This is a genomic window from Mucilaginibacter sp. GW821-FHT07G05 (assembly GCF_059418565.1).
Genome location: NZ_JBWKQC010000005.1, coordinates 57,672 through 115,342, shown reverse-complemented (window position 1 = coordinate 115,342; position 57,671 = coordinate 57,672). Strand labels below are relative to the sequence as shown.

Below are 57,671 nucleotides of genomic sequence, written 5' to 3'. Positions count from 1 at the left end.
GCAATACCAGGTTTATGATGTTACCAATATGCTTTTGCCGGGCGAAAACGCTATAGGTGCCGAATTGGGCAGCGGCTGGTACCGTAGTCCGCTGGGGCCGGGTAACCCAACGCCTAACCATTATGGTACGGATGTGGCCTTGTTGTTTCAATTAGAGGTTACCTATGCTGATGGCAGCCACGACACCATTATATCAGACGAAAGCTGGAAATCATCAACCGCGGAAGTGCGCTATGCCGAAATTTACAATGGCGCCAACATTGATGCCCGCCTTGCTAAACCGGGCTGGGCTAAAGCCAGGTTTAATGATGCAGGCTGGGATGCTGTAAAGGTGCAGGATTACAGTAAAGACCGCCTGATTGCTACTTATAATGAGCCTGTAAGAAAGCACACCATTTTTAATCCCGTAAAGGTGATCACTACCCCGAAAGGTGAAAAGGTGATTGATTTTGGGCAAAACGTGGTAGGCTGGGTGCAGCTTAAAATTACCGGTAAAACCGGCGATTCTATCAAAATATCACATAACGAAGTACTTGACAAGGCCGGTAATTTTTACACCGAAAACTTAAGGGCTGCAAGGGCGCAAAATATCTACGTACTAAAAGGCGGCGGCAAAGAGTTCTTTGAGCCGAAATTTACCTGGCAGGGTTTCAGGTATATAAAGGTAGAGGGGATTGCAGGGAGTTTAGATACCAGCAAGTTCAGGGCGGTGGCCTTGTATTCCGATATGGAACCTACCGGCACATTCACCTGCTCAAACCCATTGCTGAACCAATTGCAGCATAATATTCAATGGGGACAAAAGGGTAACTTTTTAGATGTGCCTACCGATTGCCCGCAACGCGACGAACGCCTGGGCTGGACCGGCGACGCGCAGGTATTTTCACGTACGGCCTCGTTCAATATGGACGTACATAACTTCTTCGCCAAGTGGTTGAAGGATGTATCTGCCGATCAGTTTAAAAGCGGTAGTATCCCGTTTGTGGTGCCTGATGTGTTTTCGGGTGGTAACAACGAAGTTGGCGGCAGTACAGGCTGGGGCGATGTAGCCACCATAGTGCCATGGAATATGTACCTGGCCTACGGCGATAAGCAGATTTTACAGGATCAGTATGCGGGTATGAAAGCCTGGGTTGGTTTTATGAAGAACCAGGCTAAAAACAACCTTTGGAATACTACTAACCACTTTGGCGACTGGCTGTTTTACAGTATAAATAATGATGTGGACGGTAGTTCGGCCATAACCAGTAAAGCGCTTATTGCGCAATGCTTTTACGCGCATTCAACACAATTATTGATTAACGCGGCTACGGTTTTAGGTAATAAAGAGGATGAAACTTTTTATACCGCTTTGCTGGCAAAGATAAAGGCTGCCTACATAAACGAGTATGTTACCGGCAGCGGGCTAATCTCGTCTGATACGCAAACGGCTTATGCCCTTGCTTTGCAGTTTGATATGCTGCCCGAAAACCTGCGCCAGCAGGCTGCCGACAGGTTGGCTTCAAATATTGGCCGTTATGGCGATCACTTAACCACAGGCTTTTTAGGTACTCCGTATTTATGCCATGTGTTGAGTCGTTTTGGGCATACCGATGTGGCATTTAAATTACTGCTGCAAGAAACCTATCCATCGTGGTTATACCCGGTAAAAATGGGCGCTACCACTATTTGGGAACGTTGGGATGGTATTAAACCCGATGGCACTTTCCAGGATGCGTCAATGAACTCGTACAACCACTATGCTTACGGTGCCATTGGCGATTGGATGTACCGTGTAATAGCAGGTGTTGATACCAAAACCGAAGCGCCGGGTTATAAAAATATCACTATAAAACCAACGGTAGGGGGTAACCTTACTTATGCCAATCTGGATTATACCACCATGTACGGCAAGCTAACCTCCAACTGGAAAATACAGGGCGACAAATTTTCGCTGGATGTGGTGATACCCGCCAACACAACAGCAACCGTTTATTTTCCGGATAATAAGGGCGCGATATTGGATGGAAAACTCCCGGTATTGAACGATAAAAACATAAAGGCAGGCACTGATGTACCCGGCTTTAAGGTGTTCAACATAGGTTCGGGCAGTTATCACTTTAACAGCGAGAAAGCTAAATAATATACAAATCTAAACTACACAAGAAAAGGTATGCCTGTAATTAGGTATACCTTTTCTGCTTTATACAGACATCAAATGTATCAGCACCGTTACGGGCTTTTTATCGCTTGATTTAGATGTGCCAGTCCGTTATTTATTATATTCGGCCATGCTATGCTGCTGTTTATCCTCCGCAGGTAGAAATAATACTAACTGAATGAAATTTTCCGCAACGCTTATATATTTTTTACTGATCTCGGGTATTGCTACCCCATGTTTCGCACAAATAGATAAGAAAGAAATAAAGGTAGAACCCGGTGTTTCTTACTCATTAGCTGCTTATAGGCACCGGGTATTAACTAATATTCAGTACGATATTAACTTTAATATTCCTGCCGATAAGGGCAGCGTCATAGCTGCCGAAGAAACCATCAGTTTTGATCTTAATTCTACAGCACAAGGCCTGCAACTCGATTTTAAGCAAAGTGCCGGTCATGTTAAAAATGTTACCGTAAATAATACCGCTACCACGCCTAACTGGCAGTACGAGCATTTGGTTATTGACGCGAAGTATCTGCATAAAGGAGCCAACAAGTTAACTATTCAATTTACGGCAGGCAACGAATCGCTTAACCGCAACACCGGTTTTGTGTATGCTTTGTTCGTTCCCGATCGTGCGCGAACCGTATTCCCATGTTTTGATCAGCCCGATCTTAAAGCGAAGTTCATGCTTACCCTTCAAGTGCCCGCCGACTGGAACGTACTCGCCAATGCCGTCAAAAAAGATTCGGTAATTAGCGGTGAGCGCTGCACTTATCATTTTGCCAATTCAGATAAGTTACCTACTTATCTGTTTTCGTTCACGGCAGGGAAATACACCTCGCTAAAGCAAATGACGGGTAAGCGACCGGCCGAATTTCTGCATCGCGAAACAGACAGCACCAAGATCAGGTTGAGCGTTGATTCGGTATTTAAGGCACATGAAGATGCCATCGCTTTTCTGGAGCAGTGGACGGGTATTCCTTACCCGTTTCAAAAAGTAGGTTTCGCGGCTATTCCTGATTTTCAGTTCGGTGGCATGGAACATCCGGGCGAGATCCAGTATAAAGCATCTGCCTTGTTTTTAGATGATGGCGCTACCAAAGATCAATACATCGCCCGTTCAAACGTGATTTCTCACGAGGTAGCACATATATGGTTTGGCGATATGGTTACTATGGCTTGGTTTAATGATGTGTGGATGAAGGAAGTGTTCGCCAATTTTATGGCCGATAAGGTGACCGAAAAACTTATGGGTACCGAAACCTTCAACCTTAAGTTTTTGCAAGATCATTACCCCGCCGCTTACAGTATTGACCGCACAGCCGGGGCAAATCCCATACGGCAGCAGCTTGATAATTTGCAGGATGCAGGCTCACTATACGGCAATATTATTTACCACAAAGCACCCATTATGATGCGCCAGCTGGAGCTGCTGATGGGGAAGGACAATTTCCGGAAGGGGGTACAGGAATACCTGAAAAAGTATGCGTACGGCAACGCCACCTGGAACGACCTGATCGCTATTTTAAGCAAGTACACTAAAGCCGATTTGTACAACTGGAACAAGGTATGGGTTAACCAGCCCGGCAGACCTGTATTTAGTTATAAGGTAAGTTACGCGAGCGATAAGATCAGCCAATTCACTATAGAGCAACACCCCGAAAATGGCGCCCTGCGGATATGGCCGCAGCAGTTTCAGGTTACCTTGGTGTATCCGGAGGGAAACAGATCAGTAAGTGTAAATATGAATGCGCAACAGGTTATTGTAGATGGTTTAAAAGTGTTGGGCAAACCTCAATATATCCTCTTTAATGCCGATGGGATGGGTTATGGCTTGTTCCCGGTGGATAAGGGTATGGAGGCCAGATTGTTCGCTATTGCCAACCCATTACAGCGCGCATCGGCCTATATCAATGCTTACGAAAACATGCTGGCGGGCAGGTCATTTACCCCGGCAGAACTGTTAAAGCTATTCAGTAGCGGACTGCAAACAGAGCAGAATGAAATGAACCTGCGCTTGCTAACCGGCTACATCGGTACTATATTCTGGGAGTTTACCCGTCCGGATGAAAGGACTGCGTTAAGCGCCGGTTTAGAACAAACCTTGTTGGCTGCGATGGAAAGCCAAACGGCTGCCAATAATAAAAAGGTACTATTTAAAACTGTTCAGGATATTTATTTGAGCAAAGATGTACAAGGTAAAATGTACCAAATATGGCAGCATAAACAAGCGCCCGCAGGTGTAAAACTAAACGAAGACGACTATATTTCGCTGGCCTTAACACTCGCGCTAAAAAGCGATACCGCTACATCGGTAATTAAAGAACAGCAGGGTAGGGTAACCAATATCGATCGCAAGGATCGGCTTGCCTTTTTAATGCCTGCTTTATCATTAGATGTGCACGAACGCGATGCTTTTTTCGAAAGCCTGAAAGACACTAAAAACAGGCGAAAAGAGGCCTGGGTAATATCTGCACTTTATTATTTGAACCATCCGCTAAGGCAGGCAAGCGCTGTAAAATATCTGCCCCAAAGTTTACAGTTGGTAGAGGAGATCCAGCGTACCGGCGATGTTTTCTTCCCGCAATCGTGGCTGGGGGCGGTGTTCGGTAATTATCAGAGTAAAGAGGCGCTTAAGGTGGTGGATGATTTTTTGAGGGCGCATCCCAATTATAACCCTAAACTGAAAGCCAAAATTTTGCAGGCTACCGATAATTTGTATCGTGCCAATCAACTGTTTAGCAGCAAATAGTATCAGGCGGTTTGTTTGTAATTATTGAGTATCTCGATACCCTTAAAGGTACATATACCGTAGTTGAAATGTTGCAGAAACTGCGATTGAACTTCCCAAACGTTATATTCAGCAACCGGAAATATAACAGTGTTGAAACCCATCTCTATTTGGTTCATACGCATACGTGCCATTATTTTGGCGTCGATGCTTTCGCGGATATAGCCTTGTTTAATGCCCTTTGCTAAAAGCTGTTCCAGGGTTTGGGTTAATACATCGGTCTTAAATTTCAGAAAGAGCGCCCAGGCATCGGGGTGGTGCTTTTGCAGCTCGTTAATAGCTATGGGGTTAACGCGAGAAAACAGTTCTTCAGCAAAATGGGTCATGCTGATCAACTCCTCAATCATATTGCCCGATTGGTTCATGAGCATACATAAATGGCTATGATCGGCATCGAGCTTGCTTTGCACAAAGGCCAGTACCAACTCATCTTTGTTTTTAAAGAACTGGTATATGGTTTTCTTGGAGATGCCTAAATGTTTGGCAATATCATCCATGGTTACACTCTTAAACCCGGCATTTAAAAACAGCTGTTCGCTCCCCTCAATTATCTTCTCTGCACCTGTCATTTAACCAGCTTAATTAATTGGCGGTACAAATATGATAGAGGTGGTAATGCCTTTTACAGCCCCGGTCAATATTTCGAGCCCCATTTTTTCGTCGGTAGTTTGTTGAATGATATTGAGCGAGATAAGGCCGTGCACAACCGCCCAGTAAGTGTAGTATTTCATCCGGATGGTTTCGTCGCTTACCAGCTTGTTTTTAAACAGGGCGGCAATCACTTCGGTCATCAGGTCGGGCACTAAATTGGCCTCGGCCGAATCGTTTTCTGTAGGTACGCAAACAAAGTTGATGCCGTACATTAGCTGGTAAAATACCTTGTGTGTAAAAGCGAAGTTCCAGTAGGCAATCCACATGGCTTCTATCTGCTTTTCGGGGATGCGGTGCCTGCTTTTTGCTTCGCGCACTTTTTCGGCAAGGGTGAGGTGCCCTCTTTTGGCCAGTTCAAGGTAAATACATTCCTTGTTCCTGAAATACTCGTAAATAACAGGCGGCGAATATTCTATTTGGTCGGCAAGCTTGCGCATGCTCAAGGCATCACAACCACCGGTTTCAACTATATCCAGGGCAGAATCAAGAATATTACGCCTGGTTTGGTCTTTCAGGCGCAATATTCTTTCTTTACTTCCCATAAATATCTTAATAATAGGCTCATAATACTCAGTAAAAACGATAATATGAATTTCTGTTTATTTATTGGCAATTGCAATGTTGAAATGCCGTTAAAATATGTCTGAAACTCTGCTATTTTTAATGCTTGTTGTAACAATATGAGCCTATTTATGTTTTTAACGCCATCCGCCGCCTAAAGCCCTGTACAGGTTTACAATGGCCTGCAGTTCCTGCAAACGGTCGTTAACACCGCTTAACTGGGCAGTAAGCAAACTTTGTTCGGAGGTTAAAACGTCGGTATAGTTTGTTGCCGAGCTATAGCGTAAAAGCTCCTTGGTATAATCAACAGATTTTTCTAAGGCCTGCAATTGTTTCACCCTTGAACCTTGCTTTTCAACCGCGTTTTGGTAAGAGTACAAAGCATTTGAAACTTCCTGCCCCGCAGTAAGTAACGATTGTTGAAAAGCGTAGTAAGCTTGTTGTTGTTGCGCTTTGGCTGTTCTTAAACGCGCCCTGTTTTGTCCTTGGCTAAAAATAGGTTGGGTGAGGCCGCCAATGAAATTGTAAAAGATAGAATTATCAAAGATATTCTTCAATTGCAATGATGACGCGCCGCCCTGCCCGGTAATGGTTAACTGCGGATAAAAATAGGTACGTGCCAGGTTGGTGCTTTCAAAAGCTGCCCTGAAAGCGAATTCGGCCTGCTGCACATCGGGCCTGTTTTTTAACAGTTGCGATGGAACGCCAATTTTAAAATCGGCAACCGGTTTTTGCTCGTTTAGCGAGCCGCGTTTAATAGGACCGGGAGCTCGTGCCAGCAATATGCTCAACGCGTTCTCCGCTTCGCGGATGCTCTGATTCAAATCGGGAATAGTTACTTCGGCGGCATAACGGTTGGCCTCGCTTTGTACTACGGCGGCACCGTTCACTATAGCACCTTCTTTCAGGCTTTTTACGGTTTCAACGTCTTTTATCCTTATCTCCAAAGTTTGTTTGGTGATAGCCAATTGCTGATCAAGCGCCAGCAGGTTATAATACGTATTGGCAATGTTGGCTATCAACTGTGTTTGCACAGCCCTTTTAGCCGCGTCGCTTTGCAGCAGGCCTGCCAACGCTGATCTTTTGGCACTGCTCAATTTACCCCATATATCTGCCTCCCAACTGGTATTAAGCGCCAGCTGGTAGGTAGTGGTTTTTAAGTTGAACGAGTTGGCAAACTCCGGCGGAAAGTTAAGGCTTGCCGCCGATGTTTTCGCCCGGGTAACATTCGCCCCCGCGCTTAAGCTTGGCAAAAAGGCTGCCTTGCTTTGCCCAAAGGTAGCCTGTGCTTCGGCAATACGTTGCACGGCGGTTTTCAGGTCGAGGTTTTCATTTAGGCCTTCCTGTATCAGATTGGTAAGCACTGTATCCGAAAATAGCTGTTTCACCGGCATGTTGGCCATTGATGTGGTATCGGTAAGCGTGGTATCGCGATACAGGTGATCGGTATTAACGGTTGGCTGCCGGTACTTTTTAGTAACACATGAGGCAAATATGGCCGCCGTTGTCAGTACGGCCAATACTTGTCTTTTATATAAATAGGTCATTTTATGAACTTGTTTAATAGTACTTAATAAATTGTATTATAGCGTGGCATGTTCCGCCCATTGCGCTTGTTCCTCTTCCTCGCTCATTGGCTTGCCGCTGATGCGTTCCTGTAAGGTTTGGAAAATGATGAACAATATTGGTATTACAAACACCCCGAAAATGGTACCGATAAGCATACCGCCAACAGCACCCGTACCGATAGAACGGTTACCTGCCGCGCCCGCGCCCGATGCCAGCATCAGCGGCACAAGGCCTAATATGAAGGCGAACGAGGTCATGAGGATTGGCCTGATACGCGCCACCGAACCATCAATAGCCGCCTGCACAATGCTTTCGCCTTTACGCCTGCGCATTACCGCGAACTCTACGATCAGGATGGCGTTCTTAGCCAGTAAGCCGATGAGCATAATAAGGGTAATTTGCAGATAGATATTATTTTCGATACCGAATAACCAGGCGAAGATGAACGCCCCGGCCAAACCTACAGGCAGTGAAAGCAATACTGCGAATGGCAATATGTAACTTTCGTACTGCGCGCTCAGCAGGAAGTAAACGAACACCAAACACAATATAAAAATGAAGATGGTTTGGCTGCCGCTGCTGATCTCCTCGCGTGTTAAGCCCGAAAACTCGTAACCGTAACCGGCAGGCAGGGTAGTGGCGGCCACTTCCTGTATCGCCTTAATGGCATCACCTGTACTAAAGCCAGGTTTTGGCGCGCCCGTTACCGATATAGAGGTAAACAAGTTGAAACGGCTGATCGACTCCGGTCCGTAAACTCTTTTAAGCGTTACAAATTCAGATATCGGCGCCATCACATTGTTGGCGTTGCGCACGTAGATGTTGTTTAAACTACCGGTGGTGCCCCTGTAAGCGGCATCGGCCTGTATCATTACCCTGTACTGTTTACCAAACTCGTTAAAGTTGGAGGCATAAATACCACCATAATAACCCTGCAAAGTGCTCAATACAGAGTTTACAGGTACGCCGGCATCCTTACATTTGGCTATGTTGACATCCACCAAAAATTGCGGGAAGTTGGTATTGAAGAAGGTTGAAGCGTATTGAATTTCGGGACGTTGGTTTAACGCACCTAAGAATTTTCCGTTAACCTCTGCAAATTTGCCTATATCGCCGCCTGTACGATCCTGTACCTGGAACTCGAAGCCGCTGCTGTTACCAAAACCCTGCAAGGTTGGCGGGGCAAAGAATAATATGGTAGCGCCTTTTATCCCGGCCGTCATCCCGAACAGTTTACCGGTAACGCTGGTTACGTCCGATCCTTTGGCGGTACGGTCTGCCCATGGTTTCAGCTTGATCATGATCAAACCATAAGAGCCACCCGCGCCGCTCAATATACCCTGACCGGCCACCCGAATCACCGACTCTACTTCGGGCATTTTTTGTATCATGCCGGCAACCTGATCAACCACCTCGGTAGTGCGTTCTAATGAAGCAGCAGGCGGTAATGATACATCGCCAATGATAAAGCCCTGGTCTTCATTAGGTACGAAACCCGATGGCGTAGTTTTCAGCAGGAACCAAAATATCACGCCGAATACTACGATACCCGCAATGGCTATCCATTTTTTGGCAGCTAAAAAGCCTACCGATTTTTTATACTTGCCGGTAAAGGCATCAAACCCGGTATTGAACGCGGTATAAAAACGCTGTAATAAACCCGATTTATGGTGTTCACCTTCGGGATGAGGTTTTAATAACAAGGCGCACAATGCCGGACTTAAAGTAAGCGCGTTAACAGCCGATATCAAAATAGCGATAGCCAGCGTTAAGCCGAACTGTTTGTAAAACACCCCTGTTGAACCGGTGATGAATGATACCGGGATAAACACGGCCGCCATTACCAAAGTAATTGATATGATAGCGCCACTGATTTCGCCCATGGCGCCAATGGTAGCTTCCTTACCGGATTTTGCACCGTTATCGAGCTTGGCGTGTACCGCCTCTACCACCACAATGGCATCATCCACCACAATACCAATGGCCAGTACCATCGCGAACAGGGTGAGCAGGTTAATAGTAAACCCAAACAACTGTAAAAAGAAGAAGGTACCCACAATAGCCACCGGAACCGCGATGGCCGGTATCAGCGTAGAACGGAAATCTTGAAGGAAAATAAATACTACGATGAACACCAGTATAAATGCTTCCACAAGGGTGTGGATCACTTTGTCGATAGATTCATCCAAAAAGTCGTTAACACTGAATATGGAGGTTTGGCTTATACCCGGAGGGAATGTTTTTGATGCCGCCTCAATAGTTTGCTCACAGGTTTTTATCAGCTCGTGCGCGTTTGAACCCGCTGTTTGGTATATGGCTATACCGATGGCCGGTTTGCCGTTCATTTTAGCAGTACTGGCGTAGCTTTGCGCGCCCAGTTCTATACGGGCTACATCTTTAAGGCGCAATAACTGGCCTTTGGCTGCCGAACGTACCACAATGTTCTCGAACTCGGAGGTGCTTTTAAGCCTGCCTTTATATTTTAAAACGTATTGGTATGTTTGGTTGTCGTTTTCGCCTATTTTACCCGGGGCTGCCTCAATGTTCTGCTCGGCAAGGGCCGTATTTACATCATCGGGGATGAGGCCGTAACTGGCCATAACATCGGGCTTAAGCCAAATACGCATTGAGTAATCCTGCAAACCAAAGGCTGAAGCCTCACCAACACCGTTGATCCGCTTAATTTGCGGTAAAAGGTTAATGTTGGCATAGTTTTGCAAAAAGGTTTGATCGTAGCTTTTGTTGGTGCTTGATAGGGTGAACACCATCACCATGCTGCTTTGGCGCTTGCTGGTGGTAACACCGGCCTTGGTAACCTCAGCAGGTAACAAGCTGGTAGCTTTTGATACCCTGTTCTGCACATTTACCGCCGCCAAATCGGGATCGGTACCTTGTTTAAAATAAACGGTAATGGTAGCTGTACCATCGTTACTGGCGGTAGATGTCATGTAGGTCATGTTCTCCACACCGTTAATTTGCTCCTCTAACGGAACAATAACGCTGTTCATCACCACCTCGGCATTGGCACCCTGGTATGATGTGGATACCTGCACCGTTGGCGGCGCTATATCCGGGTACTGCGTAATAGGGAGCGTGGTGAGCCCCAGTATACCCAGTATTACTATAATAACCGATATCACTGTGGATAGTACCGGTTTTTGAATGAATGTACGTAACATAGTTAATTTATGTTGATAGCCCGGCTTAACTGCTAAGCCTGCCGTGCCTTATTGCGTGAAAATTAATTGAGATCCTTGTAAATAGTTTCGGCGGTTTGGGCTTCGGGTTTAATTACCATGCCGTCCTTTAAAGTATTTGCGCCATCGGTCACTACGGTTTCGCCTGCTTTTATGCCGCTGGTAACTACATAGAATTGGCCGGTTGCTAAGTCCATAATCTCGATCTCGGTACTTTTTACCGCGCCTTTGGCATCAACCACATATACAAAGTGTTTGCCTTGCAGCTCGTAAACCGCTTTTTGCGGAATCAATATGGCATCCTTTAAAGTTTGCGGTATTTGTATGGTAGCAGTACCACCACTGCGGATGAGGCCAACCGGGTTAGGGAAAGTAGCCCTGTAACTTGCCGAACCTGTTTCGGTATTGATCAATCCGCTGATAGTTTCTACACGGCCTTTTTCAGGATAGGTAGTTCCATCGGGCAGTACAAGCGATACGGGCGGCGTGTTGGCCAGTTTTTCGTTCATGGTTTTACCCTTCATGGTGCGCGAAAAATCAAGCAACTGCTTTTCGTTGAGCGAGAAGTAGGCGTATACCTTACCAATGTTTGAAATGGTAGTTAGCGGCTGGGCGGTGTTGGCGTTTATTAAACTACCTAACTTATAAGGTATAGTACCCACCACGCCATTAACCGGGCTGGTAATAGTTGTATAACCCAAGTTGGTTTTGGCATTGGCCAGGTTAGCTTTGGCCTGCGCCAACGCGGCACGACGTGCTTTTAAGGTTAGCTGCGCGGCTTCCAGTTCATAATGGCTGATGATGTCTTTTTCAACCAGCGGTTTGGTTTTGTTAACCTGTAATTCGGCACTGCTTACATCGGCTTCAGCGCTGTTGATGGCGGCCGCGGCATTGTTTACATCTTGCTGGTATTGCGGGGCGCTTATCTTAAATAATAACTGGCCTTTTTTTACCACGCTGCCTTCGTCAATAAATATCTGTTCAACAAAGCCGTCAATTTTTGGGCGTATGTCGATATTCTGCTGGCCTTGCAGGGTGGCAGGGTAAGTACTGTTAAGGGTAGCGTTATGTACTGTTAAGGTAAATACCGGGTAGCTCTGTGCAGGTGGCGGGCTGCCTGCCGCTGCTGCGCCCTGCTGCGTTTTATCGCCGCATGACGATAGCAGGATCAAGCCCGCGCTAAAACCGGTTAAAAGTTTAATTGTGTTTTTCATAAATATAAAGCCGTGGCTGTTTGAGTGGATTAAATGAGTAGGCATTGAGGTACTTCTATTTTTGTGTTTGACAATTTTGTTAATGGGGGTTCAAATTTTTTTTACTGGAAGATCATTTTGCAGATCATCATTTTGCGTTCTTTTATCAAGCCATTGAACTCATCGTTACTGAGTTCGAAAACTTTTTTATAAATAGGGGCCATCACCAGCGGGTAGGCCATCAGCGAAAAAAGGTTCATCATAAAATGAATGGGGTTCATGGCCTCAATATGCCCGGCATCCATTTCGGCCTGTATCTGGCTCAAAAAGTATTGCATGCGTTCGGGCTTGTCTTCATCGGCGTACTTACAGGTATCTGAATTGATCTCGGTGATCAGAAAAGTTTCCTGGTAAGGGAACGCGATGGATTCGGTGAGGAAAACCTCGATGAAGTTTTCGATCTTTTTGCGGAAGGGCAGGTCGGCTTTCATTACAGTATCCAGCTGTTGCGACAGGCCGTGCATGGCTTCTTTAAAAACCTGGTCAATTAAAGCGTCTTTAGACCGGAAATAGTAATTAAGCAACGTACGGCTAACTCCCGCGGCATCGGCGATGGCCTGCGTATTGGCATGCAGGCGGCCTTCGGCAAAGAAAATGTGTTTGGCGGTATCCTTAATTAATTTTTCGGTACCGGTATCTCTAACGGGCATATTTATAAGCACTATTAATAAGAGTGCCCGGCAAAATTGCCTTAATTAAATATGCAGCAGAATGTTGAAAGGGTGGAGTAATATGTCAAAAGTTCTGTTTTGCTGAAATGATTGTAATAGATTGGTAATAATATTACAATGATGGTAATAAACAATGTTAACTTATATAACAAGATTAGAGAATGGATATAAATGATGTTAGCTATGCTTCACTGTTAGTGGACGATTTGCATCAGTAAGATCAATTGATGTTTGGTATGTCAATAAGTCTGCTAAATATGTCTGAAATTCCGTTTCGCTATCGTTTGCTGGTATCGCCCGATTTTCGGTACTGACTCGGACTGATACCGGCCTGTTTTTTAAAATACTTGCTGAAAAAGAACTGGTCGCTAAAGTTAAGGTACGAGGCCACCTGGCCAATGGTGAGGCTCAGGTCATTCAATAATATCTTGGCTTCCATTAATACCATTTCATCAATAAATTCGCCTGCCGTTTTGCCGGTAATTTCTTTAATGGTTTGCGACAGGTATTTGGGGGTTATATTTAGCATAGCGGCATAGGCCAAAACGCTCCGTTGTTCGCGATAGTGTTGCGGCAGCAGTTTTAAAAAGCGGAAGGTAAGTTCTTCTTTACGGGTGCCGAATACGTCATCGTACGATTCCTGCTTTTTATACAACGAACCCATCTCATAAATAAGCGCCGCGAAAATGTTGAGCACTATCTCGTGCTGAAAGCCCTGCTTGTCATCATCGGTTTTATATTTAAGTAATTGTACCATGGTTAACAGCACCTCCGCTTCTTTTGGCTGCAATAGCAGGAGCGGACTGATCTGCGGTGATAAAAACTCCATGGCATCTATATTCTTATTATGTATGCCCGCGCTCGACAAAAAATCGGAACTGAAAACTACCGAAGCAATCTTACAATCGGGCGATACGCGCACAAACTGACGCACTACCTGTGGCGATAACATCAGGGCGTTGCCAACTGTAAGCTGATAGGCCATCAGGTTTACATTGATCTCCAGTTCTCCCTGGGTAATTATAAAAAATGCGAAATGGTCCGACCGGAAAGGATACATAATAGGCGGAGGCGTTACACTGGCATCAGTATATATTATATATAGTCCTTTATTGGGGTCGTTAATGCCAAAAGGAGCAAGTAGCTGGTCAATAGTATGTGTTTGAACAGATGTTATGTTTAAATTCATGTACAGTGCGCTGTGTTTTTCAAAAAACTATCGAACCTAATACAAAAATCAGGATAATAGCTGGTGTTTTTTCAAAGATTGCTTCAAAATGGCGCAATAAATCGTGGTGAGATTTGGTAAAACGTTTCATTTGGCTGCTAAATCAATAAAATGCTGACCGTTAACTTATGATATTTGACAGGTTTTACACGATTTGTTGATTTTTATTCGATAATTATTAACCATTTCGGGCATATTTTATCAATATGTTAAAAAGTGGTGACTATAGGGTAAAATAGGTGATAACGCCCATAGGCCAAAGGGATACTTTTATAAGTAATTACTATTTAACACTTTAAAACCCCATTGGTATGTTCATTAATTTTACTATTTCAATTTTCGGAACCTTTTTCAAATCAGAGCATTTACTGCTGTAGCTTATAATAATGGTGTATTGGCTTTATAAAAAGGCGCCTGTTCTCAGCCAGGCAAATATACATCAAAACAGCAGCACGGCTGCACTGAGCTATAAATGATAGTTATTTAAATAAGCTGCTCACATAAACATAAGGCCTACCGATCTCCGCGTGGCCCGGTGAGTAGTGCTTATATCCGGTCTATAAATATTATATATCATTCTGATGAAAGAAAAATACTTTCTAACGGTTTTCATTTGCCTGTTGCTAATGCAAAACGTGTTTGCCCAAACAAAAATAACGGGCGTTGTTAAAGACGATAAAGGGAACACACTGCCATCTGTAAGCATTGTTGTAAAGGGAGGTAAAGGCGGGCAAACAGATAATAACGGTAAATTCTCCATAGAGGCTCCGGCTGATGCCACCTTAATAATAACCTATATAGGTTACATTAAACAGGAGATAAAACTAAACGGTAAAACCACCATAAACGTGGTGATGGAAGAAAGCCAAACCACGCTGAACGATGTGGTGGTAATTGGTTATCAAAAGGTAACCCGTAAAAAAACTACCGCGGCTATATCCAGTATATCGGCCAAAGAGATTGCCAACCTGCCTGCATCCAGTTTCGATCAGTTATTGCAAGGCCGCTTGTCAGGTGTAAACGTGCAAAACTTTTCGGGTATGCCGGGCGCTACGCCTACCGTATCGGTACGTGGTAACTCAACAGTAAATTCAAGCTATAACGAGTTCAGCGTAGTTAACTCGCCGCTGTATGTGGTAGATGGTGTACCGCAACCTACCGAAAGTTATGTAGGCCCCGGCACTGGTACAGGTAACAACTACCTGGCAGGTATCAACCCTAACGATATCGAATCTGTCGACGTGTTGAAAGATGCATCGGCGGCGGCTATTTATGGTTCGCGCGCTGCAAACGGCGTTATTTTGATCACTACCAAAAAAGGATTGAATACCGAGCCTAAGGTAATGATAAGCGGTTACACAGGTATTACGCAAAAACCTAAGCTGAGAGACGTTACGCTCGGTTCGGCAGAGCGTAGCCAAAAAATGGACATTTTGAGGGCGCAGCTTGACTACGCCTCGCAAAAGAACCTGCCTTATATGCTTACTGATAGCTTGAACCCTGCCTTTAACGGTAATACTAACTGGCAGGACATGTTTTACCAAACCGGTAAGATAAAAGATATTGACCTAAGCTTATCAGGCGGTGGTACCGGTGGTACCACTTACCGTTTCAGTTCGGGTTATTATGATGAAGAAGGTATTATTAAGGCTACAGGATTTAAGCGTTATACCATGCGCCTTAATCTGCTTACCAAAGCTTTAAAAGAAAGGTTAACCATTAATCCAATTGTTGGTTATTCGCGCTCAGAGCGGGCGAGGGGTAACGGTGATAATGCTTCGCCTATATCTTTAGGGGCAGGTAATATGCCTTCGTCGTTATTTGAATTGTCGCAAACTAAAAAAGATTTTTATTTAGGGGCCTACAATGCCAATTCCGATCAAAACGTGAGTAACCAGTTTACTTTCAACCTGAATATCGGTTATGATATTACCAAGAACTTCAAATTTACATCGCAATCGTCGTTTCTTAATAACTCTGCACGAAGGGATCAAAGCCAGTCGAGCCTTTTAAGAAACAACACGGGTAACTATTCTTACTCTTATGCTGATAACGGCATAACCGCGCTTACCTCAAACTACTTTACTTACTCAAATTCGTTCGGTAAACATAACATCAGCTTAATAGGTGGTCAGGATATCCAGTACGATCAATTCCGCTATACCACAGCATCGGGTACCAACGGCGCGTCAGATCAAATTACGGTAGTACAGGGTTTCCTGCAAAGTAATATTTTTGGTTATTCTGATTACCAGGCCAGCGGTTTGCTGTCATACTATGGCAGGGCAGCTTATGATTATGATAGCAAATACCTGTTATCGGTAAGTACCCGTACAGATGGTTCATCAAGGTTTGGTAAAAACAGCAAATGGGGTTTCTTCCCATCGGCATCAGTAGCCTGGATCATTTCTGAAGAGAACTTTATGAAGGATGGTGGCTCGCCATTTACCTTGCTTAAATTAAGAGGTAGTATTGGTGCCACAGGTAGCTTACCGGGTACTAACTACCTGCAATATAACCTGTATAATGTTAACGCCGGCGATTACGCAGGTAGTAACGGTTCATCATCATACGGCGGTGTTACTGCGGTTACCCCTAACTTTGTTAACGGTGTTGCGCAGGCAGGCCTTACCTGGGAGCGTTCAACCCAGTGGAACGTAGGTACCGATGTGGAGATCGATAACGGCAGGTACTCAATGGCGCTCGATTTTTATAACAAAGAAAGCTCCATGCAATTGTTCAGCGTAAGGCTGCCGGTTACCACAGGTTACGATAATGCCCTTACCAACTCAATTGGCGTACGTAACGCGGGTGTGGATCTGTCTATCACCGCTAATCCGCTGCCTAAAACAAGCGTTATCAAATGGTTTTCAAGATTAAACGTATCGTACAATAAAAACACTATCATGAACCTGCCAAACGGCGGCCGCGATTTGGTTTTGAGCGGCGACAGGTTTGATAAATCGCACATATTAAGCGTGGGTAGCCCTATCAATACCTTCTATCTGTATAAAACATTAGGTGTATATAAAACTGACGCCGATGTGCCTGTAAATCCTTATACCGGCGACAGAATGTCGGCAGGTGGCAATGCTTACAGGGCAGGTGATTTTCAACTGGCCGATATGGATGGTGATTACCTTATCGATCCGTTCAATGATGGTATCAACCCCGATAAATTGCCAATTGGCGACCCTAACCCTAAATGGACAGGTGGTTTTACCAACAACTTTACCTGGAAAAATTTCACGGTGGGTGTGTTCTGTACCTTCACTTTCGATCGTGATGTGCTGAATATTTTCCGGTCAGATCTGATGTCGAACTCATCGAGCGGTTCGCCTTCAAATTTCGCGGCTTATTCAACGCCCGATTTCAGCAAGATCAATATCTGGAGGCGCCCCGGCGATGTGGCTGAGTACGCTAAGGTAGATATTGGTAACTACCGTTACTACTACACCAGCGCGCAAACTTTCTTCTTAGAAAAAGGCGGTTACTTCCGTATCAAGAGTATCAACCTGTCTTACGATCTGCCGTCAACCGTAACTAAAAAACTGGGCCTGGGCAGGGTAAGAGTGTTTGGCGTGGCCGATAACGTGGCTATGTTCCAGCAGTCGCAATATTTGCCTGATGCCGAAGCGGTAAACCCTTATGGCGAGTATAACGGAGCAGGATATCCTATTCCTAAGAAATACACAGTTGGACTTGAAGTTAATTTTTAAAAAACGGGAAGCATGAAAAATAAATATCTGATAGGCAGTTTAATGTGTGCAATGGTTATTGCCGTGCTAACAAGTTCGTGCAAGAAACTACTTGAACAAACACCACAAAATTCAACTTACTCTGAGGTTTTTTGGCAAAGCTCAAGAGATTTAAACAGTGCCATAGCCGGTAACTACGCCTTACTGCGTGCCGCGGCTAATAGCGGTACTTATAACCCAAGTCCGCGGTATTACATGTATGGCGACGCGGTAGCCAAGAGTTATTTCACCATGCAGTATGTGGGAGACGGGCTCGAAAATATCCAGAATGGCGATTATACCTTTATTTATAACCTTAACTCGCTCGCCAACTGGACATCATATTACAAAACCATCGCGATGTCGAATATTGTACTGAGCAAAGTGCCCGGCGTACCCGAAGATAAGCTGACCGATGTAACCAACCCGGCGCAATTTAAGCGCAAAATTATGGGCCAGGCATTGTTTATACGCGCGTTGTCGTACTTTATGATGACACGTGTTTGGGGCGATGTGCCATTGGTTACCGAGGCTTATGAAGACCCGATCAGCGCGCCGCATTTACCGCGCAGCCCGAAAGCTGATGTAATGAAGCAAATTGAAAAAGATTGCCACGATGCCATCGGTATGCTTGATTGGGGATACACCAATACTTCAGAGGCTCACATTACAGCTAATAAAGGATCAGTATACGCCTTATTAGCCCACCTGTACCTGTGGAGGGCGACCATGACTGATGTACGTTCAAACACACCTATTGCTGCCGATGTTGCAAGCGCTGATACTACACTTACAGCGGTTATTGCCAAAGGTGGTTATACCTTAACCGATACCAGCAAATATTACGACACTTTTGTGGGCCGCAGTAACGAGGGCATATTTGAGCTGAACATGAGCGAGAACACTAAAGAAGGTTCAAGCTGGAGCATCGCCAATATGTTTTTACGCAGTAATTATATAGCCTATAACAGCGATAACTCCAGAAACTATGTTAACACAGGTTATTTAAACGATCATTTTTATAAACTAACCAAGGATTGGCAATGGGTATGGACAGGCTCGCAATGGGTTTGGACGGAAGTATCTGTAAAGACGATCGATTCGCTTGATGTAAGGTATCGTAAAAACTTTGATTACCGCGGTACTGATCGTCCTACCTGCATCAAATACCATAACGTGGTTTACCGTAATGCAGGGCAGTTACAGGATGCTTATGTGAGTAACAACATGATCATCTTCAGGCTAAGTGATATGAAGTTGCTGCAAGCCGAGGTAGCCCTATACCAGGGTAATACAGGCAAAGCAATTGACATTATTAATTCATTCAGGAAAAGATACGGCGCCTCGCCTGATGCACAGTTAGCGAGTGATCTTACAAAAGACCAGGTGATGGACGAGTATATACTTGAACGTGGCAAGGAGATGTACCTGGAAGGACATATATTTTACGATTTGCTGCGTACCCGTAAGTACGAAACCTTTGTGCCCTGGCTATCATCAACCAGGTTTGCACAGGAAGGCTTTTACTGGCCGGTATATCCATCATTATTCAGTGATAATAACCTCTTGAAACAAACCTCTTACTGGTTGGGCAAAATATAGTGCCCCGGCCCGAGAGCGAAATGATTAGTTAGCAATTGATATTGATTTATTACAATGGATAAAATGAAAAATATAAACAGATACATACTATGCGCCATAATGGGTTTGCTTGCCCTTACCGCGTGTAAAAAGAACGACTATATAAACGATGGGGGCAAAGCCAACGCGCATGTTAATATGACTACGTACGACTTCCTGAAATCGCGCCCGCAATTTGATTCACTGGTACGCATAATTGATAAGGCCGGTATGAAAGATGAAATAAATGGTAACATCACCTTTTTCGCTACCACCAACTATGGTATAGTTGATTATGTGAAAGCCAAAAAGCAATTGAAAATTATTGAAGTAGGCGATGAGAACATCAACTTCGGTATCAAGGACCTGAATGCTGCCGAGCTGCGCGATTCTTTAAAGATCTACATGTATAAGGGCGCTATAAACCGTGCGCAAATGACTACTGAAGGCACACTGTACGACTCAATGCTGGGCGCTATACCTAACGTGAAGTTTATGATAAGGTTGCGCCGCACGTTAGATTATAGCGGCTATGTTGATTACGTGGACTATGTGAACTTTACCAAAGTAATAGGTACACGTGATGATAAAGAGGCCGACCAGGCAAGCATCCCGCAAAATCAAAAAGATATCAATTACGATTGCCAAACCTCCGGTATTATCACTACCACAGGGATACTGCACGTACTGTCAGACAACCAGCGATTATTTTTTAACGGTGAATCATTAGGTAATTAAACCCGCAATTAAAATGAAAATCAGATCAATAAAAATAGCATCAGCGCTTGCCCTGGTAATTATGGGGGCCATTGCTTGTAAAAAAATAGATAAGGGCTTTTTAAGCGATACCATTCGTTACAAGGATAATGATATTTACGCTAAGCGGGGGATGACCCTAACCCTTTCAGACCGCATTAATGCCGATGGCTCAACGCCACCGTTCGAATTTGAGATGATCAACTTCAGGGATGTGCTTACCGGCGCCCCGGTACCCGAGGAATTCTATAAAAAGTATGAAATAACAACGTTTAAAAATGGCATGACCTTTAATGCAGCTACCGACACCACCGTGGCGTTGTTGAATGCCAAACGGGAAACCGTTTTACGTGCACCTATGGAGTTCAACCCTATAAGCGGGCAGCTGGCTTTTAATAGGGCATCGGCCTATTTGCCCCTGGGTGTGTATGTGTTCGATTTAAAGGCCACTAACTCATTTGGTACCAAAACCTATCCTTCATTTGCGCGGATCAACGTAATAGAGCCAAGCATTGAGGACGTATTCCAGATCACCTACCAGGCAGCTACCGGCTCAAGCGACGCTGAGGTGTTTACCACCATTAAGCCGCCGCGCCTTACCTGTACCAAAATATCAAACGATGGTGCAAGGGTTATCTTGAAAATTACCGACAAAAATGGTGTTGCCTTTAACCCGGCCAACGGCGAGGTAATAAAACGCGGCGACAGGCCAACATTTGAGTCGCATGCCAAATTTAACCCGGTACTGGCAACAGATTCGGCTTTGCTGTGCGATTACGAAGTGGCGCCGTTCCCGCTGGTAAAGTACATAACTCCAACTACCGATTGGGGATACCTGATCTACTATCGGATACCTAAACGTTTCGCGTCTATTGATGGTGTGCCCAACAATAACGTAAACCCGGTATTTGGTTTCAGGGTGTTAATGGAAGGTACTTACGTAGTTGAAGTAAAACTTACCGACGTAACACGCCTGCCACAATAATAAGTTAATAATACCCCTAATTAAACTAACAAACCGCGGTAGTGATGCTACCGCGGTTTTGTTGTGTTGTAAGTTTCAAAAGCCTGTAAGTTACAGGGCGAACATGAACAGTTACGGTATTGCTTCTTGCTGTAATGACACGCTTCAAGATTAAAGACTTACGAAGTTTTTAAAACTTCGTAAGTCTTCCATTCCGTCAGCAAACAGCTTCGGGCGAAAGCGGGCAGAACTGTGGTGGGTAGGAGCGCAAAGGCGGGCATAGGAACTTGTTGCACGTGGGGAGGAAATGAGCGTTGGGGCAAAAGTTCCAGCCCCAAGTTCTGCACGGTTTGCGGGGCAGAGGCCATGTGCGGCAAAGAAGCCTTTTGCTGGACAAGGGTTTTGTTACTTTTGCCCTCAAAAGTAATGGGGCCCTGCGCCCAAGAGCAGACTAACGTAGATTACAGCACAAGCCTAAATCTTCTTCGCTATGCTTATCAGCGATAGATGCTTCGTTCCTCAGCATGACAGTGGAGAGTGGGTGTGAGCCATCGTCATTTAGCCTTCAAAGGACAGGAAGGATTAAAATTCTCGCAACAACGACGGTGATAGAAAACGAGTTAAAACACGATAAAATAGATTGCTTTGCAACTCGCAACAATGACGATTACTTTATACTATTTGTAAACAACACTTACCATGTTACTGCTATTTACCTACTTTTAAAACATAATGAAAACACTAACATCAGTACTGCTTTCGGGCGTTGCTTTGTTTGCTTTAACGGGCAATACCCGGGCACAAAATACGCCAACATTAATTTTGCAGATAGACGCTAAAAACAAAGCGCAAACCATTCAGAATATAGGCGCTTCGGGTTGCTGGTTTTCCGAAGGGATCGGTAAATACTGGCCTTCTGAAAAAAAGGAAAAGATAGCCGAGCTGTTATTCAGCAGTGAGGTTGATAAAAGCGGTAACCCGCAGGGGATTGGTCTTTCTGCATGGCGGTTCAATATTGGCGGCGGTACTGCCGAGCAAGGCGACAGTAGCGGCATTGTCGATTTTCGTAAAAGGGTAGAATCTTTCCTGGCACCTGATGGTACTTATGATTGGAACAAGCAGGCCGGTTACCAGTGGTTTCTACGAAAAGCAAAAAGCTATGGGGTTAAAGAACTTATCGCTTTTTCAAATACACCGCCTGTACAGTTCACCCAAAACAACCGTGGTTTTAAAACGGAAAAAGATTACAAAGCCAATTTAAAGCCTGACAAGTATAATGATTACGCCGAATTTTTGGCGACGGTGATAAAGCACTTCGATAAAGAAGGACTGCATTTTAGTTACATAAGCCCGGTGAACGAACCGCAGTGGGATTGGTCGAACAAGCCGGGGCAAGCCAGCCAGGAGGGTAGCCCATGGGCAAATGAAGATATTCACCGTGTAGTATCGGCTTTGGATGCATCGCTTGCAAAAAATAAGCTGCATACGCAAATACTTACTACCGAAGCCGGGATGCTCACCTACCTGTATTCAGGTAAATCGGCATCATCAAGCCAGATACAGGCCTTTTTTGGCAACGGGAGTAAATACAGCCTTAATAACTTAAAGAGCGTACCAAAGGTTATTGCAGGGCACAGTTACTTTACCGATTCGGGCGATAGCGCGATAGTTGCCGTACGTAAAAACCTGGCCGATACCGCCCGTAAATACAAGGTAGATTTTTGGCAGTCGGAATACTCTATGCTGGCCGATGGCTTTAGGGAGGGCACAAAAGCCAGCAGGAGTGCTATTGATTGCGCCTTGTTTCTGGCAAAAATAATTCACCATGATATTACCGTTGCTAATGCCTCTGCATGGCACTTATGGAACAGCTACGAACCCGGCAGTGCCGAAAAAGATACCCGCTACTATCTTATCGCCCTACACCCCGAAAAGGATTATAAGAATGGCGAATTTACCGTTACCAAAAACCTGTGGGCAATGGGTAACTTCAGCCGTTTTGTAAGGCCGGGCATGCAGCGTTTGAACACGCAGCGGAATGACGGCATCGATTTGGTAAAAGCCGCGCAGGATGTAATGGTATCAGCCTACACCGGCAACAACAAACTGGTGATCGTAGCCATAAACTATACCAATGCCCCGCGCGAAATAAAACCGCAACTAAGTAACTTCAAAGCCTTTAAAAGTTACCGCACCTACGTAACATCGGCAGCGAGCGACGATAACCTGAAAGCATCGGCGGCTGAAAAAGCCAATATGGCTGTAACGCTTAAGCCACGTTCAATAACAACCATTGTATTTGAGTAGGGCATCATCAAGCTGAAAATATAAACAACAAAAAAGCGGAAGAATTTACTCTTCCGCTTTTTTGCGTTTTATGCGGGTGTGATAGCAGGGTGCTATTTAATTACCCACTCGTGTATGCCCGTGGCGTTATCAACCGGTAATTGTATCTCCATTTTAATGGCGGTGGTTTTTACAGGTTCAAAGCTCACTGTATTCATTTTGTCTTTCTCGTTTTGGTACGGCGTGGTGGTTTTTACCTCAACCCATTGATCGCCTTTTTTGTAAAGCAACTTGTACGATGCCGGTATTCTGCAACCTCCCCACGGTCCGTCATCAAACCAATAAACACTTGATGATGATATGGTGTGCTCGGTATCAAAATCGTACTGTACAAATTCGGTGGTGTTCTTTTTAGGCCACCAGTGCAGGTACGGATAGTTGGTGTCTTTTGAGTCGGCAGGCTCGTACTGGTCTTTAATGGCGCTGTACATGCGCTTATTTTTTAACGACGACGATACTGTGCTCATGCTGGCAATAGTAGGGGCAGGCTTAGGTTTAACAGCGCTGCTTTCGTAAGGGATCCAAACGGTCATTTCGCTTGGGCCACGGTTTGCCCAGGCATAATAAGGTATAGCGGTAACTTCTTGCTCGGTTTTTATCAGCGAATCGGAATTTAACTGGCGTTTTGTGCTTACACCGCTCACGGTAATTACATCAACACCGTTTAACAGATTAGGGTTGTAAGCTGTTTTAACTTCGGCGTTTTTGCTTACCATAATGTTTTGTACCAGGCTATCCTTGTTGTCCGGGCCTTCAAGGCAATATACGATAGGGCCTTTTTCAAAAGCGAAGCGGTCGCGGTCGTCTTTAACATTGCTGTTCGCCAATACTTTCTGCACTTCCATAGGCAATAAAAGCGTAACCTTGTCGCCTTTTTTCCAGATTCTGTTTAATACAGCGTAGCCTTTCTCGGTAGTAAAGGTGGTAGTTTTTCCGTTGATCATTAACGTAACCGGTAGCTTGGCACTGCTGTTGAATGAGTACAGATCGCCGGGTACAGGCTCTTGTTTAGCCCAGCCCGGTATACGTACCCTTAGCGTAAAATTGCCTGCTTTAGCCGGGGTAACGGTCAGGTCTATCTTGCCGTTCCACGGGTAATCGGTAGTTTGCTCAATGTTAACGTTGCCCGAAGTAAGTTTGATGTTACTGGTGCTGGTCATAAACAGGTTTACGTACAGGTCGTTTTTGTTTTGCGCGTACACATAACCTGGTACCGATGGTAAAAAGCGGGTCATGTTGGAGATACAGCAGGCGCAGCTAAACCACGCGCTGCGTTGGTGCTGAAACATAGATGCCAGCGGATTAGGATAAAAGAAACGGTCGCCCGAAAGGGATACACCCGAAAGCAGGCCGTTGTATAAAGTCCTTTCCAATATGTCAATATATTTTGAATCGCCATGTAGTAAGAACATGCGGTTGTTCCAGTACACGTTACCAATAGCGGCACAGGTTTCGGCATAGGCCGACATGTTTGGTAACTGGTAGGCATCGCCAAAAGCCTCACCGGCTCCGGTAGCGCCAATACCGCCTGTAATGTAAAGCTTCTTGTCCACCACATCACCCCAAATATCATCAATGGCGTTCAGGTACTTCACGTCGCCGGTAAGCGCGGCAATATCGGCCATGCCGGTATACATATAGGCGGCACGTACGGCATGCCCTACAGCGATATGCTGATCAACCACACGTTTGTCTGCCTGGTTATAGGTCTCGCCTTTAGGTCCGCGTATATCCAGAAAAAATTTAGCCAGGTCGAGATATTTTTTGTTGCCTGTTACCCGGTACATTTTCGAAAGACCGATCTCCACAATTTGGTGACCCGGATATTCTTCAACCTTACCCGGCCCGAAATCGCGCACCAACAGGTCGGCATTTTTTATGGCGATGTTGAGCAGTGTTTTTTTACCAGTAGCTTGGTAATGCGCTACAGCGGCTTCAAACAGGTGGCCCGAATTGTACAGCTCATGGCTTAATACTTCTTCTTTCTCCCATCTTTTGCTGCCAATCCAGTCGTGGGGTTTGGCTGCCTTAACGGTACGGAAAGTGTACAGGTAGCCATCCTTCTCCTGCGCGGCACCAATAATGGTGATCAGCGAATCGATATAGAGGTCAAGCTTAGGGTTCTTTTTAACCTGCATGGCATACGATGCGCCCTCTATAACCTTGTAAATATCGGTATCATCAAACGGGAACTCGCTCAGCTTATCGCCGCTTAATTGCCCTGCTGCCCTTAAAAAGTTATCAACCCGGCCATTCAGTTTACATTGCTGCAAGGTGTAGGGGATGGTAACATTAGCGTTTACCTCCATTTTAGGCTCCCAAAATTTATCGTGCACGTGTACATGCGTAAACGAAACGGGCTGAATGGGATAATCTTTGTATTGCGCCAACGCGTGGCCGGCCATTGCCGATAAGGCCACCGTGGCAATACATGCCGTTTTTAATTTATTGATCATAAACTTATCGTTATGTTGGTTAGTTGCTTTTTACCATGCGCACACCATATATAGGGCCCGCGCCGTTGCCTTGCTTAGGCATTAATTTTATCGTTACTTTCTTTTTGCCTTTGGTTAGTTCGGCAGGTATTTCGTAAGAGATGTCGTAAAAACGGCTCTCTTTATACTTGTTCAAATCCTCGGTAGCTACTTTCACGTTATCAACCAGTATATCAAAAATGCGTCCGCGGTTGTCCATGCCCCAATAGGTGCCAATCAGTGTGTTCTTTTGTACATCGTCGGTTTTCATATCAAAGGTGATGTAACCGCCTTCCCATGCCGAACGCCATTTACGCTGGTGATCTTCACCGGTGCCCAGCTTTTCGCCCGCGAAATTATGGTCGCGTTCGGGCTGCATTTCGCCTACACGTAAAATATCGGTAGTGCGTACTTCCAGTTCCTGGGCTTGTTTACGGGCTTCGTCATAGGCCTTTTGCTGTACCACCCAGGCATCGGGGGTAAACACATCCCAGTAAACCGAATAGTATTCGTTTTTGGTTTGATTGAAGGGCACCAACTTAACATCCGCAGGTTGCGCTATTTTTGCCGTACGGAAATCCAGCTGGCTCTTATCAACCATTTGCAGCCATTTGTTAGGGTCGGTTTCGCTGGTCACAAACACAGGCACACCTTTCAGCGGATCGGGCTCAACGTCGCCCAATACACCGGCCAGCAATACCGGGCCGTAAAACAGCGCGCGGCGGTTAGCATTATCAGGCATCGCCTCGGTGTAAATATTTTCGGGAGTGGTAAACTCAATTACATCGTTGTTTTTCCAGGTGCGGTTTACAACAAGGTAGCCGGTGCTGTCTTTACTTACTTGTATAGCCTTGCCGTTTACCTTAAGTACCGCGCCGGTGGTCCATTTTGGTTCACGTATGCGGATAGCCAGTTTAGTGGCTTTTTTAGCGCTGATGGTAAGGCTTATCTTATCGCTTTGCGGCAGGGTAGTTTCCTGTCTAATGCTGATGCCTTTATCCTTATAATTAAGTACCGATGGGATGAACAGGTTTACATAAACACTGCCATCGCTGCCACGGAAATAGATGCTCTCGTTGTATTTTACATGGTTCTCCATACCCGAACCCACACAGCAGGTAAAGGTGGTGAACGGCGTGCTGTACTCTTTTTTACCGCCCATGCGCAAAGGCACAAAGTAGCACATCATGCCGTCATCGTGGTTTTGCGAGGCCAATATGTGGTTGTAAAGCGCTTTCTCGTAATAGTCCATCAACCCTGCCGATGGATTAACCGCGAACAGGTGGCGGGTAAGTTTCAGCATGTTGTAGGTATTACAGGTTTCGGTAGTGTTTTCGGTAAGCTTGTCGTTCAGCTTACGTGGCTCGCTCAGGTACTCATAGTTACTGTTGCCGCCTGTGGCGTACGAATGATTGTTAACCACGGTAGCCCAAAAGAAATCGGCAATGGTTTGATCTTTTTTACTGCCGGTAAGCTCGTACCTGCGGGCGCTGGCAATAATCTTAGGTATCTGGGTATTAGAGTGTTTTCCAGGGAGTATATCCTGTTTTTCGGCCAATGGATCGAGTATGCGTTTATCGTAGAATTTGTACGAAAGATCGAGATACTTCTTATTGCCCGTAATAGCGTACAGGTTCACAAAGGTTTCGGCCATACCGCCATATTCGCAAAAAAGCATTTTCTCCAGTTGCTCGTCGTTCAGGTTTTTGAGGGTTTCGCCTGTCCAGTCGGCAAGGCCTTCGCTTACTTTAAGGGCTTGTTTGTTGCCGCAATACAGGTAAACATCCAGCAAGCCTGCAAATACCTTATGTACGGTATACCATGGCGACCAGCCGCCGTTCAAGTCGAATCCGCGCGAGCGTATATCGCCCTTGGCAACTTCGGCCCAAATGGTATCTTCTTTAGGTATGGCACCTATGTAACCCGTTTTGCGTGCCTTCTGGCATTCATCAAGTTCGGCTACTATATAATTGGCGCGTTTTAAAAATTCGGCATCGCCGGTTGAAGCATAATGCATAGCTATCGCCGATAAATAATGGCCTAAGCTATGGCCCGCCAACCCGGTTGATTCCCAGCCCTCATACATCTTGCCTTTGGGCTTTAAACCCGAGTGCGAACGGAAGCCTGACAGCAGTCTGTCGGTATTAATTGAAAGTAAATATGCCTCGTCGGCTTTCATGGCTGTTTTAAACGGGCCATCGAGCAATTGCACCTGGTTTAAATCAAAACTATAGGCCTTTATAGGCACGGTAGCTTTAACTTTTAAACGGGCATCATTAAACTCAGGGACGTAGTTTTGTGCATATAAAGTGTTAAAAACACACGTATTAATTAACGTAAGGCATGCAGCAAATAGTAAGTTTTTCTTCAACATATTAAGTTGTGTAATTATTTGAATGAACCATGGGTAAAATTAGCTTAAATAACATACCCATGTTATCTCATTCTTGGCAATTGCTAACCATATTTTAACTCATTTGGGCATAAATGCCAATCAATTAACAGCCATTGTTAATGCGCTTAAATATGCTAAAACGAGTAAGTTTGCTATATGCAGGTTTTTAATTAATAATAGTACAATATACAATTATAATATAATATTGATGATTTTTGATATATTGCTTTAAATAAAATTAACCCGTGAAAACAGTCGTCTTTATATAATATATACCATACATATATTGTTAAACGCGCCGCAGTATGTTTGGTAAATTATTGCTATCATCTGTTAATTTTCAAGTTAAATTATTTTTCACGTTAAGCTACTTTTGAAAAAACGATAACGAAATGATAAAATTTGACTGGAAAGGTGTTTTCCCTGCGGTAACAACAAAGTTTACTGATAACGATGAACTGGATTTTGACGCATTTGATAAAAATATAAATGCCCAGTTAGAAGCCGGTGTTGATGGTATAATATTAGGCGGCTCACTTGGTGAAGCCAGCGTTTTAAGCGACGATGAGAAATTTTCGCTGCTATCACACACCGTTGAATTTGTTGAAGGCCGCGTACCCGTGCTGTTAAACATTGCCGAGCAAACTACCAAAGCAGCTATAGCGGTTGCTCAAAAAGCGCTTGATTTAGGTGCCGATGGTTTAATGGCATTGCCGCCAATGCGTTACAATGCTGATGCCGTTGAAACGCTTACCTATTTTGGCGCTATCGCTAAAAGCACACCTTTGCCAATAATGATATATAATAACCCGGTTGATTATAAAATTGAGGTTACCCTTGATATGTTTGAAGAGCTTACCGCTTATGATAATATACAGGCAGTAAAAGAATCAACCCGTAACATATCAAACGTTACCCGTATGATCAACCGCTTTGGCGACAGGTTTAAACTGATGACAGGTGTTGATCCTTTAGCTATGGAAAGCCTTGTAATGGGCGCGCATGGTTGGGTAGCCGGTTTGGTTGATGCCTTCCCTAAAGAAACCGTAGCTATTTACCGTTTGGTAAAAGCAGGTCGTATTGATGAAGCTTTAGCTATTTACCGCTGGTTTTTACCTGTTTTGGAGTTGGATATTCACCCTAAACTGGTACAATACATTAAACTGGCCGAAGTAGCCACCGGTATTGGTACCGAAACCGTACGTGCGCCGCGTTTGCCACTGCAAGGTGCGGAGCGTGTACAGGTACTAAAAGTAATTGATGATGCATTGGCTGTTCGCCCGGTATTGCCTGTTGGCAGCTGGGGTAAACTAAGTGAGGTAACAGCATAACTTAACTAAATGAATACTAAAAATATTGTAGCGTGCAGCTATGTTGAAGGCAGCGATAAAAAGTTTACAGGGGTAGAGGCATCTACCGGAAATAAACTTGAAGGAGAGTTCAGCACGGCCACCCAACAGGATATTGACAGTGCGTTAAATGCGGCAACAGCCGCATTTAACGTTTACAAAAATACCGGTAACTTTAAAAAGGCGGCATTTTTAACAGCCATAATTAACGAGCTGAATGCCATTGCCGAAGTGCTGGTAGCCAGGGCGGTACAGGAGAGCGGCTTACCTTTAGCACGTTTACAGGGCGAACTGGGCCGCACAACCGGTCAGCTGAAGATGTTTGCCGATTTGCTGGAAGAGGGCTCGTGGGTAGAAGCCATTATCGATAATGCCCTGCCTGAGAGGAAACCCCTGCCACGATCAGACATCCGCAGAATGCTGATCCCGATTGGGCCGGTAGTTGTTTTTGGGGCGAGCAATTTTCCGCTGGCATTTTCAGTAGCGGGCGGTGATACTGCTTCAGCATTGGCATCGGGTTGCCCGGTAGTGGTAAAGGCGCACTCGGCGCACCCGGGTACCAGCGCGTTGGTAGGTGAGGCTATTATTAAGGCAGCCAAACAATGCGATATACCCGAAGGTGTTTTTTCGCTGTTGTATGATGATGCTTATGAAGTAGGCAGCCAGCTGGTAAAACATCCAGAAACTAAAGCGGTAACATTTACCGGATCATACAAGGGTGGCATGGCATTGGTGAAGCTGGCTCAGGAACGCAAAGAACCTATCCCGGTATTTGCCGAAATGGGCAGCATTAACCCTGTATTGTTATTGCCGGGTGCTTTAGAAAATAGCGCCGAAAGTATAGCCGCTAAATATGCCGGGTCTATCACTTTAGGGGCGGGGCAGTTTTGCACCAATCCGGGTTTATTGATCGCGGTTAAATCAGCTTCGCTGGATGTGTTTAAAACCGCTTTGGTGAACGCTATAGAGCAGGTGCCATCGGCAACCATGCTTACCAAAGGTATCTGCGAAAACTATCATAACCTGTCAAAAAACATACTGGCCGAAAACGGTATTACCGTGCTGGCCGAATCAAAGGTGGCGAACGCCGAACTGATCAACCAATCTGTCGCTAAAGTGGTAGAGGTAAGCGCGGCAACATTCTTAAGCAACCCCAAATTTCAGGAAGAAATCTTCGGGCCATATTCCTTATTGGTTGTAGCCGATGATGAAGCCGAGCGTTTAGCCGTGGTAAAGGCACTGGAAGGACAGCTTACGGTAACCCTGATGGCTGCCGATAACGAACTGGCCGGCTACGCTGAACTTTTATCGGCATTGCAAAATATAACCGGGCGCATCATTTTAAATGGTGTACCTACCGGTGTTGAAGTGTGCGCGGCAATGCAGCATGGCGGGCCGTTCCCGGCTACTAATGATAGCCGTTTTACTTCTGTTGGCGCTACCGCGGTTTACCGTTTTGTAAGGCCTTTTGCCTGGCAAGATTGGGATAACGCTCTGTTGCCCGACGAGCTGAAAAACGGTAACCCTCTGAATATTTGGCGCAAGGTTGATAATAAATGGACAAAAGACTAAATGAGCAGTAAAACTTTTTTTTGTATAGACGCGCATACCTGCGGTAACCCGGTTCGCCTGGTGGCAGGTGGCGGCCCCAACCTGAAGGGGGCCAATATGAGCGAGAAACGCCAGCATTTTTTAAAAGAATACGATTGGATCCGCAAAGGCCTGATGTACGAGCCACGCGGTCACGATATGATGTCGGGCAGTATATTGTACCCGCCTCATGATCCGGAGAATGATGTGGCCGTATTGTTTATTGAAACCAGCGGTTGCCTGCCAATGTGCGGCCATGGTACTATCGGTACTATCACTATAGCCATTGAGGAAGGATTGATCCAACCTAAAGTATCGGGCGTAGTGCGTATGGAAGCACCTGCCGGTTTGGTACTGATAGAGTACAAGCAGGAAGGCAAAAAGGTAACCTCGGTAAAGCTGGTTAACGTGCCATCTTACCTCGCTGCCGTAAATTTGGAGGTAGAATGCCCGGATCTGGGTATGCTTACCTTTGATGTATCATACGGTGGTAATTACTACGCCATTGTTGACCCGCAGCCTAACTTTCCGGGACTGGAAAACTATACCGCTTCGCAACTCATCGCCTGGAGCCAGGTGATCCGCAAGCGGATCAACGAAAAATACACTTTTGTGCACCCGCAAAATCCTACCATTAATACCTGTACGCATGTATTATGGACGGGCGCTACCTTATCTGAAGATGCAACCGCCCGTAATGCCGTATTTTATGGTGATAAAGCGATTGACCGTTCACCATGCGGTACCGGTACATCGGCACGTATGGCGCAATGGCATGCCAAAGGCAAGCTCAAACAAGGCGAGCCTTTCATCCACGAAAGCATCATCGGCAGTAAATTTACCGGTAAGGTAGAGGAGGTGGTAAAGCTGGAAAATTTTGACGCCATTGTACCAAGTGTTGAAGGCTGGGCAAAGGTATATGGTTACAATACCATCAAAATTGATCCGGAAGATGATCCTTACGCTTACGGTTTCCAGGTAATATAATTTAAGAACAAAACATATCGAAATAAGCGTTTATGGCTAATGTATTGATTATTGGCGGGGGTATTATAGGCCTTAGCTCTGCATATTATTTAACCAAGGCCGGTCACCAGGTTACCATACTGGAAAAAGGCGATCTTACCGACAATTGCTCTTTCGGCAACGCGGGCATGATAGTGCCAAGCCATTTTATTCCGCTTGCCGCGCCGGGCATGTTGCAGCAGGGCATCAGGTGGATGTTTAACAGTAAAAGTCCGTTCTACGTAAAGCCGTCACTCAATCCCGAACTCATTTCATGGGGATTAAAATTCATCAAAAATGCCAATGCCGGCCATGTAGAGCGTTCTGCCGAGCCACTGCGTGACCTGTCGTTATTGAGTAAAACCTTGTACGAAGATCTGGCTAAAGAGCCCGGGTTTGATTTCGGCCTGAAAGAAAAAGGCATCCTGATGTTTTATAAAACAGAAAAGGGAGCCGAAGAAGAAGCGCATTTAGCCGAAAAAGGACGTGAGTTGGGTCTGGACATGGCGGTACTGAATCCCGAAGAATGCCGTCAGTTACAACCCGATTTAAAACTGGATGTATTGGGCGCGGTGCATTACCGTTGCGATGCGCACCTGTATCCTAATAAACTGATAGCCGACCTGGTTACTTATCTCGAAAACGCGGGTGTTAAAATTATGCGCAATCACCAGGTAACTAATATGGAAGTATCGGCCAATAAAATTAAGAGCGTATTTACCGGGCCTAAACAATGGGTGGCCGATGAATACGTGATAGCAGGTGGTTCATGGTCGCCGGCTATCGCTAAGCTGGTTAACCTTAATGTACCGCTGATGCCGGGCAAAGGTTATTCTTTTATGGTAGCCGAACCGCAGCAGCGCATGAGTATCCCGGCTTTGCTGTGCGAAGCCCGTGTAGCCATAACCCCGATGAATGGCAGCATCCGCTACGGCGGCACTATGGAATTGGGTAAAATGAACGATCGTATTAATATGAACCGGGTTAAAGGTATTGTGGAAGCCATACCGAAATACCTGCCCGATCTGCAACCTGCCTTACCTGCTGGAAAAGACATTTGGTTTGGTTTCAGGCCTTCATCGCCGGATGGCTTACCATATATCGGCCGTAACAAAAAGTACGGTAATTTAGTGGTAGCAACAGGGCATGGTATGATGGGTTTAGGACTTGGCCCTGCCACGGGCAAGCTCGTAAGCGAGCTCATCAGCGAGGCGAAACTGTCCATTTCTGTCGATTCTTTCGCTCCTGACAGGTTTTAGCTAATAATTGTATTGCAAATAAGCGGGCTGCCAAACAAAATTTTGGCAGCCCGCTGTGTTTTGTAGCTATTTTGATTTTGTTTTAGCGAAATAACATCAAATATTAGCAAATACTATCCATATTTTACCCTAATTAGCATTAAGTGTTGGTATTTTAAGTTAAATAATTGTAAATTGAACACATATTAAAATTACCACCACATGAAAGTACTGCAGTTTACAATCCCCGTAGCACACGATAAAAGTGTTATTGCAGAGCAGGTTAATCTGCCGCATCATTACCCTTACCTGCATCGTCACCAGGAGGCACAGATCACCTGGATTCAGGAGGGTGAGGGAACTTTAATAGCCGGCAACAACATGCACGCTTTCGCTCCCGGCGATATCTTTTTACTGGGTGCCAACCTGCCGCACCTGTTTAAAAGTAACCAGGAGTATTACCAGCCTGATAGCACCCTGCGGGTAAAAGCGATCACTATTTTCTTTAACCCCGATGGTTTGCTGGCATCCATGTTTGAGCTGCCCGAAATGAAAGCCTTCAAGATATTTATTCAGCAGCACCAGCAAGGGTTTAAGGTACCGGCAGATCATTCGTACAAAATATCGCAGGTAATGTATTCGGTGAAAAAGGCCAAGGGTTGTGATCAGCTGATCGCTTTCTTCAGCCTGCTGAAGAACCTGCAAACTATGAATGTTAAGCTCGATCCTTTATCAGCTTTCGGCAGTTTGCCCGGCATTACCGAAAATGAGGGGATCAGGATAGGTAATATTTACAACTTTATAATGCAAAACTACAGCGAATCAATAACGCTGGAAGATGTGGCCAAAGCCGCCTACATGACACCCGAATCGTTTTGCCGTTATTTTAAAAAGCACACCGGGCACACCTTTATATCGTTCCTTAACGAAATGCGCATTAACGAGGCTTGTAAAAAACTTACCGAGCATAAGTTTGAAAGCATTTCAACCGTGGCCTATAGCTGCGGCTTCAAGAGTATCAACAACTTTAACCGCGTGTTTAAGTTTGTAATAGGCAGCTCACCGCGCGAGTACCTCGATAGCTATAATAACAGCGTAAGCAACCTTACAAGGGTAGCCAGCTAACAGCATTTATTAATTAATTTCTATTTCAATTTTATTAGCCGGACAAGCACCGGACGGCAACCCTTTTGTTTTTACTTATGAACAACCTCTATTCTTTATTTACAATTTTTATGCGGCGTAACAGGCTGTATAAGGGTATTTTTATTTTACTGCTGTTGGCTTACAGCCCGGTAGTATCCGCGCAAAACGCGGCAAATATGACCGCCATTTATGAGCAGGCCAGCGAAATGACAGGCAAGATTACCCAGTACAACCGGGATGTGAACGCCATACAGGATTTTTATTCGCCTTATACTACTAATGATCGGTCGGAATATCAATACAGGCAACGCGTACTTAATTCGCCCCAGCAGCGCAAGCGCCTGGTTGAACTTAATAACGATTACCTTAAACAGTTAGCCGCAGCCGATTTTGATGCCATGAGCATTTATGGTAAGGTTGATTACATCTTACTTAAAAAGAAGATCAATTTTGAACTGCTTGATTTAAGTAAGGAAGAAGAAAAGTACAACAGCATAAAAAGCTATATCTCGTTCGCCCAACCTATTTACGAGCTGGAAATGACTCGTCGCCGGGGTGGCAGTATGGATGCCCAAAAGGTAGCTCTACAACTGGCCGATGTGATTAAACAACTCAAAACGGATTCGATAACGGTTAAAAAGCTCGCGTCGATAGATATGCCTTTGGCAAGGATAGCGCAATCGGCCGTGATGGGTTTGCGTGCCCGTTTAAGGAGTACCTGTACCTTTTATTTGGGTTACGATCCGCAATTTACCTGGTGGGTAAACGCGCCGTACAAAACATTAGAGAGCAGCCTCGATCAATACAGCAGGATGCTGATTGGCAAAGGAAAAGTAAATACCACGCAAAAGCCCGATAGCAGCGGGATAAAGGGCGTACCTATTGGCCGCGACCAGCTGATACAGGAACTGAAAGCCGAACTGATTCCTTATACCCCTGAAGAACTTATAGCCCTCGCCAATAAAGAATTTGCCTGGTGCGATAAAGAAATGCTGAAAGCATCAAACGAAATGGGCTTCGGTAACGATTGGAAAAAGGCTCTCGAAAAAGTAAAGAACAGCTATGTAGAAGTTGGCAAACAGCCGGAGCTGATTGTGAAACTATATAACGACGCGCTTTCGTTTATCAAAGAGCGCGACATGATCACCATACCGCCGCTGGCCGAAGAAACCTGGGGCATGGTTATGATGTCGCCTGAAAGGCAATTGGTGAACCCGTTCTTTACCGGTGGTAAAGAGATCAGTATATCGTACCCCACCAACACCATGAGCCAGGAAGATAAGCTGATGAGCATGCGCGGCAACAATCCTTATTTTTCAAGGGGAACCGTACAGCACGAACTGATACCGGGCCACAACCTGCAATACTTTATGAACAGCCGCTACAAGCCGTATCGCGAAGATTTTTCTACGCCTTTCGCTACCGAAGGCTGGTCGTTATACTGGGAGTTGCTGTTATATGAAAAAGGCTTTGCCAAATCGCCTGAAGAACGAATAGGCATGTTGTTTTGGCGGATGCACCGTTGCGCACGGATCATCTTCTCGCTTAACTACCATTTAGGCCAATGGACCCCGCAGCAATGTATCGACTTTTTGGTTGACCGTGTGGGCCACGAAAGGGCTAATGCCGAAGGTGAAGTGCGCCGTTCATTTGTAGGCGGCTATAGTCCGCTTTACCAGGTGGCTTATCTGGTGGGCGGCCTGCAACTCTTCAGCCTGAAAAAAGAACTGGTTGACAGCGGTAAAATGACGTTTAAGCAGTTTCATGATACCGTTATTAAAGAAAACCTGATACCGGTAGAATTGCTCAGAGCCACCATGACCAACCAAAAGCTCGACCGCGATTTTACTACGAAATGGAAGTTCTACGATTTTAAATAACCCCTAAAATAAGCACCGATACTTTATGGATAACAATACCCAATTTAAGCCCTCGTTGCGCCTGGTTGATGCCACCATGCTGGTTGCAGGCAGTATGATAGGCTCGGGCATATTTATTGTAAGCGCCGATATTACCCGTAACGTAGGCAGCGCGGGCTGGCTCATTATGGTATGGCTCCTTACCGGTTTCATGACGCTTACGGCCGCCCTAAGCTATGGCGAGCTTAGCAGTATGTTCCCCAAAGCGGGCGGGCAATATGTGTACCTTAAGCAAGCCTATAATCCGCTGGTTGGTTTTTTATACGGCTGGAGCTTTTTCACCGTGATACAAACCGCTACCATAGCCGCGGTAGGGGTGGCCTTTGCCAAGTTTACGGCGTACTTGATACCGCAGGTAAGTGAAGATCTGGTAGCAGTTGATCTGGGTTTTATGCACATATCGCCGGCACAGCTGTTATCTATTTTGGTTATCGTGTTTCTTACCTATATCAATACCCGCGGCGTAAACAGCGGTAAATTTGTGCAAACTATACTTACCATGGCTAAGCTGTTAAGTATTTTAGGTTTGATCGTATTTGGGTTATTCGCCCTAAAAACGAGTATATGGAACAGCAACTGGACGGATATATGGAACCTGCATAAGCTTAATAAAGATGGTTCTGTAGCATCATACACTACTATAGCGGCTTTAGGCGCCATAGCGTCGGCAATGGTGGGTTCCATTTTCAGCAGCGACTCATGGCATAACGTAACCTTTATTGCCGGAGAGATCAAAAATCCGAAACGCAATATCGGTTTAAGCCTGGCGCTGGGTACCATCATTGTAACCGTAATTTACGTAGTCACCAACATTATGTATACCGGCGTACTGTCGTTACATGAAATAGCGATATCTGATAAGGACAGGGTAGCGGTTACCGCCTCACAACAAATTTGGGGAAGCACCGGTACCGTTATCATTGCCCTTTTAATTATGGTATCCACCTTTGGCTGTAATAATGGCCTAATAATGGCAGGGGCAAGGGTGTATTACTCTATGGCTAAGGATGGCCTGTTCATCAAAAAAGCAGGCGAGCTCAACAAAAATTCCGTTCCGGGATTTTCTTTGTGGGTACAGTGTCTCTTTGCCTGTCTTTGGAGTTTGAGCGGACGGTACGGCGATCTGCTGGATATGATCTCCTTTGTGGTAGTGGTATTTTACATGCTCACCATTGGCGGTATCTTCATCCTCCGCAAAAAAATGCCCGATGTAGAGCGACCTTACAAGGCTTTCGGCTACCCCGTTTTACCAATAATTTACATTATTATGGGGCTGTCGTTTTGCTTATTGCTTATCTATTACAAGCCTAACTACACCTGGCCGGGACTGATCATCACCCTTTGTGGCATCCCGGTTTATTACCTCATTATGGGTAAAGATAAAAAGAAACCCCAACCAGTGCCCGAAGCGGCATTGAGCGAATAACAGAAAAGGCCCTCATTTGAAGGGCCTTTTCTATTTTATATCGCTTTGGTCTTTTCTTTAAGCCATTGCTTTTCCTCTTCGTTCAGTTGCGGACTAAGCCTGTCGTAAACGCTTTGGTGGTACTGGTTAAGCCAGTTGATGTGGTATTGTTCCAGCAGTTCTTTTTTAATGAGCCGCGTATCAATATGCGCCAGCGTAAGCGTTTCAAAAGCGTAGAACTCGCCAAATTCGTTAACGCTGTTCTCAATAGTTAAAACAAGGTTCTCTATGCGGATGCCGTGCTTGCCCGGGCGGTATATTCCGGGTTCGATAGAGGTGATCATCCCCAGCTCAACCGGGATAGGGGTAGCCGTGGCGTTAAATACCTGCGGACCTTCGTGCACGTTCAGGTAAAAACCTATTCCGTGCCCGGTACCGTGGCCATAATTGCGGGCATAATCCCACATCGGTTTACGGCATATCGCATCTATCTGATAACCGCAAGTCCCTTTCGGGAACAGCGTGCCCGAGCCTTCTATCATCGCTTTCAGCACTAATGTGTAGTCGGTGCTTTCCTCATCGGTATTGTTGCCCAATGGCATCATGCGGGTAATATCGGTAGTGCCATAAAAATACTGTCCGCCCGAATCTACCAGGAACACGCCTTCAGGCAGTATCTCACTGTCGCTCTCCGGCGTAGCAGCGTAATGAGGTAGTGCGCCGTGGGCCTTGTAACCGCCAATGGTGTTAAAACTCACCCCGGCAAAACCATCTTGCTCTGCACGGAAGCCTTTCAGCTTTTCGGCCGCGCTAAGTTCAGTTATACTGATGTTGCCAATGTTTTCTTCGGCCCATTTAAAAAATCGGGTAATGGCTACACCATCTTTTACCATCGCCTGGCGGATGTTTGCTACTTCAACGTTGTTTTTAACCGCTTTAAAATGAGTAGATGGATTAATGTCTTTAATTACCTTAACACCCACAGGTAACAATTTTAAAAAGCCGAAACAGTTGCGTTTAGGGTCGATAAAGATGCTGGTATCTGCCGGTAACTGCTGTAAATCTTCCGCTATGGCTTCGTAAGGTTTTATTGCTACACCGCTTTGCTGTAGCTTTTGTTTGTCGGCCTCGGTTGTCTTACTATTGTCGATATACAGGGTAGCTGTATCGGCATTGATCAAAGCGAAGCTTAGCACCACAGGGTTATAGCTTACATCGTTACCACGAATATTGAATAGCCAGGCCATATCATCTAACGATGAAACAAGATGATAAGCAGCCCCTTGCTTTTTAAGCGAATCTCTAACAGCGGCCAGTTTATCCTGTACCGATTGCCCGGTGAACTGCTCGTCTATCAAAAACGCGGCGTCGGCAGGTAAGGCAGGGCGGTTTTCCCATACCGGGTTCAGCAGGTCTATATTCTTAAGGCCGATGCTTTTGGTGGCCAGTTTGCCCTCCAGCAATTCGCCCGATAGGATAGGCATCAGTTGAAAATCGAACGCTACGGTATCACCCTCATTAAGGGTTTCGTGCAGCCAGTCAATATATTCGGGGGCGTGTTGTACTTTTAGTTTAACCAGTTCAAAACCGGTATTTTCCAGTTGCTCATTTGCCTGTACAAAATACCTGAAATCGGTCCATAAACCGGCAAAGCTTTCGGTGATCACCAGCGTACCGGCCGAGCCTGTAAAGCCCGAAGCAAAGTGAAGACATTTATACCTGTCGGGCACATACTCGCTAATGTGCGGATCGGCAGAAGCGATGATATAAGCGCTAACCCCGTTCTCTTTCATCAGCGAACGTATAGCGGCAAGTTTTTCTTTATAAGTCATGATATAAAAACATTGATAGTGCAAAAGTATTGTAATACCTGCTATATAAACTAACCCATATTACCATAAAGTGCCAGTAATTTGATTTTATGATACTAAGGTTAAAATGTGGCCTGAATTAACTAAAATGCAAGTATAAAGCTTTACAGTTTTGCAATACTTTTGAAACATAGCTTACGCTTTAAGGGCAAGCGGGTTTGCTCATTATATAGTATACCGTGTTCAGGAATAGCCCGATCGGGCAGGTGTGCGGGTGGTTCCGGTATTTGATCGTTTTATATTAATTGAACTTATAAATATGAATTTCAGGTTAGCGCCATTGCTGATAATGGCTTCAGCTACATTTTTTACTACCATAGCTTTAGGGCAGCAAGCCGTAACGCCCTATTTGCCTACCCACCAGGAGGTGATAGCCTCGTATAAAAAGGCGAACGATCTGGATAGCGCGCTGCGTAATATTGCCGTGGTTACCAATATAGCCCCCAACTGGCAGCCCAAAGGCGAAACCTTTTGGTACCGCAAAGCACTTGATAACCGCAAACAGGAATATTACCTGGTAAATGCCGCTACAGGCAGCCGCAAAAAGGCCTTTGATCATGATCGTATTGCTTCGGCACTTTCAAAACTTACCGGTACTACTTATGACGCGCAAAAGCTACCGTTCACTGATATGCTTTTTAATGAGGATGGTACTGCCGTAACCATAAAAGCCGGTGCTGATTGGGTAAAATGCGACCTGAATACCTACACAGCCGAAAAAACTTCAAAACCCGATTATCGGGCTTATAATCCTAACCGCCCTTTACAACAAAGAACTTACCGCTGGGAAGGCTCGCGCAACAGGGATTCGATATCGCCGGATAAACAATGGACAGCCTACGCGAAAGATGGTAACCTCTTTGTTAAAAATGTAAGCGATGGGCACGAGGTGCAGTTTACTACGGATGGTACATCCACCCAGCCTTATGGCGGTTTTGTGTGGTCTCCGGATAGTAAGAATCTGATCGGTTACCATATCGACCCAAAGAAAACAAAAGAAGTTTATTATGTGCTGAGTTCGGTTACGGGTACTACCCGTGGCGAACTTAAATCGCATGAGTACGATCAGCCAGGTGATGATTTTACCAGCTACGAGCCTTTTATATTCAATATTGCTACAAAAGCCAAATTGCCTTTTAAAACTGATAAGATTGATTTTTTCGGAACACCTAAGTTACGCTGGCGCGAGGGCAGCACCCGCTATTTTACCTATGAAAGGGTTGATCGCGGTCACCAGCGTTTCCGGGTGATAGAGGTGGATGTGCAAACCGGGAGTACCCGCAACATCATCGATGAAAAAACAAACACCTTTATTTATGAGCAGCGTATTGATACCCGTTACCTGCCTAAAACCCATGAGATACTTTGGGTTACCGAAAAGGATGGCTGGCGACATGCTTACCTTGTAAATGATATTACCGGTAAGCAGCAGCTGATTACCAAAGGCAATTGGGTGCTGCGCGATATTGACAGCGTTGATGCCAAAAAACGCGAAATTTGGTTTAAAGCCAGTGGCATGAACGCAGGCGAAGACCCTTACTTTATGCACTATTACCGCATTGGTTTTGATGGAAAGAATTTGGTAAACATTACGCCCGAAAAAGGTAACCACAGCATTACTTTCTCGCCCGATAGAAAATACTTTATTGATACCTACTCGCAGGTGAATGTGGCATCGGTGATAACCCTTAAACGTACGGCTGATGGTAAAAAGGTGACCGACCTGGAAACTGCCGATTTGACCACCCTGCTGGCTACCGGTATTAAACTGCCGGAAGTATTTGTAGCGAAAGCCCGCGATGGTAAAACGGATATATGGGGTGTAATTTATCGCCCTGCTTTTATGGATCCGGCTAAAACTTACCCTATCATAGAGAATATTTACGCCGGTCCGCAGGATTCATTTGTGCCTAAAAGCTTTTCGGCAGTGAATGAGATGCAGAGCCTGGCACAGTTAGGTTTTATTGTGGTGCAGATGGATGGCATGGGTACCGCCAACCGTTCAAAAGCTTTTCATGATGTATGCTGGAAAAACCTGGCCGATGCCGGTTTCGACGACCGTATATTATGGATGAAGGCAATGGCAGCCAAATATCCGCAGGCTGATATTAACAGGGTGGGCTTATTCGGTACCTCAGCAGGCGGACAAAACGCTGCGGGCGGATTGTTGTTTCACCCCGAATTTTACAAAGTGGGCGTGGCCGCTTGTGGTTGCCACGATAACCGTATTGACAAACAATGGTGGAACGAGCAGTGGATGGGTTATCCTGTTGGGCCGCATTACGAAGCGCAATCAAATATCACCAATGCCGCCAAACTTAAAGGCGACCTGTTGCTGATAGTAGGCGAGGCCGACGAGAATGTGCCTCCTGAATCAACCTACCGCTTTGCCGACGCGCTGATAAAAGCCAATAAAGAATTTGAACTGCTTACCGTACCCGGCATGGGGCATAGCGATGGCGGTCCTTATGGCCGTCGCCGCAAAAGAAACTTTTTTATTAAACACCTGCTGAACGCCGAGCCACCATCAAAAAACACGGGCGAAATGTAGATGCAAGATATTTACTATATCTCTCATGGGTTAGTAAATTTGATCAGTTGGTTAAAAAGGCCCGTCTCGTTAACGGGCCTTTTTTGTGTTTTGTGGTGTCCTGAAGAGATGTGTCATTGCGAGAAATTTAATTCTTTTTGGGCTTTGAAGTAAAATGACGATGGCTTATAATCACTCTCCACTGTCATGCTGAGGAACGAAGCATCTATCGTAGATAATCATAATGAAGAAAATTCTTCGCTACGTTCAGAGTGACGTGTTTAAAAAATGCTTACAAAATGGGTCATCCTGAGCTTGTCGAAGGATCGTGCGCAGAGGCCTTTACTCACGCACCCTTCAAGCTCAGGGCTGACAGGCTATACGCGTCATCTCACCTTATAGTTTCGAGGATTGGGAAACTCGTAATGACACTCGTTTTTATAATTCCTTGTTGGTTTTTCAGACTCCGAAGTTTTTAAAACTTCGGAAGTCTGACTTTGGGGGCATTGGATATCATTTATAAAATGCTGTTAAATAAAAAAAGCCTTAACTTGTCATTCCAATTATTGATATGAAACCTTATCACTTAGTTTTTTATTTAGTGTTGATCATTTGCTCGTGTCATAGAAACGGAGAAGGGAAACATCCATTTCCTGATATTAACTCGACTTCCATAATTAAACATAAACCTACTACATGGCAGGAGTTGCTCGCTGAACAGAAAAAAAATCGGTACATAACCGGCGCTTTTGATATAGCTGAAGATAGCATCATCTTATTCAGGGGATCGTTTGGTATTGAATTAAGTACGGATAAAGGTAAGACATGGACATGTTTGGGGCAACATATACCCCACCTAAATGAATTTACTATTGACGATAAAGGAACATGGTGGGGCTTAGAATATTGGCGGGGTATTCATGAGCCTTCATACAGTCGGATATATTCATCTGCAAATGCAGGAAAGAGCTGGAAAACTTACGATATTAATACACGAACATTCATGCCGTATCACATTTATTCTGAAGCGCGGCATCCTTTGCAATTAGTTGATTTCGAATCTCGAAAGGTACTTGCACTCCCGCTTAACGGTAATCCTATTGGTAATTGGCACTTTGTTAAACAGTTGTCTAACCGTGATAATGAAATTCGGGATTTGTCTGCAGCGAATTATTTTATAAGTCGTGAAAACGATAAGCTTTACGTAAAAAGAAAAGATGGAATAGCAGATACTTTAGTAAGCTTTGCAAAGGCTCATAGTATAAACCAAATTGAAAAATATGAAGACATAATCTATGTGGTTGGATCTGATACAAGTGAACTTGATGCTTACTTCGCCGTAATTAAACAAGAAAAGCTTTTTAAAGAATTTATTATTCCTGGCGTTGGCGCCAACTTAACCATAACGCCATTCGGCCATATTTACTTAACCAGTACCAAGGGCGCATTCCAGTATAAGAAGAATATTATTACTCAAATTTATAAATAGACATTATAATCATGAGTAATAATATTTTAATGATTAAAATCTTACAAAGTTTTTAAAACTTCGTAAGACCTACTATTGTAAAAATTTTACTTCCTGAATGCTGACACTAACCAAAGTATCAAAGCGATAACAACGATCACCACGATGATCCCGGTTACGGCACCGGCTTTAAATATTCCTCCGATAACTGAACAGCTGTTCAGCAAAAGCATTAAACAAACGATTAATCCTGCATGATATGTTTTCATAGTTTTATAGTGTTTAGAAGGCCTTAATATGGCCATGATAGTACATATAATGCGTTAATAAATCATATTGTTTTGCGGTAAACGTATTAAATAAATCTAAAACAAGATGGATATACGGGTGTTAATCAGATAGAATCAAAACTTTAACGATTATGAAAAATCCATTCAAAAAAGATAACAACAAGTATTTGGTGCCTGTGTTGATTGGTACTGTCGCAGCGGGCGCTGCAGCCTATTTCCTACTTTCGGGCAATACTTCAGAGCTGCGCAACAAGCTATCAGAGAATATTGATAAGGGCTTGAGTGACCTTAAAGGAAAACTGCCGAGCGGCGAAGAATTAGTAGCCCTTAAAGATAAGGTGCTGCATACGTTTACAGCTAAAGCGAACGCTGCTGTTGAACAGGTTTCTTAAATTTACATAAAATATTAAGCAGGTATGAAGTATCTGCATAAAACAACAATCCCCGCTATGGCTTTACATTAGGCCATGCGGGGATTTTGTTATTGTGGGGTAGGTTTGTGTTATTTTTTAAACTTATCGTCGAGTATTTTTATAAAGTATGCGCCAACTACGCTGCGGGCAGTAAAGTTCATACGTTGCGCGTTGGTGGTGCGGTGCCAGTCGGTTAAAGGTGAGCGGTCGCTTGTTTCTACGGCAAATTTGTACATTGGGGCAACTAAGGCATCAAAATCCTTTTGGTTATCGGCCAACGTAGCCGACCAGGTAACCCAGTCAGATTTGGTATAGGTTTCGCGGCTATCCAAAGGCAAGCCATACTTGTTTTGCTTGGTCAAATAAAAATCGATCTCCTTTTTATATACCGTTTTCGGGAACAGGTTTAGGCCGAGTACTTTATCCCATACCATATTGTATTTCTGGCTCCAGGTGTTCTTGTTATCAAAGGTAAGCGCGTAGTGGTCGCCTGCATCGGCAGCTTTCATCCAGCGTTTGGCCATATCTTTAGCCATAGCCTCATATTTTTTACCGGTGGTTTTATCGCCCAGCATATTGGCCAGCATTCCGTAGCTGCCCAATGCCTCAATAGCTTTTACCGACAAGTTGGCATTACGTGCAAGGTGGCCCGAAAAATCGTCGCTTGATAATTGATTGGCCGGGTCAAAACCTTCTTTACTCAGGTATTCGGCCCATATAGTTAATGTTTTCCAGTGTTTTTTAGCGTATTCGGCATTGCCATCGGCTTTAGCTATAGCAGCGCTCAAGATGAGCATATTGCCCGATTCTTCAATCGGCATATCTTCGCCATAAGTTTGGCCGTTAGCAATAGGGTAGGTACCCAAATCGTGCGAAGCGAAAGGTTTTGTCCAGCGGCCACTTTCACTGTAATAAAATATACCATTCATCATTCCTTTTAACAGTTCGGTATTGTATATCAGGAATAATGGTGCCGATGGATAGGTAATATCAACCGTGTTGATAGAGCCGTTGCTATAGTTCTCTTTAGATAAGAACAATATCTCACCTTCCGGACTTTTAGCCAGTTTATGTGCCGATATGGCTTGCCTGTAAGCAATTTTGCAAAGATTAGCATAAGCTTCGCCGCCGCTTTTAAGCGCGGTATTGTATAACTGTGTATCAAATGCTTCGCATTGTTTTACAACGTCAGCGTATTGCTGCGCGGCCAGTGCCATTTGATGTTCAATGGTTTCGGTGCCGTTGTTGTTCCACCACGGGCGCAGGTTATTGCCGAAGTATTGAACAGAGAACATATCGTCATAACCCATCAGGATGAACTGCTCCTTGGCAGTTTTGCCAACTGTACCTAAAGGTATCACCGTGTTCAATACCAGTTTTTTGCCGGTTAAATCAGTCGCGGCGGCATCAGTATTGGCAGTTAATATTTTCAGCGCGTCCAGCTCGGTACTTACGGTTTGGATAGCCTTAGCCTGTTCAGGAACGCCTACATACATATAACCCCAGTCTATCCTAACGTTATCGCCGGTTCTTTTAAGCATGGGTTGTTCTATGGTTCCGGCTTTTAAAATGTTGAGGCCATCTCTTGAATATTCAACCCCTTTTACCAGTTGAAAAGGTATGTGGGTAGCAACAGTACTTGAAGCACCGAAGTATAACTTAACCTGGTGCTCGTTACCATCGTTAGCGCTCACTTTAGCTGAGATGTATGATACCGGCCTCGCCAAAAGATCCAGGTTGTTCATCAACAGTGGCGAAGTGAAGGTAAGGGTAAGGTTAGCCGTGCCGCAGGTAAACTCATAAATGGTTTGGGTGGCGTTAAACTTAAGGCCGGTTTGCTTAGCCTCGATAATATTAGCGGCGTTATCGGCTTCGGGCTCCGCTACCAGGCCTGCATCCAACCAACGACCGCCGGTTAAATTGACGCAATGTATGGCCAGTATATTCTCGCCTGTTTTTAAAAGATCATTGCTGATGGGGATGTAAATGAAGCTATCTGTCCAGCCTACTTTGCTGTATACAGGTTTGCCGTTCAGGTACACCTCCACGTTTTCATCGTGGTTAAGTTTAAGGTAAAGTTTGTTTGCGCTTACTTTATCTAAGTTGAAGGTTCTGCGGGTCCAGATGTTGTCTGTTCTCCATTGTGTTTTGGCATCGCCCTTTTCAAAGCCGAAAGGCGCTGCACCGGTTTTCCAGTCGGCATCTTTAAACGAGGCGGTTTCCCAGCCATCGGCAGGTTTGCTTTCGGTATATTTAACGGTATAATTGGTTTCGTCGCCTGCCGGGATGATGGTGTTATACACCTTTTCAACCTTCCCTAAAAAGTTGTACAGCTTGCCATCTACACTTAAAATACCGTTTAAAGATTGGTTAGCGCCCGTCCAGTGCGAAGTTGTGGCGGCATTAAGCGTATCACTGGTGGACCATATACTGAAATACGGATCGTGCGTGATAAGCGGGTACGCCGGTGCCTGCCTTACCTGCGCGTTGGCGCACGAAATACACAACAGTCCGCAGGCAATTGAAAGTAATTTATTCATCATTTTTTGTAGGGTTTAACAGATAGTTTATTAGGGATTGTTTAAAGCTTATTTTATGATATTATTAATATAATTAGGTTATTATCGCTCATATTGAGCAGTATTGCAGGCCTAAATATAAGCTAAAAGCCACACGGAAATATAGTACAAACACTGATTGAACCGATATGATGAAATATTGAGAGGATATGAAGAACTGCCTGTTTAGCAATCGATAAACATTTTATTTCTTTTAAAAACTATGGTAGATATTGGATGATGTTGTAGTTTCTGAAATTACCAAAATGCGTCATTGAGAGAATTTTAATTCTTTTTAGACTTGGAAGGTAAATGACGATGGCACACCACCACTCTCCACTGTCATGCTGAGGAACGAAGCATCTGTCGCAGACAAGCATAGCGAAGAAGATTCTTCAAACGTTCAGAATGACAGTTTTTTTTAACACGTCATGGGTAAGCACGAAGCAATCCCCTATTTACAGAGTCGCTCTGTATAGTTTAGAGATTGCTTTGTGCCTCGCAATTGACGCGAAGATTTATTAATAAACTTATTTACCGCTTTTCAGCTGCTGTAGCCTTGCGTAAATTTCTATCATGGCTGCCTGATCAATAAGGCGTTTGCTTTTTTCTACGCCTACCAGGTTGTTGGCATCGCGTTCTTTGTTCCAGATGGCTTCGGCGTCTTCTTCGTAAAAGTCGATCCAGTTTTTGTTCTTATCAATCTTGTACAGGTCAACATAGCCGCGCAGCATTACCGCGTTAAACCAGTAGTTACCGCTTGGCAGCCTGCCGTTTTTAAAAAAATGCTCACGACCGGCTTTGGCTACGCGCTGTGCTTCGGTAAGGTATTTTTTGTCTTTAGTGATCTGGTACAGCAACACGTTAGATTGCAGCATGGTACCTGTATTGTAGGTATAGGTGTCTTTGTTTACTTTAAGCGTTTTAGTGCTGATGTTATCGTAATACACGCCGTTCGGGTCTTGCAGGTATTTGTTGGTCCAGTGATAAATATCAAGGGCCGTTTTAAGGTACGATGCCTTGTGGTTCACTTTGTATAACTCCAGCAATACCAGTATGCCCGGCCCATTCGAGCAGGTGTTTTTGGTACTTTTGTCGCCTTCTTTCCAGTAAATACCACCGCCGGTTACGGTATCTAATCCGCCCAAAATATAACGGCCAATCAGTTCAGATACTTCCAGATATTTCTTTTTATGGTTACGTTTATAAGCATCAAGGTAGGCAATGGCAATCCATTGGTTATCATCGTAAAAGCGACTGCTCAGGCGTTCTTTGGTTACGTAATCCTGGTAGCCGGGTAATGGCGGCTGGGCACTGTAGTATTTATCTATTGCCTTTTCAACGGGCAGCATGTATTGCTTTTTAGGCTGCAATACCTCCATTTCGTTAGCGCCCTGTATGTAGGCGCATAAAGGCCACAACCACGAGTGGGGATTCTCTTTTTGTACGGCATCGTTAGTTTCGAGATACAGCCCTGTTTTATGGTCGCTTAAATGGGTATTGATGGCCTGCTGAAGCGCGTCGATCCTTTTTTGATAATCTACACTTTGCGCGTTAAGCGTTGCGGGAAGTACGGCAATGGCCACCAGCGCGGCGGCGTATTGTAAGCTTCTTTTTAAGTTCATTGTGGGGGATTTGTTTTAGATTTTTATATGGATGATCTTTTGGTTAGCTATTCATTATTAAGTCCGTTTCAATGCCTGCATGTATTGTAACGGCGATTTGCCGTATTCCTTTTTAAACGCCCGCGAAAAGTTTGAGCTGCTTTGAAAGCCTATGCGGTCTACCACTTCGTTCATGGCGATATCCTCATGAGTCATGATCTGGATGGCTTTTTTGAGGCGGATGGTTCGTATAAAATCGCCTACAGATTGGTCGGAAATGCTCTTTATCTTTTGATACAATTTTGTGCGGCTGATGTACAGACGGGTACACAAAAACTCCACGTCCAGTTCGGGGTCTTTAATATTATCTTCAATAAGGTTCAGTAGTTTTTGTACAAACTCTTTATCCTTTTTAGAGTGTACCAGCTCGGTAGCTTCTGACAGGTAATTATCGGTATACCGTTGTTTCAGTTTCTCGGTCTGTTCAAAAATATTGTTTACCGTTAATAGCAGCAGGTTAATGTTAAGGGGTTTTGAAAAATAGTAATCCGCGCCCGATTCCATTCCTTCAATTTTGGTATCCAGCGCGTCCTTAGCCGAAAGTATAATGAAGGGGATATGCCGGGTTTCAAACGTATCCTTAATTATTTTACAAAGCTCAATACCGCTCATGCCCGGCATCATCACATCGCTGATGATCAGATCGGGCAATTTTTCCGAAGCCATTTCAATGGCCGAACTGCCATCTTCGGCTTCTTCAATATGGTAATGCTTTTCGAGGGTTTGCTTTAAAAATGCGCGCAGTTCCTGGTTATCATCTACCAGCAAAATACGCTTACGCGAATTGGACGCCACAGTTACCTCATTTTGTTCAATAGAAAGCGGTAACAGGGTAGAGTTATCAATAGGTTCCAGCTGGGCTTCCATATCGGTGCCGGTAATCGCTTTTTCGCTTTCGGCGTAATTCTCATCGCCCCAGGGCAAACCTATTACAATCTCAGTGCCTTTATAACGCTCGCTATATACATAAATATCGCCTTTGTGCAACTGGGTAAGACTTTTAACCAATGCCAAACCCACACCCGAACCCAAATGGTTTTTACTGAAGCGATAATAACGGTCGAAGATCTTGGAAATAGATTCCGCCGAAATACCAATACCCGAATCTGCCACCCGGAAATAGATGTACTTTGTTGCCCTGTGTTGCTGGTTCAATAACTCGTAGCCGGTACTAAAGGCAGGTTTAAAGCTCTCCATATCAAAAAAAACATCGAAGGCTATTTGCCCGCCTGTATTGGTGTATTTTATGGAATTGTTGAGGATGTTGAACAGTATTTTTTCGAGTACCTGCACATCAAATAAGCTGGTGAACGGATAACCGGTTTCACCCTCGGTATGGTCGGTCATTGTAAATTGGATGCCCTTGCCGGTAGCCAGGTTTTGAAACTCCCATGCCAGGTCTTTACAAAACTGGTTGATGAGCAGCGGTTGCACCTGTAGCTTGATAATGCTGTCGGCCACCTTTTTAAAGTTCATCAACTCGCTGATCAGGTTCATCAGCCTTTTAGCGTTACGGAACATCAGCTGATAGGAGTGGTTGAGCGCCACATTCTTATTCTCGGTAATCAAAGCTTCAAGCGGCCCCAATATCAGGGTAAGCGGGGTACGAAACTCATGCGATATATTGGTGAAAAAGGTAAGCTGCTGCTGGTAAAGCTCCTCGCGCTGCTTGTGCATTTCCTCCTTCTTTTTTTCGTTGATGGCCCTGACTGCCAGCTCGCGTTTAAGGCGATACCACCTGGCCTGGTAAAGGTAAATACCCACCAGTGCCGATAGCACCAGCAAAGCATAGATCACCTTAGCCGTGACCGATTTCCACCAGGGCGGTGTAATAATGATGGCGGTTTCGGCTTTGTAGCTGCTCCAAATCCCATCGTTATTGGTGGCTTCCACAATGAAATGGTAGCCGGTATAGTTGAGGTTGCTGTAGGTAGCGCTCGGGTTTTTACCATCGGTATACCTCCAATCTTTATCAAAACCAACCAGTTTGTAACGGTATTTGCATTTCAACGGGTTAGCAAAATGCATCGATGAAAAGAATATAACAAAGTTGTTTTGCAGATAGTTAAGCTTTAACTCGTTGCTGTATCCCATAGGGGATGCAATGGTATTGGCCGATGAATCCTGCTCACCATAACGCGGCTTTCTGTTATTGATGAGTATACTGGTAAGGATAGGGCGGGCAGCTAAATTATTAGGCTTAATTTGATCGGGATAGAAATAATTGAGCCCGTTTATACCCCCGAAATAAAGCCTGCCATCTGCACCTTTATATGATGAACCCACCTTAAAACTATTACCCTGCAAACCATCGTTTTTATCATACCTGATGAGTTTTCCGCTAACAGGATCGAAACGTTGCAGGCCATTACCGCCCATCCATATATTGCCTGTGTTATCGATCTCCAGGCTTTCTACATCCTTAAAAATACCGTAATTATCCGCGTATGATTTTATGGTGTAAGCATCGCTGTTAGCTTGTAACGAAAGCCTGTTTAAGCCGCCGCCAATAGTGCCTATCCAATAAGTATTATCGCGGCCGCTGATAGGGTAGGTATAGTCGGAACTTAGCACATTACCTTTAGCCCCGGCATTATAACGGACGGTTTTTACAATGTTGCCCTCCTTATCAATTACTAAGCGTTTGAGCCCCTGTGTGCTCGATACCAACAATTGCGGGCGGTTACTATCGGCAAAAATGAAGAAGCCCTCATCGTAATATTTTACGTTGTAATGGCCGGCTGCATCTTTCCAGATTACGCCATACCTGTCCGTATGGTTACCGAACCATATATTGCCATAGTAATCTTTGGCCAGCGTTTCTATCACGTATGTAGGAAACTGATCGTACCCCGGTGGTTGCCACAAGGCATTGCGGCCGGGTTTTAGTATCTCTATCCCGTTGGCAGTTCCCAGCCAAAGGTTATGTTCGTTATCGAGCGTGAGCGAAGCTATCAGGTCTTTTTTTAAGCGTAATGCGGAATTGTAAGTGTTATAATGCGTAAACGCCTGTGTTTTTAAGTTAAAGCGATTAAGTCCATTGGCTGTAGTGCCTATCCAAAGGTCGTCGCCATCTTCCATTACCGAGCGGATGTGGTTGCCGCTTAACGAGTTGCTGGTTTCGGGATTATGCTGTAAGGTATAAAACAGCTTTTGGTTCAAGTCGCAATAATTTACCCCACCGCCAAAAGTCGCCACCCATAAACATTCCGACCTGTCGATAAATATGTTCAGCAATGAATTGGAGTTAATACTGCGTAACGAACTTTTATTGTTAACCACCTGTATCAGTTTCAGGCTGTCGTTAAGCCGCAGCAAATCGCCCCCGGCGGTGTTCACCCAATAATCTGTACGGCCTTTTTGCACTACGTTTTTTATGTAATGATTACCGGGCGCGGTAAATTGCCGGGTTACGGTTAGGCTTTGCCTGTTAACGAGTGCCAGCCGGCCTTCGTTTGCCAGTACTATATTGTTCAGGTGATCGAAACTGATGCGGGTGATGCTTTGATAGGGCAGACCTTTTATAGCTACCTGTTTAAAGTGGTTGCTTTTATCAAGTGTCCAAACACCCTTATTGCTGGTGAGGTAAATTAGGCCATTGTTATCATAGCTCATATCGCTAAAGCCAACATCGTGCGGTACGGGCAGCGCCTGCTCCTGAATGGTGTCACCTTTTAAAATAAACAGTTTTACGCAATTCCAGGCCAGTCCATAAATGCGGTTGCCTGCGGGTTTGTAGATCTTCCAGATTCCGTAATCGCTTTTGTTACTGCGGTAGTCTATATATTTTTCGGTGTGGGTATTAAAGCATTGGAGGCCGCCTTCGGTACTTAGCCAAATATTGTCGTCATCGTCGGCATATAAACTGTTGAGGCGGTTTTTAAAAGCGTTGTTTAACGGTACATTGGTATTGTAAAACTTCTTTACCGAATAACCATCATACCTGTCGAGCCCGAAATTGGTGGCCACCCAAATGTAACCGTGCTTGTCCTGTACAATATCGTTGGCATCGGTATGCGAGAGGCCTTCATCAACCGTAATGTAATTGAATTTATAAGGATACGATTGCCCCCGGCTAAGGTTAACGGCACCGAAAATAAACAGCAGCAGAAAACACAAACCTTTGGCGTAAGTTTCTTTATTAAAACAAAACAGGTTGTTAATTTTCATTTATACCGGGTGTTCAAACTAATCTTTAAAAATAAAAAGCCACATAAAATATGAATGCTCTTTAGCCACTAAATTTAAAGCATTGGTTGTTATGGCCATGCTTGCATAATTGGTTACGCGGCTTTTTTCAAAACTATGGCTTTATTTGATCTTTTGCCTAATTGAAATAACAACGCCCGCAAAAATGAATTTATATGCCGAATAAACAGAATTATAAAGATGCGAAATGTACGCTTGGTCAAAAAAAATGTATGATTTTAATATTGACGCATTTGTGCAAATAGCCTTTCTATCAGGTGTTTGTTTTGGGGCGATTGAATGATCTCCGCGCATGATACAATGGCGCTGTATTACGGCTTTGCCATTAGTGTACGCTGTGTCAACAAATATGTATGCTATGGCAAGCCACTGTTTTTAAAAATGCGGTTATTTGCTTTACGATAAACCATACCGTTTAAACTAACCATTATTAATAATTCATGAACCAACCTCTATCAAAAAAAATAATTGCCGGTGCATTACTGGCTTTTCTTTTTGTGTGCAGCTATAGCCGTAGTTTTGGCTTTCAGCAGCAAACGGGTAACTTTTTGTCGGCAACAGATACCGCTACAGTACCCAAAGAAATTGAAGACCCCGAAAATATCGGTATCAATAAAGAGCTTAACCACGCTACCTTAATGCCGTACGGCTCGTTAAAAGAAGCGTTGGCAACCAACAGGCATGCCTCCACCTACAGCCAAAGCTTGAACGGCTTATGGAAGTTTAACTGGGTCGACTGGCCTCAAAAGCGCCCGGTTAACTTTTATAAAACAGATTATGATGTATCGGGCTGGAAGAATATTAAAGTGCCGTCGAACTTTCAGGTAGAGGGTTATGGTACGCCTTACTACAGTAACTACAATTACATTTTTCAAAAGGATTTTCCGAAGGTGATGAGTACGCCTCCCGAAAAGTTTACCGCTTATAAAGAGCGCAACCCGGTAGGTAGTTATCGCCGCGATTTTACGGTGCCCGCTACCTGGAAAGGTCGTCGCATTTTTATTACGTTTGATGGTGTTGATGCCGGTTTCTTTATTTGGGTGAACGGCAAAAAAGTTGGCTACAGTGTAAACAGCCGTAACGCTGCAGAGTTCGACCTGACCAAATACATTAAACCGGGCAAAAATATACTGGCCGTTGAGGTGTACCGCTTTACCACGGGCAGCTATCTCGAAGATCAGGATATGTGGAGATTGAGCGGTATTTTCAGAAATGTGACGCTATGGAGCAGTCCGCAAGCACACGTTCGCGATTACTTCATCAAAACCAACCTGGATAAACAATACCGTAATGCCGAGCTGGTAACCACAGCCAAGGTGAAAAACTATGGCACTACGCCAACCAAAGCACAGGTATTAAACGTTGCCCTGTATAATGGCACTGTACCTGTAGCGGGCGCGGTTGGTAAAAAAGCTATCCCTGCGTTAAAACCCGGTGAAGAGGTAACGGTTAATGTAAGCTTTAACGTAGCCAACCCTAAAAAGTGGACTGCCGAAACGCCTAATCTGTACACCACTGTTATTACTGTTAATGATGGCGCGCGTACTGTTGAAACGCTTTCGGCACGTACCGGTTTCCGCCAGATAGAGCTTAAAGGCCGTTTGTTTTTAGTGAACGGAGTGCCTATCAAACTGAAAGGTGTAAACCGTCACGAAAACTGGCCCGATGACGGCCACGCGGTTACCGAAGCGCAAATGATAAAAGATATCATCCTGATAAAACAGGCTAATTGTAACCACGTGCGTACCAGTCACTACTCTGATGATCCGCGCTGGTATGAGTTGTGCGACCAATACGGACTTTATTTGGTTGCCGAAGCCAATGTGGAATGCCATGGCGCATCAAATGAGTTTAACGAGGAGCCACGCATGAAAGCCGCTATTATTGAGCGCAACGTGGCCAATGTGGAGAATTTCAAGAACCACCCGTCGGTAGTAATATGGTCGTTAGGTAACGAGAACGGCAGCGGTGGTACTAATTTCAGGGCTGCGTTGAAAGAAATAAAAGCAATCGACCCGGACAGGCCTACACATTACGAGGGTTTCGGTATAGGCGATAAAAATCCGGCAGATATGGATAGCCAGATGTATACCGACTTGGTGAACCTCGAAAAACACGCGAAGGATAATTCGCTTACCAAACCTTTTTACCTGTGCGAATACGCCCACGCCATGTTTAACTCAATGGGCGCGGTTGATCTGTATAACGATCTGTTTGATAAGTACCCGGCATTGCTGGGCGGCGCTATCTGGGAGTGGCAGGATCAGGGTATTTATAATAACCGCGACCCTAAACACCCGATAACCGCGTTTGGCGGTGGCTTCGGTGAGTTTCCTAACGATAGGTATTATATTCATAAGGGCGTAGTGTTTTCAGACAGGTCGCTTAAACCACATTATCCCGAACTGAAACACGCTTATCAATGGGTAAGCATAGTGGCGGCCGATTTAAAAGCGCAAGTGTTCACCATTAAAAACCGTTACCAGTTCACTAACCTTAACAGCCTTGCCGGTAAGTGGGAATTAACTGAAAATGGCGATGTGGTAGCTAAAGGCGCGTTAGCCCTTGGTTCGGTAAAGCCGGGTGAGCAAAAGGATGTGAAAATACCTTATACCGTTACGCCTAAACCGGGTGCCGAGTACTTTTTAATGGTATCGTTTGATTTGGGTGCCGATGAACTTTGGGCTAAAAAAGGTTACGAAGTAGCATCGCAGCAATTTGAATTACCGGTAGCTGTTCCGGCTGTTGCCCCAACCGTAACCGGCACATTAACGCTTGCCGATAGCAAAGAAACGATCGATGTAAAAGGCAACGGTTTCGCGCTGGAATTTAGCAAAACGAAAGGTACCTTCTCTAAAATAGAAGAGAACGGCAATAACCTGTTGCAAGCAGATGGCGGCCCTATGCTACACCTGTGGCGTGCCCCGCACCAAATAGATGATACCTGGACCTCACCTAACTGGGATAAGAATGGCCTTAAAAATATCAGCTGGGTGGTTAATGAAGTAAAAAGTAGCCAGCCATCTGCTGGTGTGGTTGAAATTAAGGTGAGTTTGACAGGTACGGGTAAGCAAAACTTTACCGTACAGCACCAGGTAACTTATTCCATTAACGCTAACGGAACGGTAAAAGCGGTAAACAATGTGAGCTTTAGCGATCCTAAACTGGTACTGGCGCGCATTGGGGTACGTTTGTTCCTGAATAAAGAACTTGACCAGTTTGAATATTTTGGCCGCGGCCCGATGGAAAACTATGCCGACCGTAAAAGCGGATCGGACGTAGGGCATTACGCCAGTAGCGTAGCAAAACAACAAACGCCTTACGAAAAACCGATGGAAAGCGGTAACCATGAGGATGTGCGTTGGGCAAATGTAACATCGGCAAAAGGAGAGGGGCTATTGGTTAAGAAAGATACCGCCCTGTTACAGGTAGCCGCGTTGCCTTACAGCGATGAAGAGATGGAAAATGTAGAGTATAAAATAGACCTGCCAAAAAGTAAAGGCACTGTTTTGTGCATCAGCCATAAAACGCTGGGCGTAGGTACTTTCGGTTGTGGCCCGGTACCTTTAGAGCCTTTCCGTGTGTATGCCGTACCAACTACTTTTAGCTATCAGCTGCAATTGGTAAAAAAGAAATAAAGCCCCAATCCCTTCTATAATTAAGTTTAGTTTTACTGCTGCAAGGCTGCCCCAAAAAGGCAGCCTTCGCGGTTTTATATTAAACGGTGGTGGTGCTCACAAAAGGCAATAACTGTATCTCGCTGATGCCATGCTCCAGCTGCCATTGCTGTACTACGGGTTGCTCCAGTTTTAACTGACGGTATTCATCGGGCGCCATAATGGGTACGCCATAAATAATGGGGTAGTTACGACGGCAGGCGGCGCAGCTCAATAAGCCCTCGGTAATGTTATGGTCGATGGTTTGGGCGAATATTTGTAGGGTAAGATCTGCCTTATCAAAAGGGCAGCAAAGTTTTTCAATGGTTTTTAATCTCATATCAATCGGTTTAAATGCCTGCGGCATCTTTATATTGTTTAATTATTTTTTCAGGGGCATCGGCACTCATAATGCCCGATATTACGGCTATGCCATCAAACGGAACGGTGACTTTCAACTGCCCGGCATTGGCCGGTGTAATTCCGCCCGATACAAACAGGGGCATAGCGGTAAGCGCTCTTGCCTGCTTCACTGTTTCGGGCATTACAATGCTGCAACTCCCGGCCGATGGCGATGGGAACATGGCGCAAAAGGATACGTAATCAAAGCCATTCTCATTGGCGTAGGTTACTGGTTGCAGATCATCCGAACAGGTAATGCCGGTAATAAATTCACGGCTCACCTGTGCCCGTATAGCAGCGATATCAACAGGTGTTTCATCAAAATGAATCCCGTTTAATAGTGGGTTTTCTATCAGTAATTGCCAATCGTTATTGATGAGTAATGGAACATCATAGCGTTGACATAATTCGCCTGCTTTATTGATCAGCGCGTGCTTATCTGCACCCTGAGCCCAGTTATCCCACAATTGCACCGCCTGTAAGCCGCCACGTAAAGCAGCTGTAAGTTTATCGAGCAGTAGTTCTTCGTTCATTGCCGGATTGATGACCAGGTAGATGCCGCCTGTAATAGTGAGGTGCTTTGTTTTCATCATTTCCATCCG

At 44.8% G+C, this 57,671-nt stretch carries 35 protein-coding genes (2 of these 35 cut by a window edge); 18 read left to right on the top strand and 17 right to left on the bottom strand.

Annotation, left to right across the window (positions count from 1 at the left end):
• Both AC07NA_RS14320 and AC07NA_RS14315 read left to right on the top strand, forming a co-directional pair.
• Positions 1-2,122 carry the 3' portion of a family 78 glycoside hydrolase catalytic domain gene (locus tag AC07NA_RS14320; RefSeq protein WP_494898227.1) on the top strand. The gene continues 608 nt to the left of window position 1, outside the view, so only the last 2,122 of its 2,730 coding nucleotides appear in the window; its start codon lies beyond the left edge, outside the window; its stop codon occupies positions 2,120-2,122.
• Between the two features lie 196 nt (positions 2,123-2,318).
• Positions 2,319-4,895: a M1 family metallopeptidase gene (locus AC07NA_RS14315; RefSeq protein ID WP_494898226.1), complete on the top strand. Its 2,577-nt coding sequence runs from the start codon at positions 2,319-2,321 to the stop codon at positions 4,893-4,895.
• A gap of 2 nt (positions 4,896-4,897) precedes the next feature.
• Here the strand turns inward: AC07NA_RS14315 and AC07NA_RS14310 are convergent, their stop codons facing one another.
• The 7 genes from AC07NA_RS14310 to AC07NA_RS14280 all read right to left on the bottom strand — a co-directional run bounded on the left by AC07NA_RS14310 (position 4,898) and on the right by AC07NA_RS14280 (position 14,025).
• The gene (locus AC07NA_RS14310; RefSeq protein ID WP_494898225.1) at positions 4,898-5,503 is read right to left on the bottom strand and encodes a TetR/AcrR family transcriptional regulator; all 606 of its coding nucleotides are present in this window, start codon (positions 5,501-5,503) and stop codon (positions 4,898-4,900) included.
• A gap of 9 nt (positions 5,504-5,512) precedes the next feature.
• Positions 5,513-6,127: a TetR/AcrR family transcriptional regulator gene (locus AC07NA_RS14305; protein ID WP_494898224.1), complete on the bottom strand. Its 615-nt coding sequence runs from the start codon at positions 6,125-6,127 to the stop codon at positions 5,513-5,515.
• Between the two features lie 156 nt (positions 6,128-6,283).
• Positions 6,284-7,693, bottom strand: a complete 1,410-nt coding sequence (locus tag AC07NA_RS14300; RefSeq protein WP_494898223.1) for an efflux transporter outer membrane subunit — start codon at positions 7,691-7,693, stop codon at positions 6,284-6,286.
• 36 nt (positions 7,694-7,729) lie between these two features.
• Positions 7,730-10,894 carry an efflux RND transporter permease subunit gene (locus AC07NA_RS14295; protein ID WP_494898222.1) on the bottom strand — a complete coding sequence of 1,055 codons (3,165 nt, stop codon included), beginning with the start codon at positions 10,892-10,894 and terminating at the stop codon, positions 7,730-7,732.
• A 62-nt stretch (positions 10,895-10,956) separates the two neighbouring features.
• Positions 10,957-12,126 (bottom strand): efflux RND transporter periplasmic adaptor subunit, encoded by a 1,170-nt coding sequence (locus tag AC07NA_RS14290; RefSeq protein WP_494898221.1) that lies wholly within the window; start codon positions 12,124-12,126, stop codon positions 10,957-10,959.
• 101 nt (positions 12,127-12,227) lie between these two features.
• Entirely contained in the window at positions 12,228-12,815 is a 588-nt protein-coding gene (locus tag AC07NA_RS14285) for a TetR/AcrR family transcriptional regulator (RefSeq protein WP_345211190.1), read from the bottom strand.
• Between the two features lie 298 nt (positions 12,816-13,113).
• Entirely contained in the window at positions 13,114-14,025 is a 912-nt protein-coding gene (locus AC07NA_RS14280) for a helix-turn-helix domain-containing protein (protein ID WP_494898220.1), read from the bottom strand.
• 620 nt (positions 14,026-14,645) lie between these two features.
• Between AC07NA_RS14280 and AC07NA_RS14275 the strand changes: the two genes are divergently transcribed.
• From AC07NA_RS14275 to AC07NA_RS14255, 5 genes are all read left to right on the top strand, one after another.
• Positions 14,646-17,783, top strand: coding sequence for a SusC/RagA family TonB-linked outer membrane protein (locus AC07NA_RS14275; protein ID WP_494898219.1), 3,138 nt, complete (start codon positions 14,646-14,648; stop codon positions 17,781-17,783).
• A gap of 12 nt (positions 17,784-17,795) precedes the next feature.
• On the top strand, positions 17,796-19,403 hold the full coding sequence (locus tag AC07NA_RS14270) for a RagB/SusD family nutrient uptake outer membrane protein (RefSeq protein WP_494898218.1): 1,608 nt from the start codon (positions 17,796-17,798) through the stop codon (positions 19,401-19,403).
• A 63-nt stretch (positions 19,404-19,466) separates the two neighbouring features.
• Entirely contained in the window at positions 19,467-20,159 is a 693-nt protein-coding gene (locus tag AC07NA_RS14265) for a hypothetical protein (RefSeq protein WP_494898217.1), read from the top strand.
• A gap of 13 nt (positions 20,160-20,172) precedes the next feature.
• Entirely contained in the window at positions 20,173-21,162 is a 990-nt protein-coding gene (locus AC07NA_RS14260) for a hypothetical protein (protein ID WP_494898216.1), read from the top strand.
• Positions 21,163-21,873: 711 nt separating this feature from the next.
• Entirely contained in the window at positions 21,874-23,448 is a 1,575-nt protein-coding gene (locus AC07NA_RS14255) for a glycoside hydrolase (RefSeq protein WP_494898215.1), read from the top strand.
• A 92-nt stretch (positions 23,449-23,540) separates the two neighbouring features.
• On the opposite strand, the gene AC07NA_RS14250 is transcribed toward AC07NA_RS14255, so the two are convergent.
• Together AC07NA_RS14250 and AC07NA_RS14245 are read right to left on the bottom strand one after the other, a co-directional pair.
• Positions 23,541-25,943 carry a glycoside hydrolase family 127 protein gene (locus tag AC07NA_RS14250; protein ID WP_494898214.1) on the bottom strand — a complete coding sequence of 801 codons (2,403 nt, stop codon included), beginning with the start codon at positions 25,941-25,943 and terminating at the stop codon, positions 23,541-23,543.
• Between the two features lie 19 nt (positions 25,944-25,962).
• Positions 25,963-28,335, bottom strand: a complete 2,373-nt coding sequence (locus tag AC07NA_RS14245; protein WP_494898213.1) for a beta-L-arabinofuranosidase domain-containing protein — start codon at positions 28,333-28,335, stop codon at positions 25,963-25,965.
• Positions 28,336-28,748: 413 nt separating this feature from the next.
• Between AC07NA_RS14245 and AC07NA_RS14240 the strand changes: the two genes are divergently transcribed.
• The 7 genes from AC07NA_RS14240 to AC07NA_RS14210 all read left to right on the top strand — a co-directional run bounded on the left by AC07NA_RS14240 (position 28,749) and on the right by AC07NA_RS14210 (position 38,029).
• Entirely contained in the window at positions 28,749-29,687 is a 939-nt protein-coding gene (locus AC07NA_RS14240; RefSeq protein ID WP_345211181.1) for a dihydrodipicolinate synthase family protein, read from the top strand.
• Between the two features lie 9 nt (positions 29,688-29,696).
• Positions 29,697-31,277, top strand: coding sequence for an aldehyde dehydrogenase (NADP(+)) (locus AC07NA_RS14235; RefSeq protein ID WP_494898212.1), 1,581 nt, complete (start codon positions 29,697-29,699; stop codon positions 31,275-31,277).
• Positions 31,278-32,282: a 4-hydroxyproline epimerase gene (locus AC07NA_RS14230; protein ID WP_494898211.1), complete on the top strand. Its 1,005-nt coding sequence runs from the start codon at positions 31,278-31,280 to the stop codon at positions 32,280-32,282.
• Positions 32,283-32,314: 32 nt separating this feature from the next.
• Entirely contained in the window at positions 32,315-33,559 is a 1,245-nt protein-coding gene (locus tag AC07NA_RS14225; protein WP_494898210.1) for an NAD(P)/FAD-dependent oxidoreductase, read from the top strand.
• Positions 33,560-33,760: 201 nt separating this feature from the next.
• On the top strand, positions 33,761-34,663 hold the full coding sequence (locus AC07NA_RS14220; protein WP_345211177.1) for an AraC family transcriptional regulator: 903 nt from the start codon (positions 33,761-33,763) through the stop codon (positions 34,661-34,663).
• A gap of 110 nt (positions 34,664-34,773) precedes the next feature.
• Positions 34,774-36,564 (top strand): DUF885 family protein, encoded by a 1,791-nt coding sequence (locus tag AC07NA_RS14215; RefSeq protein WP_494898209.1) that lies wholly within the window; start codon positions 34,774-34,776, stop codon positions 36,562-36,564.
• 25 nt (positions 36,565-36,589) lie between these two features.
• Positions 36,590-38,029 (top strand): APC family permease, encoded by a 1,440-nt coding sequence (locus AC07NA_RS14210; protein WP_494898208.1) that lies wholly within the window; start codon positions 36,590-36,592, stop codon positions 38,027-38,029.
• A gap of 35 nt (positions 38,030-38,064) precedes the next feature.
• Here AC07NA_RS14210 and AC07NA_RS14205 read toward each other — a convergent pair whose 3' ends face one another.
• Complete coding sequence (locus tag AC07NA_RS14205) at positions 38,065-39,840, bottom strand: aminopeptidase P family protein (RefSeq protein WP_494898207.1); 1,776 nt, start codon at positions 39,838-39,840, stop codon at positions 38,065-38,067.
• A 298-nt stretch (positions 39,841-40,138) separates the two neighbouring features.
• Between AC07NA_RS14205 and AC07NA_RS14200 the strand changes: the two genes are divergently transcribed.
• Positions 40,139-42,430, top strand: a complete 2,292-nt coding sequence (locus AC07NA_RS14200) for a S9 family peptidase (protein ID WP_494898206.1) — start codon at positions 40,139-40,141, stop codon at positions 42,428-42,430.
• 550 nt (positions 42,431-42,980) lie between these two features.
• Complete coding sequence (locus AC07NA_RS14195; protein ID WP_494898205.1) at positions 42,981-43,898, top strand: beta propeller repeat protein; 918 nt, start codon at positions 42,981-42,983, stop codon at positions 43,896-43,898.
• 86 nt (positions 43,899-43,984) lie between these two features.
• Here AC07NA_RS14195 and AC07NA_RS14190 read toward each other — a convergent pair whose 3' ends face one another.
• Positions 43,985-44,146: a hypothetical protein gene (locus AC07NA_RS14190; RefSeq protein ID WP_345211172.1), complete on the bottom strand. Its 162-nt coding sequence runs from the start codon at positions 44,144-44,146 to the stop codon at positions 43,985-43,987.
• Between the two features lie 152 nt (positions 44,147-44,298).
• On the opposite strand from AC07NA_RS14190, the gene AC07NA_RS14185 reads away from it, so the two are divergent.
• Positions 44,299-44,559 carry a hypothetical protein gene (locus AC07NA_RS14185; RefSeq protein ID WP_345211171.1) on the top strand — a complete coding sequence of 87 codons (261 nt, stop codon included), beginning with the start codon at positions 44,299-44,301 and terminating at the stop codon, positions 44,557-44,559.
• A gap of 110 nt (positions 44,560-44,669) precedes the next feature.
• Here AC07NA_RS14185 and AC07NA_RS14180 read toward each other — a convergent pair whose 3' ends face one another.
• The 3 genes from AC07NA_RS14180 to AC07NA_RS14170 all read right to left on the bottom strand — a co-directional run bounded on the left by AC07NA_RS14180 (position 44,670) and on the right by AC07NA_RS14170 (position 52,972).
• Positions 44,670-47,123, bottom strand: coding sequence for a glutaminase family protein (locus AC07NA_RS14180; protein WP_494898204.1), 2,454 nt, complete (start codon positions 47,121-47,123; stop codon positions 44,670-44,672).
• Between the two features lie 545 nt (positions 47,124-47,668).
• The gene (locus tag AC07NA_RS14175) at positions 47,669-48,763 is read right to left on the bottom strand and encodes a glycoside hydrolase family 76 protein (RefSeq protein WP_494898203.1); all 1,095 of its coding nucleotides are present in this window, start codon (positions 48,761-48,763) and stop codon (positions 47,669-47,671) included.
• A 57-nt stretch (positions 48,764-48,820) separates the two neighbouring features.
• A complete protein-coding gene (locus AC07NA_RS14170) occupies positions 48,821-52,972 on the bottom strand; it encodes a hybrid sensor histidine kinase/response regulator transcription factor (RefSeq protein ID WP_494898202.1) in 4,152 nt (1,383 codons plus the stop codon).
• A 479-nt stretch (positions 52,973-53,451) separates the two neighbouring features.
• Between AC07NA_RS14170 and AC07NA_RS14165 the strand changes: the two genes are divergently transcribed.
• Positions 53,452-56,649, top strand: coding sequence for a glycoside hydrolase family 2 TIM barrel-domain containing protein (locus AC07NA_RS14165; protein WP_494898201.1), 3,198 nt, complete (start codon positions 53,452-53,454; stop codon positions 56,647-56,649).
• A gap of 79 nt (positions 56,650-56,728) precedes the next feature.
• Here the strand turns inward: AC07NA_RS14165 and AC07NA_RS14160 are convergent, their stop codons facing one another.
• The 3 genes in view from AC07NA_RS14160 to AC07NA_RS14150 are tightly spaced (at most 10 nt apart) and all read right to left on the bottom strand, a layout consistent with a single transcriptional unit that may run on beyond the window.
• A complete protein-coding gene (locus AC07NA_RS14160) occupies positions 56,729-57,007 on the bottom strand; it encodes a Trm112 family protein (RefSeq protein WP_494898200.1) in 279 nt (92 codons plus the stop codon).
• Between the two features lie 10 nt (positions 57,008-57,017).
• Positions 57,018-57,662 carry a thiamine phosphate synthase gene (locus AC07NA_RS14155; RefSeq protein ID WP_494898199.1) on the bottom strand — a complete coding sequence of 215 codons (645 nt, stop codon included), beginning with the start codon at positions 57,660-57,662 and terminating at the stop codon, positions 57,018-57,020.
• On the bottom strand, positions 57,659-57,671 hold the final stretch of the coding sequence (locus AC07NA_RS14150) for an AIR synthase family protein (RefSeq protein WP_494898198.1). 1,034 nt of this gene lie beyond the right edge of the window; only the last 13 of its 1,047 coding nucleotides appear in the window; the start codon falls outside the window, past its right edge; it ends in the stop codon at positions 57,659-57,661. The genes AC07NA_RS14155 and AC07NA_RS14150 overlap by 4 nt, the downstream gene beginning before the upstream one ends.

What these genes read in the sequence shown, in the direction of transcription:
- AC07NA_RS14315 (WP_494898226.1), top strand. Translation starts at nt 2,319, where the DNA reads ATGAAATTTTCCGCAACGCTTATATATTTTTTACTGATCTCGGGTATT.
- AC07NA_RS14310 (WP_494898225.1), bottom strand. Translation starts at nt 5,503, where the DNA reads ATGACAGGTGCAGAGAAGATAATTGAGGGGAGCGAACAGCTGTTTTTA.
- AC07NA_RS14305 (WP_494898224.1), bottom strand. Translation starts at nt 6,127, where the DNA reads ATGGGAAGTAAAGAAAGAATATTGCGCCTGAAAGACCAAACCAGGCGT.
- AC07NA_RS14300 (WP_494898223.1), bottom strand. Translation starts at nt 7,693, where the DNA reads ATGACCTATTTATATAAAAGACAAGTATTGGCCGTACTGACAACGGCG.
- AC07NA_RS14295 (WP_494898222.1), bottom strand. Translation starts at nt 10,894, where the DNA reads ATGTTACGTACATTCATTCAAAAACCGGTACTATCCACAGTGATATCG.
- AC07NA_RS14290 (WP_494898221.1), bottom strand. Translation starts at nt 12,126, where the DNA reads ATGAAAAACACAATTAAACTTTTAACCGGTTTTAGCGCGGGCTTGATC.
- AC07NA_RS14285 (WP_345211190.1), bottom strand. Translation starts at nt 12,815, where the DNA reads ATGCCCGTTAGAGATACCGGTACCGAAAAATTAATTAAGGATACCGCC.
- AC07NA_RS14280 (WP_494898220.1), bottom strand. Translation starts at nt 14,025, where the DNA reads ATGAATTTAAACATAACATCTGTTCAAACACATACTATTGACCAGCTA.
- AC07NA_RS14275 (WP_494898219.1), top strand. Translation starts at nt 14,646, where the DNA reads ATGAAAGAAAAATACTTTCTAACGGTTTTCATTTGCCTGTTGCTAATG.
- AC07NA_RS14270 (WP_494898218.1), top strand. Translation starts at nt 17,796, where the DNA reads ATGAAAAATAAATATCTGATAGGCAGTTTAATGTGTGCAATGGTTATT.
- AC07NA_RS14265 (WP_494898217.1), top strand. Translation starts at nt 19,467, where the DNA reads ATGAAAAATATAAACAGATACATACTATGCGCCATAATGGGTTTGCTT.
- AC07NA_RS14260 (WP_494898216.1), top strand. Translation starts at nt 20,173, where the DNA reads ATGAAAATCAGATCAATAAAAATAGCATCAGCGCTTGCCCTGGTAATT.
- AC07NA_RS14255 (WP_494898215.1), top strand. Translation starts at nt 21,874, where the DNA reads ATGAAAACACTAACATCAGTACTGCTTTCGGGCGTTGCTTTGTTTGCT.
- AC07NA_RS14250 (WP_494898214.1), bottom strand. Translation starts at nt 25,943, where the DNA reads ATGATCAATAAATTAAAAACGGCATGTATTGCCACGGTGGCCTTATCG.
- AC07NA_RS14245 (WP_494898213.1), bottom strand. Translation starts at nt 28,335, where the DNA reads ATGTTGAAGAAAAACTTACTATTTGCTGCATGCCTTACGTTAATTAAT.
- AC07NA_RS14240 (WP_345211181.1), top strand. Translation starts at nt 28,749, where the DNA reads ATGATAAAATTTGACTGGAAAGGTGTTTTCCCTGCGGTAACAACAAAG.
- AC07NA_RS14235 (WP_494898212.1), top strand. Translation starts at nt 29,697, where the DNA reads ATGAATACTAAAAATATTGTAGCGTGCAGCTATGTTGAAGGCAGCGAT.
- AC07NA_RS14230 (WP_494898211.1), top strand. Translation starts at nt 31,278, where the DNA reads ATGAGCAGTAAAACTTTTTTTTGTATAGACGCGCATACCTGCGGTAAC.
- AC07NA_RS14225 (WP_494898210.1), top strand. Translation starts at nt 32,315, where the DNA reads ATGGCTAATGTATTGATTATTGGCGGGGGTATTATAGGCCTTAGCTCT.
- AC07NA_RS14220 (WP_345211177.1), top strand. Translation starts at nt 33,761, where the DNA reads ATGAAAGTACTGCAGTTTACAATCCCCGTAGCACACGATAAAAGTGTT.
- AC07NA_RS14215 (WP_494898209.1), top strand. Translation starts at nt 34,774, where the DNA reads ATGCGGCGTAACAGGCTGTATAAGGGTATTTTTATTTTACTGCTGTTG.
- AC07NA_RS14210 (WP_494898208.1), top strand. Translation starts at nt 36,590, where the DNA reads ATGGATAACAATACCCAATTTAAGCCCTCGTTGCGCCTGGTTGATGCC.
- AC07NA_RS14205 (WP_494898207.1), bottom strand. Translation starts at nt 39,840, where the DNA reads ATGACTTATAAAGAAAAACTTGCCGCTATACGTTCGCTGATGAAAGAG.
- AC07NA_RS14200 (WP_494898206.1), top strand. Translation starts at nt 40,139, where the DNA reads ATGAATTTCAGGTTAGCGCCATTGCTGATAATGGCTTCAGCTACATTT.
- AC07NA_RS14195 (WP_494898205.1), top strand. Translation starts at nt 42,981, where the DNA reads ATGAAACCTTATCACTTAGTTTTTTATTTAGTGTTGATCATTTGCTCG.
- AC07NA_RS14190 (WP_345211172.1), bottom strand. Translation starts at nt 44,146, where the DNA reads ATGAAAACATATCATGCAGGATTAATCGTTTGTTTAATGCTTTTGCTG.
- AC07NA_RS14185 (WP_345211171.1), top strand. Translation starts at nt 44,299, where the DNA reads ATGAAAAATCCATTCAAAAAAGATAACAACAAGTATTTGGTGCCTGTG.
- AC07NA_RS14180 (WP_494898204.1), bottom strand. Translation starts at nt 47,123, where the DNA reads ATGATGAATAAATTACTTTCAATTGCCTGCGGACTGTTGTGTATTTCG.
- AC07NA_RS14175 (WP_494898203.1), bottom strand. Translation starts at nt 48,763, where the DNA reads ATGAACTTAAAAAGAAGCTTACAATACGCCGCCGCGCTGGTGGCCATT.
- AC07NA_RS14170 (WP_494898202.1), bottom strand. Translation starts at nt 52,972, where the DNA reads ATGAAAATTAACAACCTGTTTTGTTTTAATAAAGAAACTTACGCCAAA.
- AC07NA_RS14165 (WP_494898201.1), top strand. Translation starts at nt 53,452, where the DNA reads ATGAACCAACCTCTATCAAAAAAAATAATTGCCGGTGCATTACTGGCT.
- AC07NA_RS14160 (WP_494898200.1), bottom strand. Translation starts at nt 57,007, where the DNA reads ATGAGATTAAAAACCATTGAAAAACTTTGCTGCCCTTTTGATAAGGCA.
- AC07NA_RS14155 (WP_494898199.1), bottom strand. Translation starts at nt 57,662, where the DNA reads ATGATGAAAACAAAGCACCTCACTATTACAGGCGGCATCTACCTGGTC.